Source organism: Derxia gummosa DSM 723, from assembly GCF_000482785.1.
GTDB classification, from domain to species: domain Bacteria; phylum Pseudomonadota; class Gammaproteobacteria; order Burkholderiales; family Burkholderiaceae_E; genus Derxia; species Derxia gummosa.
Genome location: NZ_AXWS01000014.1, coordinates 1 through 56,858 on the forward strand (window position 1 = coordinate 1; position 56,858 = coordinate 56,858).

Consider the following 56,858-nt stretch of genomic DNA (forward strand, 5'->3'; position numbering starts at 1 on the left):
AGACAGGATTGCCTGAACGGCCTGCGGCCGTTCACCGCCGTCTACCTCGTTCGCTCGGCACGCCAGAGGCCCGCCGCCGAAGCCAACCCCCACCGCCCCACGCCTGCGTCACTGCTCGGAGATTGATGGGGCCGCTGCGCGGCCCTTGGGCTGGCTCGATGGGCGCGCGGTTGGATCGAGCGTCCGATGCGGCCCGGGCCGCGCACGCGCCGGTCGCAGTCGCAGTCGCAGTCGCAGTCGCAGTCGCAGTCGCAGTCGCAGTCGCAGTCGCAGTCGCAGTCGCAGTCGCCAGCAGTTTCCTGCAACCCAGAGGCCTGACACCCGCGCGGCACGCTCCTGATGCGCTTCCCTTTCCCCCGCCTTGCAAGCGCATGCACGAGAGTCGTGCATGACGTTTCACATGTCCCGCGCGAAGGCAGCGACGAGCCTGGGACGGCTCGTCGCAAGCAGACGACCGAGGCACGCCGATGACGCTTCCAGGCAGCCGGCCGCCGGCGCAGCACCGAGGGCCGCGCAGCGGCCCCCTCGTCCGTGACGATTCACGAAGGCGTGGCGCGGGGATCGGGGCGAGCGGGGCTTCTGGCGTGCCGAGTGTGGCGGGCGGAGGGTGGCGAGCGGCGCAGCCGCTCAGGTCCGCATGTCTGAGCCTTGCCCCACGGGGGCAAGGCGAGTTGGCGGACCGGCCACCCACCGCCCGCCACGCGAGCGCAGCCGGCCCGACGGGCCGGCCACGCCAGTCGCCCCGTCCGCCCCGATCCCCGCGCCACGCCGCTGCCGAAGCAAGCCGCGACGCCGCGCCCGAAACAGACCGCCACGCCGCTCCCGAAGCAAGCCAGCCGAACCGTCACCCCCGCGCCACACACCGCGCCGTGCCGCCCGGCGGCAAGCATCAACGGGCATCGGCGCGCCCTGCCCGCCGCTACCCTTCGGTGCAAAACTTGCTATCCGCTCGCTCGCACAAGTGAGCAATGCATGCAGTCAACCGTGACCGACCTCACGCCCGATTCCCTCCTGGAGAACGACCACATGAGCCCGACGCCCGGCGCTGTCGATTTCGTCCAAACCCGTCCCGCGACCTCGGCCTTCGGCAGCGGCATCCCGCATGCCGGCACGCCGCGACGCAACGGCCTGCGAGCGCTTGCAGCCGGCGCGCTGCTGGCGGCGTCGGCGCTGTTCCCGGCCGCGCATGCCGAGGGCGTGCTCAACGTCTACAACTGGTCGGACTACGTCGCGCCCGACACCATCCCCAACTTCGAGAAGGAGTTCGGCGTCAAGGTGCGCTACGACACCTTCGATACCAACGAGATCCTTCACGCCAAGCTGGTGGCCGGCAAGACGGGCTACGACGTGGTCGTGCCCTCGTCCAACTGGGCCAAGATCCAGGGCGACGGCGGCCTGCTGCTCAAGCTCGACAAGAGCAAGATCCCCAACTACAAGAACCTCGATCCGGGCCTCATGGCCCAGCTCGCCAAGCTCGATCCGGGCAACCAGTACGTCGTGCCCTGGCTCTGGGGCTACGTGACCGTCGGCATCAACACCGAGAAGGTGAAGGCCGCGCTCGGCGGCCCGCTGCCCGACAACGCCTGGGACCTCGTGTTCAAGCCCGAGTACGCCAGCAAGCTCAAGAGCTGCGGCATCAGCTTCCTCGACTCGGGCCAGGACATCTTCGGCGCCGCCAACATGTACCTGGGCAAGCCGCCGTACAGCAAGAACACCGCCGACTACCAGGAAGCCGCCAAGCTGCTCGCGAGCATCCGCCCCTACGTCACGCTGTTCTCGTCGTCGGGCTACATCAACGACCTCGCGGGCGGCTCGCTGTGCGTGTCGATGGGCTTCTCGGGCGACATCAACATCGCCCGCCAGCGCGCGATCGACGCCAGCAACGGCCAGAAGATCGAGGCACTCGTGCCCAAGACCGGCGCGGTGCTGTTCTTCGACGTCATGGCCATCCCGGCCGACGCCGAGAACGTCGACAACGCCTACAAGTGGATCAACTACATCCTCCGCCCCGAGGTGGATGCGAGCCTGACCAACAAGGTGTTCTACGCCAACCCGAACAAGGAATCGCTCAAGTTCGTGCAGGCCAACGTGGCCCAGAACAAGACCGTGTTCCTGAGCGACGAGGACAAGGCAAAGATGGTCGCGCCCGACGCCGTCAACAACGACATCCGCCGTCTCGTCACGCGGCTGTACACGAGCTTCAAGACCGGACGCTGACCGATGGCCGCCGTGCTTTCCCCTTCGTCCGCCGCGGGCGACGAGAACTTCCTGCGCATCGAGCGCCTGACCAAGCGCTTCGATGACGTGGCGGCGGTGGACGACGTGTCGCTGTCGATCCGCAAGGGCGAGATCTTTGCCCTGCTCGGCTCGTCGGGCTGCGGCAAGAGCACGCTGCTGCGCATGCTCGCCGGCTTCGAGGCGCCCACCGCCGGCCACATCCTGCTGGAGAACCGCGACATCTCGGCGCTGCCGCCCTACGAGCGGCCGATCAACATGATGTTCCAGAGCTATGCGCTCTTCCCGCATCTGACGGTGTGGGAAAACATCGCCTTCGGCCTCAAGCGCGACGGCCTGCCCAAGACCGAGATCGCCGAGCGCGTCGAGGCGATGCTGTCGCTGGTGCAGCTCAACAAGTTCGCGAAGCGCAAGCCGCATCAGCTTTCGGGCGGCCAGCAGCAGCGCGTGGCGCTCGCGCGCAGCCTCGCCAAGAAGCCGCGCCTGCTGCTGCTCGACGAGCCGCTCGGCGCGCTCGACAAGAAGCTGCGCGAGCAGACCCAGCTGGAGCTGGTCAACATCATCAAGCAGGTGGGCGTGACCTGCGTGATGGTCACGCACGACCAGGAAGAGGCCATGACCATGGCCGACCGCATCGCGATCATGAGCGCGGGCAGCTTCCTCCAGGTGGGCCAGCCGCACGAGATCTACGAGACGCCGGCCAACCGCTTCGTGGCCGACTTCATCGGCAACGTGAACCTGTTCGACGGCACGCTCGTAGTCGATGAGCCCGACCATGTGGTCATCAACACGCCTCAGTGCGGCTTCTACGTGAGCCACGGCATCACCGGCACGGTCGGCATGCCCGTGACGGTCGCGCTGCGGCCCGAGAAGATCGCGCTCGGCCGCGACCGGCCCGACAGCACCGAGCACAACTGCGCCGAGGTGACGGTGGCCGACTACGCCTACTTCGGCAGCTTCACGCTCTACGTGCTCGCCTTCCCGGGCGGCATGAAGGTGAAGGTGAGCGTCGCCAACACGGACCGCCACGGCGAGTACTTCGCCATCGGCGACCGGCTGTGGGCGAGCTGGGCCGCCGAGGCCCTCGTGGTGCTGACGAGCTGACCGGCATGAGCGCGCTCCCCGCCCCCACCGCGCCGGCCCAGGGCCGGCTCGGCCGCATCGCCAGCTTTCTCGGCAGCCGCACGGTCATCGGCATCCCGTTCGCGTGGCTGCTGCTGTTCTTTGCCGTGCCCTTCTTCATCGTGCTGAAGATCAGCGTGTCGGACTCCGACGGCATCAACTTCATGCCGCTGATGAGCTACGAGGAAGGCATCGCGCAGCTGCGCATCAAGCTGTCGAACTACGAGTTCATCGGCAGCGACGAGCTGTACTTCGCGGCCTATCTCAGTTCCATCAAGTACGCGGGTATCACCACGGCGATCTGCCTGGCCATCGGCTACCCGTTCGCCTACTTCATGGCGCGCTCGCCAGCGTCGCGCCGGCCGGCGCTGCTCATGCTCGTGATGCTGCCGTTCTGGACCTCGTTCCTGCTGCGCATCTACGCCTGGAAGGGCCTGCTCGACGACAACGGCGTGTTCAACAACATCCTGACCGGACTCGGCCTGCTGCACGACCCGATCCACATGATGCACACGCCGTTCTCGCTGGTGGTCGGCATGGTGTACGCCTACCTGCCGTTCATGATCCTGCCGCTCTACGCCAACCTCGCGAAGATGGACCTGCGCCTGCTGGAAGCGGCGGCCGACCTCGGCACCACGCCCTTCCGCGCGTTCTGGCTCATCACCGTGCCGCTGTCGCGCGCGGGGATCATCGCCGGCTCGATGCTGGTGTTCATCCCCTGCATCGGCGAGTTCGTGATTCCCGAACTGCTCGGCGGCCCCGAGACGCTCATGATCGGCCGCGTGCTGTGGGACGAGTTCTTCAGCAACAACGACTGGGCCATGGCCTCGGCCGTGGCGGTGGTGATGATCCTGCTCATCATCGTGCCGCTCGCGCTGTTCAACCACTACCAGGCCGAGGCCGAAGGGAGAGGGCAATGAGCAGCCCCACCGAACGCGCCCGCCGCTTCGCCAACCTGTGGCTGTTCGGCGGCTATGCCTTCCTCTACCTGCCCATCGTCACGCTCGTCGTCTTCAGCTTCAACGCGTCGAAGATGGCCTCGGTGTGGGGCGGCTTCAGCACGCAGTGGTACGCGGCGCTGGTCGATGACAGCGAGCTGATCGCCGGCTTCTGGCTGTCGCTGCGCATCGCGCTCATGACGGCCTGCGCCTCGGTGGTGCTGGGCACGCTCGCCGCCTTCGCGCTCGTGAAGTACCGGCGCTTCACCGGGCGCACGGTGTTCAGCGGCATGCTCAGCGCGCCGCTCGTCATGCCCGAGGTCATCGTCGGCCTGTCGCTGCTGCTCATGCTGGTGTCGGCGCAGCGGCTGCTGGGCTGGCCCGAGCGCGGGCTCATGACGATCTGGTTCGGCCACACGCTGCTCGGGATGGCCTATGCCACCGTCGTCATCCAGGCGCGGCTCATGGAGTTCGACAAGCGGCTGGAGGAGGCGGCGATGGACCTCGGCTGCCGGCCCTACCAGGTGTTCGGCCTCGTCACGCTGCCGGCCATCGCGCAATCGCTGCTGTCGGCCTGGCTGCTGACGTTCACGATCTCGCTCGACGACGTGGTGATCTCGGCCTTCCTGTCCGGGCCCGGCGCCACCACGCTGCCCATCGTCATCTTCTCGCGCGCCCGCCTCGGCCTGAACCCGACCGTGAACGCCGTGGCGACGCTGATGGTGGCCGTCGTGAGCGTGGGCGTCATCGCCGGCAGCCTGTGGCTCGCGCGCCAGGAAAAGCGCCGCGCCGCCGAGCAGGCCGCCGCCTACCGCAACCGCTGACCGTCATGACCACCCGCCGCGCCCACCCGCGCTGATCTCGCCCGCGCCGCGCGCCCGACCCGCGCGCGGCGCCGAAGCACAAGCAGAACACCCACCCAAGGAGTGCAAACGATGTCCCGACTCAATCCCGTCGCCCTCGCGCTGCGCGCCGGCGCGATCGCGCTGCCGCTCGCCCTCGCGAGCCTGCCCGTGCATGCGCAGAGCAGCCCCGACCTGCTCAAGGAAATCCAGGCGCTCAAGGCCCGGCTCGAACAGCTCGAAAAGCAGGTCGCCGACCAGAAGGCCGAGATCGAGACCGCCAAGGCCGCGCCCAAGGTGGACCCGGTCGAGTTCAACCGCATCGCGCTCAAGACCGAGGCGATGGAAGACGCCAACGCCGATTCGGGCTTCAAGGGCCTGAAGGTGAGCGGCTTCATCGACCCGACCTACATCTACAACCGCAACACGCACACGTCGGGCTTCAACTTCCTCAACAACTTCGACTACCGCGACGACAACAGCGGCTACACCTACGACAACAGCTACTTCGGCATGGCCGTGCTCGACTTCCAGAAGGAAATGGAAGACGGCACGCTGCTGCGCCTGACGCTCGCGCCGCACAAGAGCACCGGCTCGGGCTTCAACCTCAACTCGATCGTCCACGAGGCCTCGGCCAGCGTGCCGCTCGGCAACAACCTCAACCTGATTGCCGGTGCCCTGCCCGACTGGAGCGGCTACGAAGCCTTCCTGCCCAACGAGAACAAGTTCATCACCCACAACCTGCTGTTCGACTTCGCGGCGTTCACCTACTACACGGGCGCCGGCCTGGAAACGTCATGGGGCAAGTGGTCGGGCAAGGCGATGGTGGCCAACCTCAACACCGCGCGCTCGGCCACCGGCAACAAGTCGCCGATGCTGACCTACCGCGCCGACTACGAGATCAGCGAGTTCTCGGGCTTCGGCTTCGCGGGCCAGCACGGCCGCTACCTCGGCAACGGGCTGAACATGTTCGAGGTGGACGGCTTCTTCACGCGCGGCGACCTCGACATCAAGGGCCAGATCGGCGGCGGCGAATGGCAGCACAACGCCTTCAACGGTCGCATGGCGCAGTGGTGGGGCGCCTCGCTGTTCGCGTCGTACCAGCTGACACCCAAGTGGGAACTGCTCGGCCGCGCCGACTACCTCAACAACCGCCGCAACGGCGGCGGCACGATCGGCGTGGTGTCGCCGGGCAACGATTGCGAACTGAACGGCATCGACGACGGCTCGTGCAGCGCCGCCGCGATCGCCGATGGTCTGAATGGCTTCGGCCCCGGCATGGGCTACGACAGCAGCTTCGGTCGCTGGACCGCCACCAACCCCGACAAGGGCGCGAACCGCTGGGCGCTCAGCGTCGGCGCGGGCTACCTGTTCAGCGACAACGTGCGCTTCAAGCTCGAATACCGCTACGACCGCGCCAACCTGCCCGTCTTCATCGACAGCCGCGACGGCAGCTACGGCAAGGACAACCACCTGCTGGGCGCGTCGAGCGTGATCAGCTTCTGACGCGGCACGGGCGGTGAGGCAGCACTGGCCGCGTCGCCGGGCGGCCAGCGCGGCAACGCGCCGGGCACCTGACGGCGCAGGCCAGCCTGCCACCGGCCCCCGCAAGCGTTTGCGAAGTGGCCCGTGCGAGCGGGCTGATCAGAGGGCAGGATCGCAAGGTCCTGCCCTTTTGCATTGGCGGGCCGCGCGCCGCGAGCGCCGCCGCCCGACCGCCAGGCCAGCCCCCGAATCCACCGCCGGCCCCACGCCGCGCCCACCGAGGAAACCGCCATGACCGCCACCCTCACCCGCCCCGATTTCGACGGCCGCGCCTTCATCGACGGCAAGCGCGTCGAGGCCGCCAGCGGCGCGCGCTTCGACTGCATCTCGCCGGTGGACGGCAGCGTCATCGCCTCGGTCGCGCGCTGCGACGCGAAGGACGTGGACCTCGCCGTGGCCGCCGCGCGCCGCGCCTTCGACGACCGCCGCTGGGCCGGCCTCGCGCCCGCCAAGCGCAAGCAGACCCTCGTCCGCTTTGCCGACCTCATGGTGCGCGAGCGCGACGCGCTGGCCCTGACCGAGACGCTCGACATGGGCAAGCCGCTCAAGCACAGCCGCAGCGCCGACGTGATGGGCGCGCAGAACTGCATCCGCTGGTACGGCGAAGCGATCGACAAGATCTACGGCGAGATCGCGCCCACCGGCGACGACGCGCTCGCCCTCGTCACGCGCGAGCCCGTCGGCGTGGTCGCGGCCGTCGTGCCCTGGAACTACCCGATGCTCATGACGGCCTGGAAGATCGCGCCCGCGCTCGCGGCGGGCAACAGCGTCATCCTCAAGCCGAGCGAGAAGAGCCCGCTCAGCGCGCTGCGCATGGCCGAGCTGGCGCTGGAGGCCGGCATCCCGGCCGGCGTGTTCAACGTGCTGCCGGGCTACGGCCAGGAAGCGGGCGAGGCGCTCGCGCTGCACATGGACATCGACTGCATCGGCTTCACCGGCAGCACGCGCGTGGGCAAGCGCATCGTCGAATGCTCGGGCCGCAGCAACCTCAAGCGCGCCTGGACCGAGCTGGGTGGCAAGAGCCCCAACATCGTCTGCGCCGACGTGGCCGACCTCGACGCGGCGGTCGAGGCGTCGATCGGATCGATCTTCTACAACCAGGGCGAGAGCTGCAACGCGCCGAGCCGGCTGCTGGTGGAGGCGAGCATCCGCGACGCCTTCATCGAGAAGGCGCTCGCCCTCGTGCCGCGCTACGAGCCGGCCGACCCGCTCGACATGGGCACGGTGATGGGCGCGCTGGTGGACGAAGGCCAGTTGCGCACGGTCATGGGCTACATCGAGGCCGGCAAGGCCGAAGGCGCGGCGCTGATCGCGGGCGGCGAGCAGGCGCGCATCGAGACCGGCGGCTATTACGTGCGGCCGACCATCTTTGCCGGCGTGCGCAACGACATGCGCATCGCGCGCGAGGAAATCTTCGGCCCGGTGCTCAGCGTGATCGCCTTCGACGACATTGCCGACGCGGTCGCCCAGGCCAATGACACCTCCTACGGATTGCACGCCGCGATCTGGACGCGGGATATTTCAAAGGCGCACCGCGTCGCGCGCGCATTGCGGGCCGGGACGGTGCATGTCAATTCCTATGACGAGGATGACATCACGGTGCCATTCGGCGGTTTCAAGCAGAGTGGCAATGGACGGGACAAGTCACTCCATGCGTTCGAGAAGTACATGGAGGTTAAGACGACTTGGGTGAGGATTTAAGGAGAAACTATATGAACTGGAAAGTAACTGACATCAAGTCACAACTCAACGAACTTCTCGACTCAGGTGATATATCCGATCGCATACCTCTCTTACTCATCAAGGAAGGATTCTGTGCCCCAATCGAATGTGAAATACTGGACTACAAAGAAAATTTCGAAGAGGATGATAAAAGCTACGCAAAGCTTATCAAAAAGATCGCCAGCTTTTACAATTCCTATGGCGGCTACCTAATATACGGCGTTACTGAAGTCGAGAGCGAGACAGTATTCGCCGTCACGTCAAAACAGCACACCGCACCAAACATAGAAAAAGTTAAAGCCCTCTGCAAGTCATATCTAGATGAGCGCATCGCTGTAACCATGGCTCAACATACATGCAAGAACACCAGCGACCAAGAATCAACAGTAAGCGTTTTACACATTCCAAGACGAACAAGCCAACTACCAGTTGCCTTTATTAAAGATGGCCCCAAGGACACTTTTACAAAGAAGCAGATTTACCATCGAAGTCGCGACGAGTGCATCGAAGCAAAGGGTCATGAGATATTCGATCTCGCAGGGGAACGGCCTTCACCCTTCAGAATCAACGGCACGCCGTTTCGATACGGCATACTCGCAACCAGGCGCATTCAAACAAAACTCCCAGACAAGAATATCATCTGCCCAAATTTCATTGGACGAGCAGACCCCTTAAATCAACTTTGGAACTGGCTAGGAGATGACTTGAGCAGCATCAAACTACTTACCGGCGAAGGCGGACTTGGAAAGTCCAGCCTTGCGTACGAATTTGCTGTTCAAACATCAAAGCTCATCAAATCGCCATTCGAGCAAATTGTTTGGCTAACCGCAAAGCAGAGACAATTTGACGGCAGCAAAGACAGCTATACAGATCTAGCAAACGCAGACTTCGCGAGCTATAGAGAACTACTAGAGTCAATTGCAGAAAACCTACCAGAGCCACTTACCACTCCGCTCAAAGAAATCTCCGATCGAGATTTGAAGCGAATAATAAAGAGCGGACTCACTCAATACCCATCACTATTCATTCTCGATGACATTGACTCGTTGACAACAGAAGAACAAAAGCAAGCCAGCGAAATAGGTCTTATGCTTGGAGCGATGCAGTCAAAAATACTACTCACAAATCGCCACGATCAAACTTACTCACCAGATACCACTATCCGCCTACACGGATTCTCCAGCCCAACGACTGGAGATGAATATGCACAGTACGTTGACAGCCTTTTCTTGCGAGGAATTCTTAGGAAAGAACTTTCGAGCAAGCAGTTGAGAGAATTACATTCGACCACCGAAGGCAGCCCGTTATATACGGAATCACTCTGCCGTCTATTTCGCTTCTCATCATTTGAAGAAGCGCTTAACCGATGGAAAAAGGAAGGGGGAGAAGGTGCACGCCGAGCCGCACTAGATCGAGAAATTCAACAACTCTCGCCAGAGGCGAAGAGAATATTGCTCGCCGCCGCCTTAGTAGGAAGAGCGTCCGTACCAAATCTTTCGGAAATAACCGAATGCAGCCTTGAAAAAGTTGAACAAGCCATTCAGGAGTTAAGCACCCTCCATTTAGTTAGTGGCGATCCGATCGGCGACACACCAAACTTTATCGTTCCGTCAAACACCATCCGCTTAGTCAAGAACAGCGCCCAACTCTTAGCAACCGACCACAAGAAGATAGAGTTAAGAATAAAGGACTTAAGCCAACCCCTTAAGCATGGCAAAGGAAGAGATGATGTATCCCGACTTGCAATTACACAAGCACAAGCGCAAGTGCGCCAACACAAGCACATGGACGCGATTGCAACACTCACGGATGCAATTAAGCTCCGCCCCAAAAACGGGGATCTGAAGGGAGTAAAGGCAGAATTATTCATGCAAATACAACCACCGAGACATGAGGAAGCTCGCCGACTCGCAAGAGATGCAATTCAAATCGGATGCAATCGCCCAACAACATTTGACACATGGTTTGACGCAGAAATGCAAAGCGGCCATTATCCTGGCGCAATCGAAGCTGCAGAAATGGCACTGACCCGAGAAATTGGGCACAACCATGAGTGGCTCATGAAAAATGCAGCCGCACTTTTCACAAAAGCCACTAACAGTGGCATCGGAACCTCCCCCGCTGACAAATTATCGACACTCATACGAGCCAGCGAACTTATACACGAAGCAGTTAAGACAACCCGTGGAGAAACAAGCACAAAATATCAAAATGTCCGCTTCGATGTGCATGACCAAATTTGGTCAGTCATTATTGATGATGGATTGACCCGTCTAGATGAAATACGTATAGCGAGAGGGCAGCTCGAGAAATTTTGGCGCACTCAAGATGTGCGTTTGACGAACGCATCTCGCTGCATTGAAGTAGTCAACGCACTCATCAAGATTGCAAAATCGTCGGTGACGAATGAACGCGAAAACCGCATTGATCTGTATACAGAGGAGTTCAAGCTCTGCGAAAAACTCATTGATGCCAGACTCACTGAATACCCACAAGACACACGGCACCCGCAGTTAATCGAGCGTTGGGAAAAGGCAAAGAACAAATTTCACGACACCCTAACAACATCAGGACAGTGATAAACGTCGACGGCCACAAATACGCCGAGGCAATTAGTAGACGATTTGAAATTCCCAACATTTCACAGGACCCTACTGTTGCACAGGTACTTCTATGTACGTTTGGAGGAGCATCTTCACACCCCTTGCATCGTACTTCAGCCAATTAAATCAATTGGTAGCAGGCTTGCAGAAGATTAATAGCCTGTTTGAAAATGCCCCTCAAAAGCAAATGCGCCGCATGAGCATGCTGCTTATGGCGATCTGAATCATCGCCTCGGCGGTATCGATGCGGCGCTCGTAATCGCGCACGAGGCGGCGCCAATGCGCCATCCAGCCGAAGGTGCGCTCGACCACCCAGCGGCGCGGCAGCACTTCGAAGCCGATCTGGCCTTCGCGGCGGCGCACGACTTCAACGACGAAATCAAGCATTGCCGCCTTGTTCATCAGCGCGGTGCGGTCATACGCCCCATCGGCGAAGAAATGCTTGATGCCGGGCCAGCGCTTCTTGAGGGCATCGAGCACGGCAATCGCACCGGTGCTGTCGGCAATGTCGGCGGGCGTGAGATTGACCATCAGCAGGCGTCCGTCGCTATCGACGGCGATATGGCGCTTGCGACCGACGATTTTCTTGTTGGCGTCGTAGCCCTGTTTGCCTGCGTGCGGCGCCTTGACGCTCTGGCTGTCGAGCACGCCCGCCGTGGGCCAGTCGCGCCCGTTGGCCTGTCGGTCGATCATGAGGACAACTTCGTGCAGCGTCGCGAACAGGAAGCGCCGCAGTAGTTGCCGGAACCACCAGTAGATCGTCTGCCAGGGGCCGAAATCGTGCGGCAGCATTCGCCAGCCGCAGCCCGAGCGCACGAGATAGCGCAAGGCGTTGATGACTTCGCGAAGATCCATCCGGCGCTTGCGGCCCGTGCGCCCGACCGCCGGGAGCAGGGGCTGCAAGGCTGCCCATTCCGCGTCGGCCATGTCGCTCAGGCAGGGATTGGTGTTCTTCGCCGGATTGAATAGACCGCAACGCTCATCACGGCATATGCTGCTGCATATGCCACATCCACGACAGGTCGCATCATGACGCTCGAAGAACGCACCGTTTCCATCTTCCGCAATGGACGCAACCAAGCCATTCGCATTCCGCGCGAGTTCGAACTGTCGGGCACTCAGGCGCTCATGCGGCGCGAAGGCTCGAAGCTGATCATCGAGCCGCTGCAAACCGGCAATCGCCTGCTTGCCTTTCTCGACGCGGCCGAACCGCTCGACGAGTCCCTGCCCGAGATCGAGGACACGCCCGCCGCCGACGAGGACGTGCTGTGAGCGATGGTCACGCCTTCCTGCTCGACACCAACATCCTCTCGGCTCTCACCCGCGATCCGCACGGTGTGGTCCGCGACCGGCTTTGCGCCGCGCTGCCGCTGACCGCCTGCACGAGCATCGTCGTCGCGGCCGAACTGCGATACGGACTCAGCAAGGGCGTGTCCGCGCGCCTGCGCGAACGCGTCGAGGGTCTGCTGGCGAGCATCGATGTGCTGCCATTCGACGCCCCGGCCGACGAGCATTACGGCGACATCCGCGCGACGCTGCAACGGCTCGGTCAGCCGATCGGCCTGAACGACCTGCTCATCGCCGCGCATGCCCGCGCGCTCGGACTGACGCTCGTCACCCACAACACCCGCGAGTTCGAACGGGTGCCGGGACTGAAGGTCGAAGACTGGCTTTCGACCGGCGCAGGGGGATGATGGTCGGGCGCTACTCGCATCACGCCGCGCCGCCCGCGCGGCGCCGCCCGCCGCCGCCATGTACCTCCCCGCCCACTTCGCCGCCCCCTCCCCCGACGCCCTGCACGCGCTCATCCGCGCCCACCCGCTCGCGACCGTCATCCTCGCCGCCGCCGACGCGCCCGACGCCGACCACATCCCGCTCCACCTGCACCTGCCGCCCGACGGCCCGGCGCTGCTGCGCGGCCATGTCGCGCGCGCCAATCCGCTCTGGCGCCGGCTCGCCGACGCGCCGCGCGCGCTCGCCGTCTTCCACGGGCCGTCGGCCTATGTGTCGCCGGACTGGTATCCGTCCAAGCATGCGCACCACCGCGCGGTGCCGACGTGGAACTACGCGGTCGCGCATGCGCACGGGCGGCTGCGCGCTATCGATGACGCCGGCTGGCTGCGCGACTTCCTCGCCGGACTGACGGCCGACCACGAGGCGGCGCGCCCGCGTCCGTGGGCGCTCGGCGACGCGCCGGCCGACTACCTGGAGAAGATGCTCGCGGCCGTCGTCGGCATCGAGCTGACGGTCGAGCGGCTGACGGGCAAGTTCAAGCTGAGCCAGAACCGGCCGGCGGAAGATCGCGCGGGCGTGGCGGCCGGCCTGCGCGCCGAGACCGGCGCGGCGGGCGAGGCGATGGCGCGGCTTGTCGACGGAGAGCACGACTCCCCGACCTGACCGCCAACAACACGCCACGGCACAAGCCGGTCACGCACCGCGAGGAACACGCTTCATGTCAGACGCCAGCCCCACCACCTGCCCGCTCTGCCACCAGCCCAATCGCTGCGGCATTTCCGACTTCGCCAACTGCTGGTGCCGCGCCCTGCCCGTCCCGCCCGCGCTGCTCGCCACCCTCCCGCCCGAGCTGCGCGGCAAGGCCTGCCTTTGCCGCAACTGCATCGAATCCTGGCTCGCCGCCCATCCGCCCGCCGGGGATGAAAAAAAGGCGGCCCCGGGCAACCCCGGCTGACCGCCTTTCGCGTTCCGCGCCGCCGTCATGGCGCGCGGCCGTGTTCAGCGCGGCTTGCGCGCCCGTGCCGCCCGCTTCGGCGCGGCGGCAACGGCCTCCGCCGATACCGCGCCCGCATCCGCCACGGCCGGCGCCGACGCCGCGCCCTCCTCCGACGGCGCACCGATCGTCGCGGCGCCCACCGCCGGCAGCGGCTCCACATGCGCGGCCGACTTGCCGATCACGCCCACCGCGGGCTCGATGCCCGGCGCGGGCTGGGGTGCGACGGCCGCGTCGTCCTCCACGCCATCGACGCGCCCCGCCGCCGACAGCCGCTGCTCGGCCCAGTACGCATAGTTGACCTGCACGTTCTCCATCAGCTCGGCGTAGGCGGCCATCTGGTTGGCCAGCAGCGCGCCGAACTGCGCGAACACGTTGTATTCCTGGAGCACGAACTTGCTGAGCGTCTTGGCCTGCTGGAGCTGCTCGTACTCGCCGGCGATGGCGGTCACGCCTTCGACGAAGGCGCGCTGCTGGTTCTGGAGGCGCTGGAGCACGGCCATCTGCATCTGCATGAGGTCGGCCCAGGTCTTGTGGTCGAAGCGCAGCGGCAGCACGGCGGCGCTGAGCGCGCCGTCATAGACGGCGCGGTTGCCCACCTGGCCGACCATCTGGCCGAACTTGACGAGCCGGCGCAGCGGCGCGGGCACGGCGGCTTCGGCCTCGGCCTGCAAGGACGGGGCGGGATTGGCTTGTTGCATGGTCATCTCCTCGGGTGCGACCGGCTCAGGCGCCGAGCCGGTCGAGCATGCGCGCGATCGCGGCGATCTGCGGCGCGGCCTGGGTGAAGTAGTCGGCGCCGGTGTAGCCCCACCAGTCCCAGCAGCCTTCGGGGTTGAGCGTGGTCGAGTCGTCCATGCCCTCGGCCTGCGGGAAGAGCACGACGATGTCGTTGGCGTCGGCGATCTCGATGTAGCCGGTGGTGGTGACGTAGCGGTTGCCGTAGGGCGGGTTGTTGGCGGTGTCGGCGCGGCCGTTCACGTAGTTCACGTAGTTGTAGCCCTGCTTGCAACCGTGCAGCGCGATGTGCACGCGTGCGGGCGCGCCCTCTTCCACCGCGCGCGGCACCCAGGCGTAGCCGAAGCGGCTCATGCTCGGCGCGGCCTCGCCAAAGAACTCGGTCTGGTCGAAGCGCACGAGGCGGCCGGTGGGCCGGTCGGTCGCGGGCTTGAGCCAGGGGTAGATGTGGTGCAGCACCTCGTGCGACTGCACGAAGTCGCCACGGTTGATGAAGGGCGGGAAGTTGGTGCCGAGGTCGTTGTCCTCGGGGTTCATCGTGATGATCGAATGGCCGGCCGGGACGTGGTCCACGAAGCGCAGACGCTCGCCGGTGACGCCGAGCAGCTCGTAGAAGCGCTTCGTCTGCGCCACGACCGACGAGGCGACGACGGTGTCCTTGCTACCCGTGAAGACGTACACGCGGTCGTCGCCGAGGTTGGCGATCGGGTCGATGCCGCCTTCGGCCGCGACGTTGCGCGCGAGGCGCAGCGAGTGGGCGGCGTCCGGCCCCACCGACGGCACGAGCGGCGCCATGCAGATGTAGAGCGCGTTCTGGGTGCGCGAGTCGTCGGGCGTGAAGGCCGCGCGCGGGAAGGACTCCGACGCGCGCCACGGCCCGCCCGCGATGACGCCCGCGCCGCAGAAGCGCGACGACAGCGCGACGTGCAGCTGCACCGTCATGAATGCGCCCGACGACAGGCCGGACACCGAACTCTCGCCGGCCACGACGTTGTAGCTGGCGAGCTGTTCGACCTTGGGACTGATGCTGCTCATGTACCGCCTCCTCCGGCCGCTCCGGGCCGCTGACAGGGTGTGTGTGCAGGCGCCCGGCTTCGCGCACGACGCGAGTGTCGCGCCGGTCGGGCGCAGCGATCATCGGCGCGGGCCATGGCGGGCGTGCTGCGCTGCGGCGACGCGGGCGTGACTTATGGCACGTCGGGGATGCGCGGCGAAGAAGGGGCGGTTTCGGCTCAGGGAAGGTCCGGGGTCGGGCAGGCAGCGCGTCGTGGCGCCGGGATGAGCGCCCATCGCCGCGACCGGACGCCGCGCTGTTGCGCCGCAATCTCCCAATCCACCAAGGGCTTTCGGGCTGTTCGGGGCGCAGTGGGCAAGTCGGCCATCATCGCGGCCTCGCGCGGGCTGCCGCGCCGCAACACGCTGTCGAGGGTCGTCATGTCGCTGCACAAGTCGCGCGCCGAGCGCATCTGCCAGGCGCTGGTGTTCGAAGCGCTCGCCATCGTCATCGCCACGCCGCTGTTTGCCTGGGCCATGGGTACGGGCATGGGCGAGATGGGCGTGCTGACCTTCGCCAACTGCCTGATCGCGCTGGTGTGGAACGTGGGCTTCAACACCGGCTTCGACGCGCTGCTGCGCCGCGCCGGCCGCAGCAAGACGGTGGCGGCACGCGTGGTTCACGCGCTGCTGTTCGAGGCCGGGCTGTTCGCGCTGACGCTGCCGCTGGCGATGTGGTGGCTGGAGATCGGGCTGGCCGAGGCCTTCGCGCTGGAGGTGGGCATGGTGCTGTTCTTTCTGCCCTACTCCTACGTCTATCACTGGGGCTGGGATGTGCTGCGCGCGAGATGGCTGGCGCGCCGCGCGAGGCGGTCGAGCGCGACCAGCGCATAGCCCGTGGCCGCGAACACGCCCAGCAGCGCGAAGGCGTTGACCAGCGTGCGCTCCAGCCCGATGACGGGCAGTTCCAGAAAGGGATAGGGGTAGAGGCCGGTGACGGCGCCGCGCAGCAGGGTCATGACGAAGTAGCCGACCGGATAGCCGCACCAGAGCGCCACGTCGCGCGACGCGAGCGGCTGGCTGCGCGCGGCCCACCACCACCAGAGGCACCACGCGGGCGGCGTGCAGTAGTGCAGCAGCGTGTCGGCCAGCCATTGCGGGCCGGCGTCGGGCGCCATCGCGCGCAGCAGGAAGTGATGGCCGAGGCCCACGAGCACGATCGCCGCCGTGATGCCGCCCGACACGCGCGGCCGCAGCAGCCAGCGCCCGGCCGGCGACGCGGGCGCGAGCGCGCCGAAGCTGGCGGCGAGCGCGACCAGCCCGTTGGTGAGGATCGTGAAATAGCCGAAGTACACGCCGAGCGCGGCGGGCAGCGTGCGGCCGATGCCGAGGCTGTACTCCAGCGCCAGCACGAGCTGGAACACGAGGCTGGCCCAGGTGAAGACGGCGAGCGCGCCAGCGAAGGCGCGGGCAGGCAGGGAAAGGCTGGACGGTGACGGGAGGCTCATGGCTCGCCGGACGGGCGGAAGGTGGCGGCGGGCGTGGCCGGACAAAAGGCGCGACCGTCGGGCCGGCGCTGGCGCCGGCATCGGTTGATGGCCGGATTACGGCGGGAACGGCGCCCTTCTGAAATGCCGATGACCCGGAGCGCCGACCCCGTCCGCGCGGGCGCCGGCCCGGCGCGGCGCCTCCGGGCACGCACCGCAGACGCCATGCGCCTCAGCCCATCAACAGCGAATAACCGGCAAGCCGCGCGAGGCTGTCATCGACCCAGGCGGCGACGTGGGCGCGGCGCAGCTGCGGGTCGGCGGGCGGCTCGGGCGTTTGCGGCAGCGCGAGGCTGCCGTCGGCGACGCGGGCGTCGAGCGCGCGCACGAGGTCGGCGCGGTCGCGCGTGCCGTCGAGCAGGCCGAGCAGCGCGCGGCTGAAGGGCACGAGCTTGATGACGTCATGGCGCAGGTTGGTGACGAGTTCGTCGCCCTCGGCTTCATGCCGCGCCCAGGGGCTGGCGACGGGCTTCACGGGCAGCGGCCGGCCCGGCGCGGCGACGGCGCAGGGCGGCTGCCAGGCGCGCAGCTCGACCAGCCCGCCGACGAAGGCCTGCATCAGCTCCTGCGTCAGCAGCCGCGCATGCACGCCGGCGAGCGCGGGCGGCACCCACTGGCCGGCACGCTCGGCGGCGGCCGCGACCAGTTCGTCGAAGCGCCAGCCGAGCGGCCAGCGTTCGGCCAGCAGGCCGAGCGCGGCCTTGGTGAGCGGGTTCTGGCTGCCGCCGCGCGCCGTGACGCGCTCGCCCTGGCGCAGCGCGAAGGCGGCGGGCACGCCGGGGCGCAGGTCGAGCGGCGGGCGCGGGGCGTCGGCGGGCGTGGCGCTGGCGGGCGTGGCCGCGCCCGCGTCGGCCCCCGGTGCCGCCGGCTCGAACTGCGCCGCCGACGCGATCCACATGCCCGCGACCGCCGTCGGCGCGAGGCCGCGCTGCACCTCGCGGTCGGCCTTGCACAGCAGCGTCTGGCGGAAATGGCGGTTGCGCAGGAAGTCGAGCTTCTGCTCGAACTGCACGACATCGGCGCTCGTTTCCTGGAGCTTCGCCACCGTCTCGGGCGGCAGGCCCGTGGGCAGCATGGTCTGGAAGTCGGCCTCGGCGAGGTATTGCAGGCCGTGGCGGCCGGCGCGCTCGACGAATTCGTGGAACCACATCGGCGCGTTGTTCGGCTCCAGATGCTCGTGGAACAGGTACCAGTCGGGCGAGCCGTCGAGCTGTTCCAGCTCGGCGCGCAGCTGGCGGCCGTAGGCGTTGCCGTCGGCGGGCACGGCGTCGAGCATCAGGCGCAGCGTGGCGCGGGCGCCGGCGACGCGCTCGGCGGGACTGCGGCTGGCGTCGCCGGTGTAGCCGAGCAGATGGCGGACGCTGCCGCGCAGGTGCCAGCCGGGGAAGGTGTTGTAGCTGATGTAGGCGACGCCCTCGGGGCCGAGGCTGCGCGCGGCGAGGTCGAGCACCTTGTCCTGCACCTCGGGCGGAATCCAGCTGAACACGCCGTGGCAGACGAGGTAGTCGAACTCGCCCCAGCTCGCGTCGATGTCCATGATCGACGCGTGCTCGATGCGCACGTTGGTGAGGCCGAGCTTGCGGATCGCGGCCTGCCCTTCCTCCACCTGTCGCTGCGACAGGTCCACGCCGACGAACTGCGCGCCGGGCAGCGCGACCGCGAGCGGGATGAGGTTGCCGCCGGCCGCGCAGCCGAGTTCGAGCACGCGACAGGTGGCGACGTCGGGCGGGTTGAGGCCGAACACGCACGCGAGCGTGGCGAGCCGGTCGGGATGGGTCTGGACGAAGGCCTGGCTGCGGTAGGGGACGTCGTCGTAGCCGTTGGGGTCGGTGGCGGGGGGCGTGGTCATGGCTCGGCGGCGGTGGGAGGAGTGGCGGCCATGATAGGCCGGCACTCCGTGGGGGCTTTGCGCCGCGGCGGGCCGACGGCCATGACGCAGTGGTCGCCGGAGGCGTCATGGCCGGCAGCGCGGCAAGACCGGTCGCCGGCCGCGTCGCCGTCAGTGCCTCGCCACCGTCGCGAGCGAGCCGGCGCTGCCGGCCGTCGCCACGTACACGTCGCGCAGCGTCGAGGCCGAGCCGCTGCGCAGCACCGCGACCGTGAACGGCCTGGCGCTCGTGGCGTCGGCCCAGGCCCGCAGCGTGCTGCCGTCGGTCACGGCCGGGATCGTGCCGAGCGTGGTGAGCGTGCCGCCGGTGATGTCGTACTGGGTGAGCGTGCCGCCCGCGCAGTCGCCACGGCCGCTCGCGGGCACGCAGTACAGCACCGAGGCGAGCTGGCCGCCGAGCGGCGCGGCCTCGGGCTGGCCCGGCGCGCGCGACCGCGCGTTGACGCCGTAGCCGGTGGAATCGACCGGCGTGTCGAGCGGGCTGGCGCTGGCGGGCCGCACGCTGCCGACCGGCACCACGCCCGCCACCAGGGTGCGTGCGTTGCTGCCGTCGGCGTCGATGGCGGCGATGTCCACCAGCCCCGAGCCGAGCGCGCGCGTGAACACGATCGTGTCGCCGGCCGCGTCGAGCGCGAGCGGCGCGGTGTGGCCATTGGCCGCCGTCCACGGGATGTCGAGCCTGACCGCGCCGCCGCCGGCGCGCGGCACCGACCACACCGACACCGTGCCGTCGGCCGCGACGAAGCGCAGCACGATGAAGTTCGTGGTGCCGCCGAGCGCGGTGATGCTGCCGCCGCTCGCGAGCGTGGCGGCGGTCGTCGCGGCCGAGGTGCCGGTCAGGCGCAGCAGCTTGTTGCCGTCGGCGAACCAGGCGGCGTCCCAGCCGCCGATGCCGGGCACGCTGGTCGGATGAATGCCGCTGAAGCTGTAGAGGCTGGGGCTGAGCGTGGCGCCGCCCGCCGTATAGGTGAGCGCGCGGACGCTCGTGGGCGAGCCGTTGACGAGCAGGTAGGCGGTCTTCTGCCCGCCCAGCTCGCCGATCCAGCCGAAGTGCCAGAAGCCGCCGGCGCCGTTGGCGACGTCGCCGATCAGGCTCATCGACCAGTTGTAGAACCTGAGCGCGCCCGAGATCAGCACGACGAAGCCGAGCGCCTTGCCGTTCTCGTCGGTGACGATCTCGGCATGGTTGGTGCCCGACGGGAAGTAGGTGGGCGCGGTGCTGCTGGTGGCGTTGTCGCGCACCATCACGAAGCTGGCGTCGGCCATGGTCGAGCACTTGCCGTCGGCGCCCCAGGTGTAGACGCCGACCCAGTTGTCGGTGGCGGCGGCATTGCCCTGGTAGTGGTGCTCGACGAAGCAGGCGTTGCTGACGTAGGACAGCTGCACCGGCGTGCGGCTTTCGCTACCGACGAGGCTGGCGCGGTAGATGCGCCCGCCGCTCACGTAATAGGCGCGGGTCTCGCCCTGGTAGGTGTAGCTGCGCGCGCCGGCGTCGAAGCCGTAGGCGGCAGTGGTGTGGACGGCGCTGGTGCCGGTGTAGGCCGGGTCGGAATAGATGGTGGTCGGGCCGCCGTTGGCATCGGTGAGCGCGGCATTCAGGCCGGGCGTCGCCGCCGCGAGCGGATTGACGCCGAGCAGGCTGACGGCGGTATCGGTATTGGCGCTGGCGAGCGCCGGGAGGTACTGGTCGGGCACCGCCGTGGTCGGCGCGGGGCTGGCGGGCGTGGGGCTGGACGCGGGCGTGGCATTCGGGTCAACCCAGACGCCAGGCGGGCCGCCACCGCCACAGCCGGCGAGCGTCATGCCGAGAGCGAGGGCCGGCCAGAGCGCGCCGGGCTTGCGCATGCGAAGAGTCATCGGACGGGTCTCGTGTCGTTGTTGCGCCGGGCCTGCGACCCGGCCCGTGCGCGCCGCACGGTCGGCCGGGGTTATCCCTTGCACGAGCTTTCCCGATGCGCACTCCGGCACCGCATTCCGACGAGCGCGCCCGCGATGCGACAAGCGGCGATGCCGGCCGTGGCTTCGCTGGCGATGGGCGGTGGCCGGCTCGCGGCACTCGGCGCGCCGTCCGGCAGGCCCGAGGCGGCCGGTCGGCGATCCCTCGGCCGACGCGTCCGACCCGTCGGCATTCAGCCCATCGGCGGCGAGGCGGGCGGATCGACCACGGGCGGGAGATCGGGCGGCGGCGGTTCCTCGATCGGCACCGGCGGCGGGACGATGTCGGGCGGCGTCTCGGGCTCGGTGTCGGGAATCGGCGGGACGTTGGGCGTATGTGCCTGCATGGCGGGGCTCCTCGCGGGACGGGAGCGGCCATGGTTGGCGCGCCGGGCGCGGGCGGCTGTCGGCGCGCCGGCCGGACGGCTGTGGGACGCGGGGCGTCAGGCCGCCGGCAGACGCGACGGCGCGCCAGAGGCGCGGGCGCGGCGGCGCGCCGGCCGGCTCAGCCCGCCTTGCGCAGCCGGAAGACGGCCAGCGTGCCGAGCAGGTTGGGCAGCAGCGTGACCGGCCGGCCGTGGCCGTCGAGCGCCACGCAGTCGAGGATCTCGAAGCCCGTCTTGCGCGCCAGCACCTCGAAGTCGCGGATGGTCGCGCAGCGGATGTTGGGCGTGTCGTACCACTCGTAGGGCAGGCTTTCGCTCACCGGCATGCGGCCGAGCGCCAGCGCGACGCGGTGCTGCCAGAAGCCGAAGTTGGGAAAGCTGATGATGGCCTCGCGCCCGACGCGGCCGATCTCGCGCAGGTTGCGCTCGACCTTCACCATCGCTTGGAGGCTCTGAAGCTGCACCACGGTGTCGAAGCTCGCGTCGCCGAACAGGCCGAGGCCGTGGTCGAGGTCGAGCTGGATCACGTTGACGCCGTTGCGCACGCAGGCGGCGACCTTGGCGTCGTCGCGGTCGATGCCGTAGCCGGTGCAGCCGCGCTCGCGTTGCAGGTGGGCGAGCAGCGTGCCGTCGCCGCAGCCGAGGTCGAGCACGCGCGAGCCGCGCGCGATCCAGTCGGCGATGAAGGCGAGATCGGTGCGCAGCGGGCGCAGCGGCGGACGCGCGGCGGGCGGCAGGGCGGACCGGGCGCGGCCGGCCGTGGCGCCGGTGGCGGGCACGGCCGGCGCGGCGATCGTGGCGCTGGTTGCGGTCGCGGCGAGGTGGGCGGCGCTCGGGCCGGCGGTGCGGGTCGTCATGTTGCAAGCCTTTGCAGATCGAGCGTGACAGCGCTTGCAGGCGTCCGCGCGGCGAGGTCGGCGGCAATGCCCTCGAACCAGTTGCGCACGACCGCGTGGTAGCGCGGGTCTTCGAGCAGGAAGGCGTCGTGGCCGTGTGGCGCGTCGATCTCGGCGTAGCTCACCTCGCGGCCGTTGGCGACGAGCGCCTGCACGATCTCGCGGCTGCGCTGGGGCGAGAAGCGCCAGTCGGTCGTGAAGCTGGCGACGAGAAACTTCGCCCGCGCGGGCGCGAGCGCCCGCGTGAGGTCGCCGCCGTGGCGGCCGGCCGGATCGAAGTAGTCGAGCGCCTTGGTGATGAGCAGATAGGTGTTGGCGTCGAAGTAGCGGCTGAACTTCTCGCCCTGGTAGCGCAGATAGCTCTCGATCTCGAACTCGACGCCGAAGCCGAAGCCGTAGCCCTCGCGCGGCGCGCCGTCGGCCAGCGCGCGCAGGTCGCGGCCGAACTTCTCGGCCAGGCTGTCGTCGCTGAGGTAGGTGATGTGGCCGATCATCCGCGCCACGCGCAGGCCGCGCGCCGGCACCACGCCGTGCTCGTAGTAATGGCCGCCGTGGAAGTCGGGGTCGGACAGGATGGCGGTGCGCGCCACGTCGTTGAAGGCGATGTTCTGCGCGCTCAGGCGCGGCGTGCTGGCGATGACGGCGCAGTGCGCGACGCGCTCGGGATAGCGGATCGACCAGCTCAGCGCCTGCATGCCGCCGAGCGAGCCGCCCATCACCACCGCGAGCTTCTCGATGCCCATGACGTCGAGCAGGCGGGCCTGGGCATCGACCCAGTCCTCGACCGTCACGACCGGGAAGTCGGCGCCCCAGGGCTTGCCGGTGGCGGGATTGGCGCTGCGCGGCCCGGTCGAGCCGAAGCACGATCCGAGGTTGTTGACGCCGATGACGAAGAACCGCCGCGTATCCACGGCCTTGCCGGGACCGACCATGTTGTCCCACCAGCCGCGCTCGCCCTTGTCGTCCACGCCCGCGACGTGGTGCGAGGCATTGAGCGCATGGCAGATGAGCACGGCGTTGGAACGGTCGGCGTCGAGTTCGCCGTAGGTCTCGACCACGAGTTCGTAATCGGCCAGCGAGATGCCGCAGGCGAGCGGCAGCGGCGCGCTGAAGCGGTACACGCGGGGCGTGCTGTGCAGGGTTTCGTCGGCGTCGAGGGCCGGTTGGGACAGGGCGGCTGACATGGGGGCGGATTCTAGCCGCCGGCCCCGGGCGTTCCGGCCGGCGGCGCCGCTTCGCCGGCCATGCAGACGCAGGCCTTGCCGGCGGCCTTGGCCGCGTACATGGCGCCATCGGCGCGCTGGAGCAGTTCGTCGGCGCCGCGCGCATGGGCCGGGAACAGCGCGATGCCGATGGACGGCGTCACGCCCACGCGCTGGCGCGCGATGGTCATGGGCGGCGAGATGGCGGTCATGATCGCGTGGCCGAGCATGCGCGCGTGCGAGTCGAGCATGACGCCGCGCGGCAGGTAGGCGATGGCGACGAACTCGTCGCCGCCGAAACGCGCGGCCAGATGGCGCGTCGCGGCCGGATCGAAGATGGGCGCGCCGCCGAGCGGGTCAAGCACCGACGCCGGCCCGGCCACGCCGGCACGCGCGAGCGCCCCGCCCGCCTTGTCGGCCGGCAGTGCGCGCTTGAGCCGGTTGGCGACGGTGCGCAGCAACTCGTCGCCGGCGATGTGGCCGAGCGAATCGTTGATGCGCTTGAAGCCGTCGAGGTCGAGGAAGAGCGCGCACACGCCGGCCTGCTCGCGGCGGGCGGTGTCGATCATCGCGGCCAGCTCGACGCGCAGCGAGGCGCGGTTGGCGAGGCCGGTGAGCGCGTCGAAGCGCGCGAGATAGCTGATACGGCGCTCGGCGCGGCGGCGGTCGGTCACGTCGCGCACGACAGCCACGACTTCCTGGTCGGCGCTGCGGAACACGCGCGCCTCGAAGTCGAGCAGCTCGCCGCGGATCATGAGGCTGTAGTTGCAGACCTCGGTGGTGCGGGTCTCATGCGCGCGGTTGAAGCAGTCGAGCTGGACCCGCGCGACATCGGGCGGCAGGCCGAGCTCGAAGATGCCGCGCCCGACCAGCTGTTCGGCCGGCGCGATCAGGTGCTGGTGGTTGCCGGAAATCTCGCGCAACGTGCCGTCGATGCCGTAGCGCAGGATCAGGTCGGGCAGCGCGGCCACCAGGGCGGCGTTGCGCGCGGCCAGCACGCTCAGTTCGTTGCCGCGCCGTTCCAGTTCGGCGGTACGCGCGGCGACGCGCGATTCGAGTTCGGCGTTGAGGCATTGCAGCTCGGCGTTGGCGCGTTGCAGCGCCAGTTCGGCCTCGTGCCGCGCGGTCACGTCGCGGTAGTTGAGCAGGATCGCGCCGATGTCGGGGTTGTGCAGCAGGTTGCTGGCCGTGCCCTCGACGATGGCGTAGCTGCCGTCGCCGCGCCGCAGCCGCAGCCGGCCCGAGCTGCGGCTGCCGGGCAGGTTCATGAGCTCGGCGGCGAGCCGGCGCGCATGGTCGAGATCATGGGCATGGATGCGCGCGGCCAGCGGACGCCCGACGACGTCGGCGGCGCCGAGACCGAAGTTGCGTTCATGCGAACCGCTCACGTACAGCACCACGCCATGGCTGTCGAGCACCATGAACACGTCGTCCGACCATTCGACCATCGCCTGGAAGCGGTGCTGCACGGCCCGCATGCTGCGGGCGCGTTCCTTGTGCGCGGTGATGTCGGTGCACACGCCGATCACGCGGCTCACGCGGCCGGCATCGTCGAGCAGCGGGAAGGCACGGTCGCGCATCCAGCGCGTGGCGCCGCCGCGCGTGACGATGCGGTACTCCTCGTCGAACTGGCCCTCGGGCGCGCGCCGCATCGCGGCGAGCACGCGCGAGTGGTCGTCCGGATGAACGAAGTCCTCCCACTGGCGCCGGCCCGAGACGAGATCGGCCGCCGGGTAGCCGGCGATGCTCTCCACCGTCTGCGACACCCACAGCAGCCGCTGCGCGTCGGCCGTCTTGACCCAGAGCACGTCGGGAAAAGCGCGCGCGAAGCCTGCGAGCACGTCGCTGTCGTCGGCATCCGCGCCGAGACCCGAGGCGATGTAGCTGCCGGTGGCGCCTGCGTCGAAAGCCATGATCGACCGGGCGCCCGGTTCAGGCGGCGGCGCGCAGCGCCGCTGGCCGCGCGGCCGCCAGGAGGCTGCGTATGACGCGCGAATCGTTCTCGGCCAGTACCGCGTCGGCGAGCTGGCGCGCCTCGTCGTGGCGGCAGGCGAGCAGCGCCTGCTTGACGTAGGGGATCTGCGCCGGATGCATCGAGAAGTTGCGCAGTCCCATGCCGAGCAGCAGCGGCGCGAGCAGCGGATCGCCGGCCATCTCGCCGCACACCGACACGCTCACGCCCGCGCGCTCGCCCTCCTCGATCGTGCGCGCGATGAGCGCGAGCACGGCGGGATGGAGCGGGTCGTAGTAGTCGGCCACGGTGGCGTCGGCGCGGTCGATGGCGAGCGTGTACTGGATGAGGTCGTTGGTGCCGATGCTCAGGAAGTCGAGCACCGGCGTGAAGGCGCGCAGCGCGACGGCGGCGGCGGGGATCTCGATCATGCCGCCGACGGGCACGTCGTCGGGCACGGGCTGGCCGCGCTGGGTCAGTTCGGCGCGGGCGCGGACGATCTGCTCGCGCGCCGCCTCGACCTCGCGCACCGAGCTGATCATCGGCAGCAGGATGCGCACCGGCCCGTACACGGCGGCGCGGAGGATGGCGCGCAGCTGGGCGCGGAACATCTTCGGCTCGGCCAGGCTGTAGCGGATCGCGCGCAGGCCGAGCGCAGGATTCTCGGTGCCGTCCATGCGCTTGTCGGGCACGCGCAGCATCTTGTCGGCGCCGATGTCGATGGTGCGGATCGTGACCGGCCGCCCTCCCATGGCCGAGACGGCGCGACGGTAGGCGTCGAACTGCTCGTCCTCGTCGGGCAGTTCGTCGCGGTCGAGAAACAGGAACTCCGAGCGGAACAGACCGACGCCCGAGGCGTTGACGTTGATGGCGGCGATCGCGTCCTCGGGCAGCTCGATGTTGGCGTGCAGCTCGATGAGCCGGCCGTCGATCGTGACGCAGGCGCGCGAGCGCAGCGCGCCGAGCGCGGCCTTCTCGTCGGACTGGCGCAGCACCCGGGCGCGGTACCAGTCGAGCACCTGGCGGTCGGGCTGCACCACGATCACGCCCTGCTCGCCATCGATGACGATGAGGTCGCCATCGACCAGCCGGTCGAGCGCGCCGCGCACGCCCACCACCGCCGGCACGCCCATGCTGCGCGCGAGGATGGCGGTGTGCGATGTCTGGCCGCCCGCCTCGGTGATGAAGCCCGCCGCCTTCTGCGCGCCTTCGGCCATGTGGCGGTACTCGATCATGTCGGCCGGCGCCACGTCGCGCGCGATGACGATGGGCGGCAGGTCGTCGAGCGGCGGCGCGGTGATGCGGCGGTGCCCGGCGAGCGCCTTGCGCACCCGCGCCACCACCTGCAGCACGTCGTGCTTGCGCTCGCGCAGATAGGGGTCGTCCATGCGGTCGAACTGCTCGGCGAGCAGGTCGGCGGTCTCGACCAGCGCCCACTCGGCGTTCATGCCGCGCGTCTCGATCAGGCCGACCGCAGCGTCGATGAGGGCCGGATCGTCGAGCAGCATCATGTGGACTTCGAGGATGGCGCGCAGCTCGTTGGGCGCCTTGCTCGGCACATGCAGGCGCAGGTGCTGGAAGTCTTCGCGCACGGTCTCGAAGGCGCTGCGCAGCCGCTCGGCCTCGGCGCCGCGTTCGGCCGACGAGACGGGGCTGTGGGTGATGTCGTCGTGCGCGTCGTCGATGCAGAGCACGCGGCCGATCGTCACCCCTCGCGATACGCCGTTGCCGTACAGCGCGAAGGTCATGCCGGCCTCACTCGCCTTCGCCGAACTTGTCTTCGATGAGGGCGACGAGCGCCGCCAGCGCCTCGGCCTCGTCGGCGCCCTTAGCTTCGAGCACCACCTCCGTGCCCATGCCCGCGGCCAGCATCATCACGCCCATGATGCTCTTGCCGTTCACGGCCCTGCCGTTGCGCGCGATGGTGATCTCGCTGCGGAACTTGCCGGCGGTCTGCGTGAACTTGGCCGATGCACGCGCATGCAGACCGAGCTTGTTGGGAATGATGATAGTGGCTGTCGCCATGGGGAAACTCTCCCGGTCCGGCGTGGCGGACGACTTATTGTTGTTGCTGCTGTTGATGGTAACTGCGCAGCGACTCGCGTGTCCCGTCGGGTACTACCGCCTGCCTTTGCGGGGCGCGCGAACCCACCTGCACGATGCCGAGCGAGCCGCCCGTCACCACCTTTTCGGCCATCACGCTCAACGGTTCGCGCCGGTAGGAGATGGCGCGCAGCAGCATCGGCAGGTTCGCGCCAGAGATGACCTTGGTCTGGCTGTCGGCCACGTTGGCGGCGATGTTGCAGGGCGTCGCGCCGAACAGGTCGGTCAGCACCAGCACGCCGTCGCCATCGCCCACCGCCTCGACGCAGGCAGCGACGCGCTCGATCATCGGGCCGGTGGGCGCGTCGGGCAGCACGTCGATGACGGCCAGCCGCGGCACCTCGCCGAAGACATGGCGCGCGGCGGCGGCAAAGGCTTCGCCGAGCGGTGCGTGGGCGACGAGGAGGATTCCGATCATGGCGGGCGCGGTGAGGTTGGCTGGCGTCGCGCCTTGCGGCCGTGCGACGGGAGCGGCTTGCTGCGGCGAGGCCAGGCCGGTGCCCGGAACCACGACGGTTGGGCGCAGTGTGCCCGGTCGGCGCGCCGCCGCAATCGGGGCGCGCGCGGCTGTGGTCAACCCGCCGCGCGCGCCCGCTCGATGGCGTCGATCATCATGCCGGCAACGTCGAAGCCGGTCTGGTCCATGATTTCTCTGAAACAGGTGGGCGAGGTGACGTTGATCTCGGTGAGGTTGGCGCCGATCACGTCGAGGCCCACGAGCATCAGTCCGCGCGCCCACAGCGTGGGCGCAAGGCCGGTGGCAATCTCGCGGTCGCGCTCGCTCAGCGGGCGGGCGACGCCGGTGCCGCCGGCGGCGAGGTTGCCGCGCGTCTCACCCGCCATCGGGATGCGCGCGAGGCAGAAGGGCACGGGCTGGCCGGCGATGAGCAGCACGCGCTTGTCGCCATCGACGATCTCGGGGATGTAGCGCTGGACCATGATCGTGCGGGCGCCGTCGCGGGTGAGCGTCTCGAAGATGGAGCCGAGGTTCAGCCCGTCGTCGCGCACCCGGAAGATGCCCATGCCGCCCATGCCGTCGAGCGGCTTGAGGATCACGTCGCGGTGCTCGGCGTGGAAGGCGCGCACGCGCTCCAGGCTGCGCGTGACGATGGTCGGCGCCGTGTACTGCGGGAATTCGGTGATCGCGAGCTTCTCGTTGTGGTCGCGGATGGCGCGCGGCTTGTTGAATACGCGCGCGCCCTCGGCCTCGGCGCGTTCGAGCAGAAACGTGGAATAGACGTATTCCATGTCGAACGGCGGATCCTTGCGCATGACCACGGCGTCGAAGTCGGCCAGCGCGATGTCGGCCGTCTCGGCCACGGCGAACCAGTCGGCGCGCGGGTCGTGCGGCTCACTGTCGTGCGCCACGCCGGTGAGCACGATGCGCCGCGCGGTCGCCACCACGCGCGCGTCCACCACGGCCATGTCGGGCTGGAGGATGGCCCACAGTTCATGGCCGCGTTTTGCGGCGGCTTCCATCATCGCGAAGGTGGAGTCCTTGTAGATGCGGAACTGTTCGAGCGGGTCGGCGATGAAGGCGATGCGCATGGCGGGCGGAGGCGGTTCGGCGGCGCGGGCCGGTGCGCCGAGGTCGGCCGACCGGCCCGCGCCGCGCGGTGAAGGATGCGCGGCCGGGCCGCGCCGGGAATCAGGCGGCTTCGGTGACGAGTGTCGGCACGATGCCGGCGGTGTTGGCCGGATCGGTCATCTGCAGCTCGACCGCCGCCGCGAGCGCCGCGAGCCGCGCGACCACGCCGTACATGTAGAAGCGGTTGGGCGCCTCGTCACCGGGACGCGCGGTACAGATCGGCATGCAGCAGTCCGACGCGAACGGCAGCGGCACGAACTCCATGCCCGGCGCGTTGAGGTTCTCGTCGGTACCGCGCTCGGCATGCACGCGGTAGAAGCCGCCGACCACGTAGCGGTCGATCATGTACACGACCGGCTCGGCCACGCCCTCGTTCACGCGCTCGATGGTGTGGACGCCTTCCTGGATGATGACCTCGGTCACCTGCAGGCCGTCCTTCACCACCGCCATCTTGTTGCGCTGCTTGCGGTTCAGCTCGCGCACTTCGGACGGGTCCTTCACGGTCATGATGCCCATGCCGTAGGTGCCGGCGTCGGCCTTGACGATGACGAAGGGCTTCTCGCTGATGCCGTATTCGCGGTACTTGGCGCGGATGCGGAACAGCAGCGCCTCCACGTTCGATTCGAGGCATTCGTTGGCGGTGGTCTTGTCCTGGAAGTTCACCTCGCCGCAGCGCCCGAAGTACGGGTTGATGAGCCAGGGGTCGATGCCGAGCAGCTGCGAGAACGACTCGACCACCACGTCATAGGCCGCGAAATGCTTGCTCTTGCGGCGCTGCGTCCAGCCGGCGTGCAGCGCGGGCAGCACCAGCTGGTCGATGCCGGCGAGGATGCCGGGCGTGCCGGCCGACAGGTCGTTGTTGAGCAGCACCGCGCAAGGGTCGAAACCGTCGAGGCCGACGCGGTTGCCGTGGCGCTGCACCGGCGCGATGTCGAGCGCGATGCCTTCGGGCAGCTCGACGCGAAAGGGCTCGGTCACGTCCTCGGCCATGGTGCCGAGGCGCACGTCGAGGCCGGTCTGGCGCAGGATCGCCTGCAGGCGCGCCACGTTGCGCAGGTAGAACTGGTTGCGCGTGTGCTTCTCGGGAATGAGCAGCAGGCTGCGCGCGTCGGGGCAGATGACGTCGATCGCCGACTGGGCGGCATGCACCGCGAGCGGCAGCATCGCCTCGCTCAGGTTGTTGAAGCCGCCGGGATACAGGTTGGTATCGACCGGCGCGAGCTTGAAGCCCGCGTTGCGCAGATCGACAGAGGCATAGAACGGCGGCTGATGCGCCTGCCATTGCAGCCGGAACCAGCGCTCGATGGCCGCATTCGAGTCGAGCAGCTTTTTTTCGAGCTCCAGGATCGGTCCGGGATTGGCGGTAACGAGGTGGGGGACCATGAATCGCCTGGGGAGGTGAGATAGGGTCGGGTCAGTGTAGCGCAGACATTCCGCGCTCCCGGCGCCGCTTACCCCTGCGTTCCCGAGGGTCGGCGGCAGGCCGCGAGCGGCCGCTTCGCCCCCTGCGCCGCGCGTCCCCGTGAACCGCCTCGCGTACGAGGCGCGCAAAGAAAAAGGGCGCCGAAGCGCCCTTTTTCACTGGCTGGCCGCCACCTTGCGGCAGTGGCCCGACCGATCACGAGTGATAGGCCGATTCGCCGTGCGTCGTGAGGTCGAGACCTTCGCGCTCTTCCTCTTCCGGGACGCGCAGGCCGACGACGACCTTGACGATCGAGAAGCCGATGATCGACACGACGCCCGAGACCACGACCGTGGTCAGCACGCCCTGGGCCTGGATCCAGACCTGGGCAGCGATCGAGTAGTCGGGGTTCACGGCATTGGCGACGTAGTCGTACACGCCGGTACCGCCGAGCGAGGGCGCCGCGAACACGCCGGTCAGCAGCGCGCCGACGATGCCGCCGACGCCATGCACGCCGAACACGTCGAGCGAGTCATCCGCGCCGAGCATGCGCTTGAGGCCGTTGACGCCCCACAGGCAGATGAAGCCCGACACGAGGCCGATGATGAGCGCGCCGTTCAGGCCGACGAAACCGCAGGCCGGAGTGATCGCGACCAGACCGGCGACGGCGCCCGAAGCGGCACCGACCATCGACGGCTTGCCCTTGCCGAGCCATTCGCCGAGCGTCCAGGCGACACAGGCGGCGGCGGTGGCGAACAGCGTGTTGGCGAAGGCCAGGGTGGCGGTGCCGGTGGCTTCGAGGTTCGAGCCGGCGTTGAAGCCGAACCAGCCCACCCACAGCAGCGCGGCGCCGACCATCGTCTGCACGACCGAGTGCGGAGCCATCGATTCGCGGCCGAGACCGACACGCTTGCCCAGGAAGTAGGCACCGACCAGACCGGCGACACCCGCGTTGATGTGCACGACCGTGCCGCCCGCGAAGTCGAGCGCGCCCTTGGCCCACATGAAGCCGGCGTTGGCCGTCACGGCTTCGAGCGACGCGGCGTCGGTGATGGCGTCGGGGCCGTCCCAGTACCAGACCATGTGCGCGACCGGCAGGTAGGCGAACGTGAACCAGATGACCATGAACAGCAGCACCGCCGAGAACTTGATGCGCTCGGCCAGCGAGCCGACGATCAGGCAGGGGGTGATGGCCGCGAAGGTGCCCTGGAAGACGATGAACGCGAGTTCGGGGATGCCGACGCCCTTGCTGAAGGTGGCGGCGATCGAATCCGGCGTCACGCCCTTCAGGAACAGCTTGTCGAGGCTGCCGAAGAACGGGTTGCCCGGCGTGAACGCGAGCGAGTAGCCGTAGATGGCCCACAGCACCAGCATCAGCGACGCGCCGACGAAGATCTGCATCAGCACCGACAGCATGTTCTTGGAGCGGACCAGGCCGCCGTAGAACAGCGCCAGACCGGGGACGGTCATCATGAGCACCAGCAGGGTCGAGACCATCATCCAGGTGGTATCGCCCTTGTTGACCGTGAGGGTCGGGGCAGCGGCGGCCTCGGCCGGCGCCTCGGCGGCGGCGGGAGCCTCGACAGCCGGAGCGGCGGCCGGCGCGGCGGGAGCTTCGGCGGCCGGAGCCGTCGCAGCGGGAGCATCAGCCGGCTTGTCCTGCGCCTGCACCGACGAAAAGCCGAGACCGGCCGTCAGGACGGCCGCGGCGAGGAGTGAACTCAGGGTTCGTGTCATTTTGATAGTCCCCGGGGAGGTTTAGAGCGCGTCCTTGCCGGTCTCGCCGGTGCGGATGCGGACGACCTGTTCGAGGTCGTAAACGAAAATCTTGCCGTCGCCGATCTTGCCGGTGCGCGCGGCACCTTCGATCGATTCGATCGCGCGCTCGACGAGGCTGTCGTCCACCGCCGCCTCGATCTTCACCTTGGGCAGGAAATCGACGACGTACTCGGCACCGCGATACAGCTCGGTATGGCCTTTCTGGCGACCGAAGCCCTTGACCTCGGTAACGGTGATGCCCTGCACACCGATGGTCGAGAGGGCTTCACGGACTTCGTCAAGCTTGAACGGCTTGATGATGGCAGTGATGAGTTTCATGAGAAGCCTCGGGTTGGAGCGCGCCGAAGACCGGCGCGCGGGAAATCAGAACGTCTTGGCGACCGACGCGACGACGCCGGTCTTGCCACCGTCACGCAGCGGGGAGCCCGTGGCGATCAGGTCCTTCTCGTTGGTGCCGACGACCGCCAGACCGAGCAGCCAGCCGCTCACGTCCTTGGTGGCGCCGATCTTCCAGTCGGTGACGTTGTCGGTCTTGGCGTTGAAGCCGTCACGGTCGAGCAGGCTCGTGCCGTTCTTGATCTTCTGCCAGCCGACGTGGCCGAGCACCGTCACGCCCTGGGCGACTTCGTAGGCGCCGTTGAGCTCCAGGTAGTACGAGCCCTTGCTGTCCTTGCCCGTCGAATCGTTCTTGAGCGAGAAGTAGTTGGTCGTGGCGTACCAGGCCTTGGCCGAGATCGGGCCGTAGCTCGTGCCCACGTAGATCTCGCCGTTCTTGTAGTGGGTGGCGCCGTTGGCGCCGGTGCCCGGGTAGGCGTAGTAGTAGTAGCCGACGTCGTAGCCGACGTCCTGGAACGTGCCCTTGTAGCCGGCGTAGAAGTCCATCTCGAGCGAGGCGCCCGAATACAGGCTTTCCTCGACATTCGAGTTCCAGTTGCCGATATAGAAGCCGCTCGCATGGGCGAGGTCGAAACCGCCCTGGAACGCCGGCTTGTAATTGGTTTGAGTAAAACCGCGGAAACGATAGTCACTGACCAGACCGGCATTGCCGGCAAAGCTCCATTCGGATGCTTCCTGGGCATGTGCAAGCGAGGTGATGCCGCCGAACGCAGCCGTGATGGCAAGCGAGAGAACAATCTTCTTCACGTTCTTTTCTCCGTGTGTAATTAACCAATCGGACTCGTTGACCCGACCGGGCAAGCCGAGGTCACAGGCAGCAAGACGTATGCCAAGAAAGTCACGACTAACCTCGATGAAGTCCCCAGTCAGGTGACATCCAGCTTGGTGCATGAAGCACGCGAATTGCACCAAGCAAGGCGGTCAACATGGTGCACGACTGCTTTTCGCACCAGCAGCATGCAAAAGCCGAATGAAAGCTGTCACAAATGGACAAACATTCGGGCCGTTACACTCCAATTCCCTGTATCCGAATACGAAAGCCCCTCATGTCCAAGCCGGCATTCCTCGACGACTTCCAGCAGAAGCTCGCTGATTTCATGCGCAATTCGCCCGTCGCCGATGTCGATCGCAATCTGCGCGCGACCCTCACGCAAGGACTCGCGAAACTCGATGTGGTGACGCGCGAGGAATTCGAAGTGCAGGCCGAGATCCTCGCGCGTACTCGCGCGAAGGTGGCCGAACTCGAAGCCCGAATTGCCTCGCTCGAAGCCGGCCGCGACACGCCGGCCGCCTGATCGCCCGTCCCGGTCACATTCGCCCCGTCCGCCGATGAGCCTCGCCGTCGTCCGCAGCCGTACCCTGCTCGGGATGACGGCGCCGGAGGTGCTGGTCGAGGTCCATCTGGCCAACGGGCTGCCTGGCATGACGCTCGTGGGCCTGCCCGAGGCCGAAGTGCGCGAGGCCAAGGATCGCGTGCGTGCCGCCCTGCTCAACGCGGGCTTCGAGTTTCCGGCGCGGCGCATCACGGTCAATCTCGCGCCGGCCGACCTGCCCAAGGAAAGCGCACGGCTGGACCTGCCGATCGCGCTCGGCATCCTCGCCGCCAGCGGCCAGATCGCCGGCGACGATCTCGACAGGTACGAATTCGCGGGCGAGCTGTCGTTGTCGGGCGAGCTGCGGCCGATCCGTGGCGCGCTGGCGATCGCGCTCGCGCGCCGCGAGGCCCGACTGGCGGCAGCGCCGCGCACCGGCGCCACGGTGGCAATCGGCCTCGCCAACGGTGCCCGCGTCGGTGATCGGCCGACGGAGACCACCGGCGCTCCCGCCCCTCCGCCCGCGCGCGGTCTCGTGCTGCCCGAGGCCAGCGCCCGCGAAGCCTGCCTCGTCGCCGATGGCAGCGTGTTCGCGGCCCGCACCCTGCTCGACGTGTGCAACGCGCTCTGCGGTTCAGGTGGCATCACGCGCGTCGAGCCCGACTTCACGCCGTGTCCCGTCACCGGCCCCGATCTCGCCGACGTCAAGGGCCAGGCCCAGGCGCGCCGCGCGCTGGAGATCGCCGCCGCCGGCGCGCACAGCCTGCTGCTGGCCGGCCCGCCGGGCACCGGCAAGAGCATGCTGGCCGCGCGGCTCGCCTCCATCCTGCCGCCGCTCGACGAGCGCGCCGCGCTCGAATCGGCCGCGCTGCTGAGCCTCGCCGGCCAGTTCGACGCCGGCAACTTAGGTCGCGTGGTGGTGCGTCGGCCGCATCACAGCGCGTCGACGGTCGCGCTCGTGGGCGGCGGCTGTGAATAACACCTAAAAGCGCGACTAGACAGTAATTGCTGCGACCAGCTAGGCTGGGCTATCTCGATTAGCACACACAGCATTGAAGAAGGTTCTCGAAGAGACCCAGGCTCTGCATACCGGCCTGTGGCTCCTGAAGTGGATTGACGGCATTTCGCTCGGCCGTGGGCTTCTTAGCTCACCTCGAATCCACCTCGTCTTGCAGAAACTCGACCAATCGGATTTGGCCGAACTTGCTCACCTCTCGCCAAGAGAAATAAGTTACGTCATCGGACGACGGCCAGGAGCCGCTGCAGAACACGCGATAACGTGGGCATCACCCAGGCCAGTCCTGACTGGCATGCTGCCACTGCTGAACATCGGAGACATTCTGTGCGGTACCAGCGTCGTCGGCGCACTCAGGCAGGAGGAGCAAAGAATCTCGCTTTCCGAAAGCAGCCATGTCGCGTACTGCGGAATTTTCGATGAAAGCAGTCCACCCGACGGGTGGAGCAGCGGTAGCTACCGCGTCCTCAACCGCTTCGAGTTCGAGTTAGGGAGGCAGCGCGAAGCCATCGGCTCTCGATGCATGAGGATCAGAACGGGAAGACTGGAATACATCATTCCGTGCTCCGTCATCCTCCGCACCTTCTACGGTTTTCACACCAAGCTAGCGAACGCGATCTGTAGCGGCCCTTGGGACACCACGCTGAATGCCGTGATCAGCACCGCTAGATACGACTCGGGTATCGGCACGTACCGAAACAACGAGACGGGCGCATGGAACATCGTTGTGCAGGCTGGACTCACCCGTGATCACGCTGTTCGCCTAGCGTTGCTCTACTTCGACGAGTACGCGAGAGCGTGCGCAAACGCGATCCACGCGAGCGCTGATCGGCAAACGCATAGTGTTCGCGCTGACGGAGCAAGGCACTGGTTCGCCGACGCCAAGATGCCTTACCAGTGGAGCAACAAGCCGTTCGAGATGCTGATTCGCGGTTTTTCTTTGCGAGCGCATCGACCATCTGCGGAAGCTGGTCACCGTTTCCTCGTCACAAGTATCGAAGGGACCAGTTGGCCGTTCCCCGACCAGCAGATCTTCAGCGAAATCGCAAACAGTAACCTTCGAAGCCCAAACCCAAATCCAGAACGAATCCCTGAGACCTACCACGCAGGCAATCGAAGGCTTGTCTTGCTCAACGAGGACATTGTCCTTGACCACCATTCAGATGCATTCAAAGGTGCGCCGGACAATAGGGTGGAAGGTGCCGCCTTCGAATTCTTGAATCGGCCACTACACGAACTGCAGAAAAAGTTGTCGCACAAGGAGTACCTGGGTACGCAACGCCCTCCCGCTGCACCTCCTGCACTGACGCTGTCCGCTGGCAGTACAGCACCTGGGGAAGAGAAACCAGCACCCCTCGTAGCCGAGTCGCACGATCGCCGCCTTGCCCCACATCTCCAGCTGTTTCTAGATGCACTCGATGCTCTGCAAGAGGCTGGCCGGATCAGTGCCTATGAAGTGATAGCCCCCCCTGAGTTTTCGAAGCTCAAGCAAGCGCGAAACGGCGTGAATTGCTGGAGCCTTGCATCAGAGGATCAACTGAGTGCACTCAGACTAGGGTTACCAGTCCAGGGCTGGGAGTTTGTTTTCTCAGCACCACGGGGCTTAGGAATACTGCGCCACCCCATCCCCCGATGCCTGCTAATAGTACGAGTTAACCTTGATGGGCATGAATTACTTGTCTTTGAAATTGAACCTCGCCTTGGCGAAACTGCCTACCGTTTCTATGCCTTAGAACCGACCGAGCCGATAACGTTGCAAGCTATCGAAACCTGCATCATCAATGTTCGAGCTTACTCTGGCAGCATCCCTCATTCAAAAATAAAGCTGGCATTTTGCACATTGACCCACGGCAAAGTACTTGCACTCAATCATTACTACAATAGAAATTTCAACCAAGAAATTGCGTCGATAAACACCGAATCACTTAGACGACAACTTGCTCGCACTTACGTTTAAGAAGGCCAGATTGGCAATCGAAGTGCTGCCGCGCCTTCACTCCGAAATGAGCACACTCCCTTCAGTTGGAGGGCGCATTGTCACCGCATGATGCGCGATTACGAGTCCATAGGCATGCCGCAATGATGATTCAGATCGCCAAGCAACCCGCATGCGGCACAGTTACTCTTGAGGAAGATTTTCGAGCAGGCTTATTCCATTACACATACGACTATGCTTTGATTTCAAGAGCATAACTGGGCCGCTTCCGCTCGAAACCCAAAGATTCATAAAATCGGCGCCCATCCTGTCGATGAACTCCGGAGCACAAGCGAATACGCTCATAGCCATATCTGAATGCCCAATCGATAGCAGCCCGAACTAAGGATGCTCTTCACAACCTCACCCAAGCATCGACAATAGCCGCACCTTGATCCGGAGCCGCCCATGAAGCAGATGACCTTCGCCTCGCTCGACTACGCCAACAAGAAGCGCGTAACGCGGCAGAAGAAGTTCCTCGGCGAGATGGATACGGTAATCCCGTGGGTGCAGTTGATAGCGGTGATCGAACCGCATTACCCAAAGACAAACCCGCGCGGCGGCCGCCCGACACTGCCGCTGGAAGCGATGCTGCGCGTGTACTTCATGCAGCAATGGTTCGCGCTGTCCGATCCGGCAATGGAAGACGAGTTGCATGAAAGCGAATCGATGCGCCGCTTTGCCGGCCTGAGCCTGATTGACGACGCCATTCCTTCCGACACCTCGATCCTGCGATTCCTTCACCTGCTGGAAAAGCACAGGCTCACCGAAACCATCGGCACCGAAGTCCGGCAATTACTCAAGTCGCGCGGCCTGATCCTGCGCACCGGCACGATCGTGGACGCCACGATCATCAACGCCCCGAGTTCAACCAAGAACGCCGACGGCCAGCGCGATCCGGACATGACGCAGACGAAGAAAGGCCAGCAGTGGTACTTCGGCATGAAGGCCCATATCGGCATCGATGCCGAATTGGGCTTGGTGCACACCGTCGTCACCAGCACCGCCAGCGTCAACGACAAATGCCGTTTCGATGATCTGCTGCATAGCGAGGAAACCGCCGTGTGGGCGGATCGCGGCTGTGACTATCCCGACATTCACGGGCACTGCGCCGAGCGCGGGCAGTTTCTCGGTATTGCCCTGCGCAAGACGCCGGGCGAGCCGCGCTGGCAAGTGGATCGCCAGATCAATCACCTGATCTCGAAAGTCCGGGCGCGGGTCGAGCATCCGTTCCGGATCATCAAGCGGCAGTTCGGAGTCACCAAGGTTCGCTATTGCGGACTGGAAAAGAACACCGCGCAGATTCACTCGCTGCTCGCGCTGGCGAATCTTCATGGCGCGCCGGCAGTTGGCGCAGGCGGTATGAACAAGTGGAAAGGGAATGCGGAGCCCGATTGAGTCGCTGCCCAGGCGATAAATATCGTCCTTTTGGCAAGTAAAACAGCATCGGAAACGACGTACCTCGGTGATCTACGCGACTTCACGCCCGAAATACGGAAGTCGCGTCCTGAGAGGCGTTGTGAAGAGCATCCCTAAGCTACTCCCCACACCTTGTCTCTGACTTGCCTTTCGCACCACCAAGGCCTGTATCTCAGCATACCCATCACTTGCAATTAATCTAAGAAAAGTCTGCCCCCCAACTCCCGCATGATTGACCCCATCCGCAGTTGAAGGAGCCGTCATGAAGCAAGCGCAGCTGGATCTGAATCTCGCCTCGACCAAACGCACGCGTAAGCGACAGTTTCTCGAAGAAATGGAGCGAGTCGTCCCTTGGCTGATGCTGTTCGCACTAATCGAGCCCTATTACTCCAGGCCCAAACCCAACGGCGGGCGCCCGCCGATCCCGCTCGACACCATGCTGCGGACTCATTTCGTCCAGCAATGGTTCGGTCTGAGCGACCCGGCCATGGAAGAAGCGCTGCACGACGTGCCGCTTTACCGCGAATTTGCCCGACTCGATGAAGTTCGCGCCCGGCTGCCCGACGAAACCACGATTCTCCGATTCCGCCATCTGCTCGAAAAGCACTACCTTGGCGCGCAAATCTTCGCCGCCATCAACGCCATGCTCGGTGAACGCGGCCTGATGCTGCGCCAGAGCACGGCGGTGGATGCCACGCTGATTGCCGCGCCCAGTTCGACCAAGAATGCCGAGCGCAAGCGCGACGAGGAAATGCATCAAACCAAGAAGGGCAACAACTGGCATCACGGCATGAAGGCGCATATCGGCACCGATGCGGAATCCGGTCTGGTGCATCACGTCGTGGTGACTGCCGCCAATGTCGCCGAAATCACCCAGGCCCACGCGTTGCTGCATGGCGACGAAATCCACGGTCACGGCGACGCCGGTTATATCGGCATCGAGAAGCGCGACGAGGTGACCTGCCCCCCAGCTCGATCCAAGTGCAAATGAGATACAATGTATCTCATCATCCAAGGAGTGTGGGATGGCAGCAACCACGATGGTCCACGTGCGCGTGGACGAGAACATCAAGGCCCAGGCGACCGAGACGCTGGCGGCGATGGGCCTGACCGTGTCCGATGCGATCCGCGTGTTCCTGACGCGCGTCGTCGCCGAGCAGCAGCTTCCGTTTGCGCTGAGAGCGCCGAACGCTGACACGCGTGCGGCCATGGAAGAAGCCAGAAGCATGGGCAAGGCGCGGTTTGGTCGCAGTGAAGCACTGATTCATGAACTTGAGGAAGGCGCCGGGCGATAAGCGCGCAGTCCTGCCCAGGGCTTCGGATCGCACCAAGGTCTTCGTCAAGGACTGGACGCGCCTTTCGCACTCAGGCCGCTACGACATGAAGCGGCTGAAGGAGGTCATGCTGCTGCTGATCGCCAACGATGTGCCGCTGGGTCCGGAGTGGCTGGATCATTCGCTGGCCGGCGACTGGGCCGACCATCGTGAGTGTCATGTCGGCGGCGATTCCCTGCTGATCTACAGGCTGGAGGGAACCGGCGCGGCAGCACAGATCATCTTCGTCCGGGCAGGAACGCATGCCGAGCTTTTCGAATGAATACAGCTTATTGCCTAGCAAATGCCGGCGCGCGCAAGGTGCCTGATGGACATCGTCACGCCAGACCGGCGCTCAAGGATGATGGCCAGCATCAGGGGCAAGAACACGAAGCCGGAAATGGCGGTTCGCAGGCTTGTTCACGGCCTGGGCTTTCGCTTTCGCCTCCACCGGCGCGACTTGCCCGGATCACCGGACCTCGCGTTTCCCCGCCTGCGCAAGGTCATCTTCGTCCATGGCTGCTTCTGGCATCGTCACCCGGGATGCCGGTTCGCCTACACCCCGAAATCCAACATCGAGTTCTGGCTGACCAAGTTGAACACGAACATGCGACGCGATGCCCTGATGCAGCAGGCTCTGGTCGAGGCCGACTGGGAAGTGCTCATCGTGTGGGAATGCGAGGTCTCGGACCTGGTCGCCTTGTCGCGAAAGGTGCTTTCGTTTCTGACGGGAAGCGCCGATCCCTCATGCACGCCCCGCACGAGGCAGGAGAATAGCCATGCCTATAAGTGTGCCGTTCCGGGTTCAGTCCCACGTGCTGAAGCTGCTGGGCGACGAGTTGATCGGCCATGATCGTCTTGCCGTCTTCGAACTGGTCAAGAACTCCTACGACGCCGACGCAACCGTCGTCGACGTGACGCTGGCGCTCGATGCCAAGCCTCCAGCCATCACCGTCAATGACAACGGCACCGGCATGTCGGCCGGCACGATCGAGACGGCTTGGCTGGAGATCGGCACGGACTCGAAGCGCCGAGCGACGACGCGACAACGAAGCGCAATGGGCCGCCTCCCCCTGGGGGAAAAGGGAGTCGGCCGACTTGCGGTGCAGAAGCTCGGCGAGAAGGTTACGCTGACCACCCGCCAAGCCGGCCAGCCGGAGTATGAGTTCTCCATCAACTGGGGCCAGCTCATCGACAGTGCCCGCTATCTTGGCGATGGACTTCACGTCAGCGTTGAGGAGAACTCGACCCCGAAGGTGTTCACAGCCGGGTCGGGAACGCGGGTAGTGATCACGGGACTGCATCGAGAGCAGTGGAGTCGGCGAGACATCCGTGATCTTTATCGCCTGATCACATCGCTCAGTAATCCCTTCGACGCCGCCAAGTCTTTCGAGGTCAATCTGCACCTGCCAGGTCGCGAAGAGGAGATTGAAGGGCTGCCGACGCTCCAGCAGATGCTCGACGCTGCGGTCTGGAATTTCGAGTTCACGCTCGACGAGAGCGGCATGTTGACGTGGGCCTACGCGTTCACGCCTCCGCGCTTCAAGGGGCTGAAAGCCCGCGAAGCGCACGACGTCGAGAAGTTGCAGCTGCTGGAACCCGATGAAGATGAGCTTCCCGTCGAAGCGGGACGCATGCGGCAGAAACGTGACGACAGGATCTTTCTGGTGCCGGACGACCTGAAGGGGATCGGCCCCATCAGCGGCAGGTTCCACGCCTTTCATCGACGCGACGAAATCCTGAAAGCATCGGGCGCTCCGCAGCAGCTCAAGAAGTGGCTCGACAACCAGACTGGTGTCCGCGTGTACCGCGACAACATCCGGGTGTTCAACTACGGAGAACCCGGTGAGGACTGGCTCGGACTGGATGCCCGCCGCATCAATCGGCCTGCCGGCAAGCTGGGTACGCAAAGTGTGATTGCCCAGATCGGGCTGAGTCTGGTCAGCAGTTCGTCATTGAAGGAGAAAACCAACCGGGAAGGGTTCGACGACAACGAGGCCTTTCAGCGACTGAAGCGGATCGTGCTCAGCATCTTCGACCGCTTTCACCGTGAGCACGCGGGGGACAGAGCTGAGATCGACAAGGCGCTGAAGGGCGAGCAGGAGACGCCGCCGCCGGTGCAGGTCGCGCTGGAGCGGCTGGAAACACTGGGCAAGCAGCGCGGAATCGAAAAGGAAGTCAAGCCGATCCTGCAGTCGATTCAGCAGGAGCTGAAGACATTCCGCGAGGTCATGGTGTCTTCGGGCATGGCGGGGATAAACTTGGCCCTGATCTTCCATGAGATTGTCCACAGCATCGATCGTGTTCAACGCAAGCTTCAGGGCACGGCTGACCCCGACGACATTCGCCGCGAAGTCGATCACCTGAGAAAGCTGCTCGACACGTTCAAGCCGCTGCTGCAACGCGATCCTCCACGCAAGGTGACCGTCGAGGATCTCGTGGAACGTGCGAGCGGGATGCACGAGGACCGGTTCCAGCGTCATGGTGTCGTCTTCTCGAACTGGACGACCGATCCGGATCGGAAGCACTCCTTCACACAGGTACTCCCGCGCGGGCTCATGGTGGCTGCCCTGAGCAACGTCATCGACAATGCCATCTATTGGACCCGGTTTCGGAAGGAGCTCGACGGACGCAAGGAGCCCGGTGCCATTCTTGTCCTGTCGCACTGGGATGATGAAACCGGCGGCCTCATTGCGGTCGTCGACAACGGCCCGGGCTTCCAGTTGCCCAGGGATCAGTTCGGACGGCCGTTCCATTCAACGCGCGCGGGCGGAATGGGGCTCGGGCTGTTCTACTGCAAGACTGTGATGGATTCGATCGGGGGAAAGCTCGAGGTTATCGATGCGGCAGACCTGAGAGACACGATTGACCTTCCCGAAGCCTATGACGGGGCCGCCATCGTCTTCTCGTTCAAGAACGAAAAATGATTCCTCTGTATACCCGAGTCGTTGCGATTGACGATGTCGACGACCACCTTCAGAAGATCGTGTGGGGTCTTGGCAAAGCAGGGTTCTGCGCGCTCCCCTTCCGGTTCGAGGACGGCAAGCTCGAAAACGCGCCTGCCCAGCCACTGCCGGGTATCAGGATCGTCTTCACCGATATTCATCTCGTTGGCGGAGGCCCGAACAACGAAAAGACTCATGCCGCGAACATCATCAAGTGCCTCAAGCAGATCGTCGCTCCGGGTCCCTACGTTCTCGTCTTCTGGTCCCAGTTTCCCAGGGACAGCGACAACATCGCCGTGCTGATTCGGGAGCGCGCGCCGGTGGCCGGGCTGATGCCGCCGATCGGACACGCGGCAATCGACAAGAACGATGTCTTCAAGGTCGCTGAGCCCAGTCGCAGTGAAGATTTCGATGCCGCGCGACTGAGAGACCTGATCCTTGAACGGATCAGCAGCTTCATGACTCTTGCCGTGGCCGCGTCCTGGGAAGATCGGGTTGCGCGTGCAGCGGCCAGAACGACCAACCGTGTCTTCGGACTGGTCAGAACTGCAGCAGCACCGACCGGCGACTGGGAGAATCTGCTCGCGTTTCTCGCCTGCGAAGCAGTAGGCCAGCATGAAGCTCGGCAGGAACTGATTCCTGCCCTCGATGCGGCCCTGCTGCCCCTACTGGAGGATCAGCTGTCGCTGATCGGACGGGAGCCTGAACCTGCGGCCCAGGATGTTCAGAACCTGCTCGACATCGTTTCGGCGGAAAGGCGGCCGGCATGTCCTGCCTCGGTCACCAAGTCGCAACTCAATGCAAGCTACTTGGTCGAGGAGTTTGGCGCCGACACGGACCTGCCCATGTGGGCACGCGGCACCGTGACGGCATTGGGATCGAGCTTCATCAACTCGGGGCCGTTCGTGAGAGCCTTTCATCACGACGACGCCACTCTGATCCGGCAGGAGTTCGCGACCCGGGAGCTGACAGACGACGAGCGACGTTCAACCAAGCTGCATGTCGTCGAGTTCGGCCCCGAATGTGATCATGTCCAGGGCAAGGTCAGTACGCACCGCTATCTCCTTGCGCTCCTGGTTCCGGTGCCCCTGATGGGTGCGTTCACCGGTGTGCCGAAAGACGCCAAGAAGGCGCCGAGCACGCTTCGCTACCGCAACGACAGCGTGATGGACATTGGAAAGATCACTCTGGCCGTGTCGCTTCCGGGAGAGTGGCACCTGCTCGTCTCCTGCCGCTGCTTCATGGCTCTTGCACAGAAGACGGCTGTCGACGGCAGGCCCGTTTTCAGGCTGCGACGCGCTCTGATGGAAGAGATCGCGCATCGCTACACCACGCACGCCCGACGGCCGGGCGTGATGCGATTTCATGACTGACCGACGGCTGGCATAGCGAGCGAACGATCGCAGTCATGACCGGCGAGCAGACGGCATTGCCGAGCAGCTTCACGCGCTCGCGGCGCGTGACATCCGGAAAGACATAGCCCTCCGGGAAGCCCATTGCTCGACGAATCTCGGATGGTTGCAGCATGCGCATGCGGTGCTTTCCATCTGGTCCTGGCCGGACCAGCGCAAAACGGTCTATGGTGGTGACGGTACGCAGCGGCATGTCGAGGGACTGCCAGCCACCGGCCCCGTCACTGCCGTAGTACACCAGCAGGAACGACGCCTTGCTACCCAGTTGAGCAATGGCACGGTCGGCCCGCGCCAGCGTGTCTTTGGCGCGTCCGGGCGTACGCAACACCGTTGTCGGCCATGTGCCTTCCGGATCGAGAATCGACCGGGCCGACAGGACCGCTTCGTCATTCGGCAGAACCGCCTGGGGGACTGCTTTGAGATCGGCGAGAAGGAACAGGCGGCGGCGCTTCTGCGGTACCCCGAAGTTGGACGCATCGAGGATCTGTTCCCGCAGGTGATAGCCGATCGCGCCAAGCTTCTCCTTGAGTTCCGGATAACGCGCCCAGGGCCGCATGTGGACCACGTTTTCCAGCACGATCCACCGGGGCTTCATCGCCTTCGCGTACCGGATGACCTGGAGCGCCGTCTCCTTGCTTTCCTCCGACTGGGGCTTGCTTCCTCTGGCGCATGTGTGGTGCGTGCACTCGGGGGAAGACAGAAGCAGATCGATGTCGCCGGTCTTCTTGATGACTGCTGATGGCGTCAGCTGACGCAGATCCTTGTTGAAGACAGCAGCACCCGGAAAGTTCAGGGTGAACGAGTCCGTTGCGGGCGCCCAGAGATCGACGCCGCCGACGATTCGGGCGCCTGCAGCTCTTGCGCCCAGGCTGCTGCCACCCCCGCCGCAGAACATGTCAAAAGTACGGATATCGCTCATCTTTCGTGCCAAGTAGCCGACGGCGCCAAGTTACCAGGTTCCTTTCGAGCCTCCTAGCATTTTCTCCGGTCCGGAACAAGCCGGCGGCGATACTGGGTCGGCGACAGGCTTGGAACTTCCAACCCCCATTTCCTCTGCGTCACCGGGGCAACCCGGTCGCGCTGTCGTGCTGCGCATCGAGCCCCAGTCCTGTCCGTCCTGGCGCCTCGCCCCGTCAGTGCTTCCATCGCTGACGCCTTCGCGGCGACGCCGCTGCGCGCTGCGCTTGCCTCGGGAGAGGTGGTGCGGGTGGGGGGTGGTCCTGACGTGCCCTTTCAACCTACCACGCCGTTCTCGCCGTCAAGGGCGGCGCGTGCGGTGCACGCTGGCGGCCTTGCGGCCGTCTGCGGCTGCGCCTTCGACCCCTGACTGCTTGCGCTGCGGCGTGGGTGGCCGGTTCCGGGCAATCCCGCCCGATTCCGAACCGGAGCCGATCATGTCGCAGCTTTCCCCCGCGCCGCGGCGCACCAGGGTGAAGTCCGCCTGCATCTGCTGGCCCGGCAGCGTCTCGAAGCGCACGACCGGCTCGGGCGTTGCCCGCTTGAGCGGCGCCAGCCACACCTTCAGCTGTGTGACCCCGCCGGTGTAGCCGCGCTCGCGCAGTTCTCGCAGCAGCACCGCCGCCGGTATCCAATGCGGCCGGGCGACAGCTACCCGCTCGCGCAGATAGTCCTCGAACGGCTCGAGCTTGGTGACCCTCGCCGCACGCGGCCTGTCGCGCGTGGCCTGCTCGTCGGCGAGGTACCGCCGAACCGTGTTGCGCGAGCAGCCCAGCTGCCTCGCCATTCCCGTATCCCGACGCCACGTCGGGCCAGTACTCGTATCTCCGTCGCCTGCTCCTGGCTCAGCATTCCGGCGGCTTCTCAAAGCCGCCATCGTCAGCCAGGTGGGTCAGATTTCAGCCGACGGAGTGGGTCAGTTTTCCACCGGCGGCAACAGGCATTTGTGATTTGAAGCGTTGATGGCCAGATTTGCGCCGCAGTCAGGCGGCCGGGTTTATCAGGCCATCCCTAGGCGACAGACTTTCTTGGACGAGACTCACCTTTCAGGTCAATCAATTACACCATCCATGCACGACGAACTTAATTATTCAAATTATGCATTAGACACTGAAGGCGTTAAACAAACATTGAAAATCAATGCCTATCACTTTACCAATACCCATTAAAGACAAACTTCTTTGCAATGCCCTATTTTTTTCAGCAAGCGCCTTTAGTTTTTTAAAGCCATTCCACTTACACACGACAAGCAATCTCCCCCACACGACCTGCACACCTTGCCGTATAGCAATAGCATTCATGGGCCGCTTATATCAATAAAACTCTCCCGTTTAGCAATTAATTCACGCCAACGGACAGCGTATGGATACAGCAAATGCCCCGACTCGATACGCGCCACCTTCGATATCAGCACCACCCCCTTCTCAAGGGGATCAACAGCACCGGACCTGAGAAGATACTTCTTACTCAAACCAGTTGCGACAGAGATAATACGAACAACTTCGACCAGCCTGAGGTCGCCCACAGATCGCCCTGCTACAGCCTCCAATGCGTTACGCAGGCCAATTAAAGACCGCTGCGCTGTCACATCATTAAAAGCAAGAGTGGCTTTGGATGGCATTGAAATCTGCCAGCCCAGCACATCCCTGCAATAACAAATAAAGCGAGAGAGGCTACTTGCACTCCCCGGCGAATGCGCAAGGTACTGCGCTATCGCCCCTGAACTGCAAGGTACAGTCGTATCAACTGCTGCGCTCTCACAGAATTTCTGTGTAACTGCAGCGTACAGCCGTATTGTCCGCTCAGAGACATGTCCAGCACGAAGTGCATTTACATAACCTTCAAGCAAGGGAGCATACGGACGCCCGCGAGCACGAGCGAAGACAGCGTGAAGGCGCCGCTTTTCATTCGACTTCTCACGCTCGTTGTCCACGCCGCAAGCACCCAATCGACTTAATAAAAAGCGATAAGCCAATAGGTGTCGCCGATGTTCCAAGCTGCTCACTCGTTCATGAAAGGAAGCGGTCGTTAACAGGGAACGATCCTCATACAGCTTCTCAAGCGACTGAAAATAATCAATCGATGCCATGAGGACCTTGGCCGCCTTGTTCACCCGCCCAGGAGATTCAATGAGTTGATGAGCAAAATCGTTCCATAGCTCCCGACACCACAAATGCTCAATGCTCGCTGCCAATAGCGCGGCTCGGCGCTCAGTCGCTTTACGCCCTCTACAAAGTTCGCAAAGGCCTTGCCCCCGCCCAGACACGTCGGTGCCGCATTGAGAACAGGCATGGTGTGCTGGCTCAACGGCGGCACACCCTTCGCACAACGGCCTTTGTTGGAAATCGAAGGCAATCACCTTCCGGTGTTTGCGGCATGTCGCGCACGTCGCATGCGTTCCCCGCCTCTGGCAGGACTCACACACATGCCCGATATAGCCAGCCTCGCTGTCAGTCAACGCACCGTCATTGCCAGGGTCGAACTCAGATAAACGCACTCTGGAATTGAATCTGGACCGGCGACCACACACGTCGCAGATCTGCTCGGGCTGGAAGTGACGAATACAACCAACGCAAACGGCTTTGCCATCTACGAGCTTCGCCGCGCGCGGCGTAAGACGTCCGCAACGCAGGCACATGCGTTCGGCTCTCGTGCACTTTCCGCACATGGGCGGAAGCACTGAGAGCCGATGAACTCGCGCGGAACCGGAGCAACGGACACATGTGGTTCGCACGAACTGTGTTTGGTAGCAAGCTCGGCAGTACTCCGCGCCAAGATGAACTCGGACAGCTTTGATGAAGTTACGGCCGCAGTTGTCACAAAAGCGCAGCCCTGCCCTATCAGTGCCCACGCTTGATTGCTCGCCTCATCAAGAGCTGCGCGCGTTCAGCACGCCAATTGCCGTGCTCAGAAGTCTCTCGACCTTCCAGGTCGACCATGCACTCATCCCGGCGAGCATGGGCGCGCTTGGAACCTGGACGCAACTTTGCCACCTCATCACCCAGCCATGAGCCGCTGGAGGCGACGGCACCCAATCGCGCAAAGCTGCGCTGCGTTAGTCCCGTGAGCTGTGCCAATTGCCGAAACGAATTGGGCCAGCCGTTCAGTACGCGCGCCAGACAACTCATAGCGCATTCTCTCTCCGTCATTCCCAGGAACTCTAGCCGGCTTTTCCGTGGCGCTTCCGATCGAAACTCATTCATCGTGGTCCGAAGAGCTTGCCCAGAATGTCCAAACAGGATGACTGAGGTCAGGACGTGAAGCGCATCAAGCTGATCCCGCGATTCCGTATCACCGTTGGCAGCTGCGGTCAGCCACTGATCCATTTGAGCCTGAAGTGCCGCCACCTCCAGCTGGTTCCCGTGTGAGGCCTGTATGCCTTCTGACAGCGCGCAGCTGCACGCGTGACACCGCAGGAGCGTTGCCCGAGCAAGGTGAGGAACAAATGCAGCCCCGCACTGCGGGCAGCCATCTTGCAACGGCCTCCCATGCACGCTACACCAAACATGGAAACTCAACCGCCATTGGCGTAGAGCGACGGGCCGCTCTTCAAGGCATGCAGGACAGAAAGCCAGGGACCGATAACGTCGACGAGCCTGAACGATCCCTGCCGCGTTTATCCAGGGAACGACGGCAGGCGACACCGTGGCTCGATACCGAGCTGGCGTCAAAGCATCCACCCAAGAACGGAGTGTCAGGGCGCTGATTTCTTGTGGGGACAAACCGGCCAAGCGCGCTAGCAACGCGTGCTGGGACACCACCATCCCACGATCGACATCCCGCGTGAAAAACCAGCTGTCGCGCAGGTGGAAGCGGCAAAACGCCCCTGCCATGCTCCCATGGCCATGCGCCGTTCGCGCAAGAAAGCTGCTGAGCAACTCATCGGCGTAAGGACGCAGCTGAAAGGCCCATTCAGCCATCAGGCGCGTCTTGCTGCGTCTTCCCAGTCGGGCAGACGGGTCTTCTTGAACTTGGTCAGCAAGGAAATGTCGATGCGTTCCACGCCGCTTTCGATTGCGAATACCGCCAGCTCCTTGAGGACATCCACAGTTCCACCGATCACATCCCCAGCCATTCCGTAGATCAGGGGAGCCAACTCTCGGCTGGCCAACTGAGATGGCTCCGCAAGAGGTAGGAGCTGCTCATAGCTGGCAAGGAAGCGCAGGTACTCGGTGTTCAATGTCCAGCGATCGAGCACAATCGGCTCGAAGCGGGTCATCATTTGCGGCTCACTGCGCATCGCATGAATGGCCGTCTGCGTGCCCGTCGCGACGATCGGAATCCGGAGAGCAGACGTCGCGTTCTTGATGCCAGCGAGGAGTTTCCCAGCTTCCTTTCCCGCGTTCGCCAAGTGATTCATCTCGTCGATGATCAGCAGCCGGGTGTTAGCGAAACGCATCGCATCGATGGCGGCAAGTCGTTTGGCATCCGGTCGCTCTTGCACGCGATGCGAGATGTTGCGCGACCAGAGCACCTCCGACCAAAAGTTGCTCTCGGTCGGCGTGGCCGGCAGCGCTATCCAAGAAATACTGAAGCCAGGCGTGCCATCGTCTTTGACGATATAGGGGTGACGACGAAGCACCTGCTCGACGATTGAGCTCTTGCCATTGTTCGATCGGCCAACGATCAACAAGCACGGCATACGCAAGCTGCGGGGGTACAGAAGTAGGTCGTCAACCTGCCGCAGAATCTGCTCGGCCCGGGTGTAACCGACCCAACGATCGGCACGACAAAACGCAATGCGCTCAGGCTGTGGCAACTCTAGCGCCGCACGGGCTTCCGGACGCAGATGGTCCTGCACGCTCGTCATTGGCGCATCCCTAGGTTGTCAAACGGGCGAATCGGCGCCGCAAAGATGTCCTCTTCGACGGCAGACTCACTAGGCAACGGAGCCGAGGGCTGCGACCGATCATTACTGCCTGGCTGAACCGGAACGGGCACTGGAGTCGACCCTCCGCGCGCCGAGGGAATCGAGGCAACCACCGGCCTCGCGTCGACAGGGCCACGGGCCTGCGCTTTCCGAGCTTTCTTCGACTTGTGCACTGCCTCGGCGACACGCCGGCGGAAGCGTTCGAGGTGCTCAAAGATGAGACCCTCGTCGATGTCGCGGTGCCCCTCTTCGGTCAATCTCTTGCGAATCTCCATGAGCTCGAAAAGGCTCATCGCAGAGTGACTGATATTCCGGTAGGGCAATGGCGTGTATGCAGCAGCATCCGGGTTGTAGAAGTAGACGCGGCTGATATCTCGAGGATCCCGACGAACGACAAACTTCTGCTTGCGCCGCTCATCGTCGGCGTCTGCCGCATTGATGAACGGATCCAATACCGGGTCGTAGTAGGTGATGTTGTCCCACTGAATCCCGTACCGCTGCACGGTTCGAGTGATCATCGGCATGAAATCGATCAGCAGGCGATGTGGATCATCAGGTACTGGCATCAATCCCAGTCCTGGCTCTTCGTCGGTTCCGACAATGCCACGCTCCCACTTTTTGATCGGCGGCACTCCAAGCTTCGTGTGCGGGCGCTGGTGGTAACGGTTCACAAAGAAGTCGACCACTTCGAGCTCGAGCTCTTTCATGGTCAGTGCTGCTTCCGCTTCTGAGTCGTAGCCCTTGCGCTGGCTCGGATTCGAGAAGGTGGTACCAGGCATCTTGTGGACCCAGCGCATCGTAGTGCCGATGAGGCGCTCGATATGCCCACCATAGTTGGGCGTTGCGGGTGGACGAAACTGCAGATCGATGCCGTGCTGGGCGGCGCCTCGCTCGAGTGCCAAGCCTCGAAACTCCTCAGCATTGTCGACATGGACCACAGCGGGCTTCCCCCACACAGGCCAGCTTCCTGAAACCCCGAGCGATGCCAAGTACTCGCGCTTCGGGCAGATCGCGTTGGCAAGACACAAGGCAACCGATGCCGAACTCGGAGGGGCGAGACTGATATAAATGCCCGCCACCATCCGACTAAAAACATCAATCGCCAGCGTCAGATAGGGCCTTCCTATCGGCTGTCGATAAACCTCGTCCACGACAATGATGTCCATGGGCGTGTGATCGATCTGTACGACGGCAAACGGATGCGTTGCGTTCTCGATCGTCCCTTTAATCGGTGTAAATCGATTGGTCGCCTCTTCTCTGCGACCACGCCGCTTCAGTCGGACGATTTCCGGTATCTGCCGAATTCGGTTGCGAATGGTGTTGGGATGGGGGGCTTCAAGCTTCGCAAGTCGGCATCGCGCCTGAATCTCTTCAATGGTGTCGTGTGGTGTGTGACGCTGCTTGTCGAGATAGAACGCCTCGATCACCGAGTCGACGATCGCCTCGACCTCCACAGACAGGAGCCGCGTGCCGGTCTTGCGACCGCGTCGCGCCGGAACAAGCGCGGAGACGTTTCCCACGCGCAGGTACTCATGAAGCCACCGATACAGCGTCGCAACATGAACTCCAGCTTGCTCGGCTAACGCCTTGGCCTCTTCCCGCGTACGAAAAGGATCGTTGAGAAGCCCCTTGATCGCGTCAAAGCGACGCTGAGCTTCGCGCCATTCGTCGGCCGAATAGAGGCTCAGATCACGCGGAACGTGCTCCTGCGCGGCACTCGCCTGCTCCTCCTCATTAGGCTCCAGCCTCAGCTGCTCAATCGGGAGACGACAGGTTTCCCCAGAGGTCAAATCGACCGCCAGCACGGTGTCGACCGATATCAGGTGGGTCACTTTGTAGCGAGTCGCTCCATAAACGACGATCGCGCCAACCGTGATCTCAAAGAACTGAACTGCAATTCCGCTGGCCATCAATCCCCCTTCCAGATCGGGCTGGACATCGTCAACGGCATGCCTAGGTCGACAGCGATCTCGCCAACAGCCACAAGGCGCCACAGTTCGCACAGCGCCGCCATCCTTCGCTCCGGGTCGGACCAGGTGACTGCAAGCAGCGCCTTAGGCGTTGTGGGGCCGGCAATCGCCAACCGTTGCAACAACGCCACTCGATGCAGCTCCTGCTCAGGCAGATCCTGGTACCTCCTGAGGAACTGAATGTTCGCGATCTGCGGGCCACGGATTTCATGCTCGGTAACGAGCTTGAACCGCCAACCGTTCGCACGGCAGTGGGCAACAGCAGCTTTGAAGCGTGGCTTGTACTGGGACCAATTCGCACGAAGGTCGTCGCGGTACTTCACCTCGTAGACCAAACACCACTCCTGCCCCTTGTCTGCGAAGAAGGCTTGGACATCAGGCGTGTAGCGACGTTGGGCACCGTTGAACTCGTAGACCAGCCGGAACGGCTGTTCGAGCACGCTCTTTACTCGACGGTCGAACGCCAGCATCAGCAGCAGATCCCGCTCAAGAAGCGACTCGTGCCCGGCGGATTGCTTGGAAGGCAACGCCACCTTTCCGGTTCCCCCTCGCTTGGAAGGGCGAAGCTTCCGTACAGGGTTGTTTAAATCCAGTCGCGTCATCAGCTGTATTCCGTTAACCAGTCGCGCTTAAACTTGGAGTCGAGTCGCTGGAATGCTTGTAAATAGCATTCACCGTTCCCAGTGACAGTGAACTTGCGCAGTCGCATCTTCAAATGGATATCACAGCGGCAATCCGCCGCGGCCGGGCGAGATCTCGCTCGCGCATCGCGGCGTGCTCTTCCTCGACGAACTGCCCGAGTTCCAGCGCAACGTGCTCGAAGCCCTGCGCGAGCCGCTCGAAGCCGGACGCATCACCATCTCGCGCGCGGCGCGTCAGGCCGAGTTCCCGGCCCGCTTCCAGCTCGTCGCGGCGATGAATCCCTGCCCCTGCGGCCAGCGCGGCAATCCGCGCGCCGCCTGCCGCTGCACGCCCGAGGCGGTGCTGCGCTACCAGGGCCGCATCTCGGGGCCGCTGGCGGATCGGCTCGATCTGCATGTGGAAGTGCCGGCGGTTCCCGAGGCCGAACTGGTCGCGCCCGGCGCGGGCGAGCCGAGCGCCGTCGTGGCGGCGCGCGTGGCCGAAGCCCGCGCTCGCGCGGTCGAGCGCCAGGGAAAGCCCAATGCCGACCTCGAACCCGGCGAAGTCGAGCGCCACTGCCGCGCCAGCGCCGCCGCCCTCGAACGGCTTCAGGCCGTGAGCGCCAAACTCGGCTGGTCGGCGCGCAGCTTCCATCGCGTGCTCAAGATCGCGCGCAGCATCGCCGACCTTTCAGGGGAGATTGACCTGACGCCAGCCCACGTCAACGAGGCGGTGCAGTATCGTCGGGGGCTATCGCTTCCGGCCTGAGGGCCGCAACCCATCTTCATCACGCCATGCTCAGCCGCGACAACCCTCCCGTCTTCGATCCCGCCGCCCTCGACCGGCTGCGCATTCCGGTCGGCGCGGGTCAGGTTCCGCTCGTGGTGACGACGCTGCGCCTGTTCATTGAGACGACGCCCAAGCTTGCCAACGACGTGATCCGCGGCCTGCGCGACGGCGATGTCGACACGACCCGGCTCGCGGCGCACACGCTCAAGTCGAACAGCGCCATCGTTGGCGCCGAGGCGCTCGCCGCGCTCGCGCGCGACATCGAGCTCAAGGCGCGCGACGGCAAGCTCGAATCGGCCGTCGCCAGCCGCTTCGAGAAGCTCTATGCCGAGAGCGTCGCCAAGCTGGTCGGCGCGCTGGCCGACGAATCGCGCAAGGCCGGCATCGGCTGACGTCGGCGGCGCGACCATCCATTCGCCGGCATTCGCGCCGCCCTCGGCATCGGCCAGCGTGAGGCGGCCGATGCCGTCTTCATCCGGCCCCGGCCTTCGCCGCTCAGGCCACCGGATACCAGCGCGACATCAGTTCGAAGGCGCGCGACAGCAGGTCGCTGCCGGCATTCATCGCCACGACGCGGCCATCACTCAGCTTCACCAGCAGGCGCGCGCCGCCGTGCATGCGCACGAAGCGCATCGCCTCGATCTCGTCCCAGCGGATGCGGCGCTTGGCCATCCAGCTCTGGCGCAGGCCTTCGCCGTCGATGGTCATGGTCGAGCGCAGCAACGCGCAGTAGCTGCCGAAGATGAGCGCGGCCACCGCCGCCAGTCCGGCCCGCATGTTGGTGTCGAGCAGATCGGAGGTCTGGCCGAAGGCGCGCATCGACGTGAAGGCGATGCCGATCATCACCGCCGTCGCCATGCCCTTCATGAGCAGTCCGTAGGCCGGTCCGGTGATCGGCTGACGCGCGAAGCGCTCGCGCGGATGACCGGTCGGCTTGCCGGGATCGAATTCCCTCATCGCTGTTCCCTCGCCCGGGCGCGGGCGGCCCGGAGAATCGCATCGACCGCGTCGGCGTCGCGCCGCGCGGCGGCCTCATGCTCGCGGTCGAGCCGGTCGAAACGCAAGGGCAGTTGCGCCCAGAGTTGGCGTTTGCGCGCGGGCGTCATCGGTCCCCAGTGCGCGATCTCGTCGAGCGTGCGCAGGCAGCCTTCGCAATAGCCCGAGGCCGGGTCGATGCGGCAGACCGAGCGGCAGGGGCTCGGCAGGCTGTTGCCCTCGGCATAGCAGTCGCGCAGCTCCAGCCAGTGCCGCTCCAGACCGAAGACGCGCGCATGCATGTCGCGGCCGCCCGCTTCAGCGGAAGACGACGGTGCGCTTGCCGTTGAGCAGCACGCGGTCTTCGAGGTGGTACTTGAGCGCGCGCGAAAGCACGTTCTTCTCGACGTCGCGGCCGTAGCGCACGAGGTCCTCGGCGGTGTCGCCGTGGTCGATGCGCACCACGTCCTGCTCGATGATCGGGCCGGCATCCAGCTCGGACGTCACGTAATGCGAGGTCGCGCCGATGAGCTTCACGCCGCGGTCGAAGGCCTGGTGATAGGGCCGCGCGCCGATGAAGCTGGGCAGGAAGCTGTGGTGGATGTTGATGATCCGGCCCGGGTACTTGTCGCAGAGCTGGGGCGACAGGATCTGCATGTAGCGCGCGAGCACCATGACGTCGCCGCGATGCTCGCCGAACAGCCGGTCGATCTCGGCATAGGCCTCGACCTTGTTGTCGGGCGTGACCGGCACGTGAAAGTAGGGCACGTCATGCCACTCGACGTACTTGCGCAGGTCGTCGTGGTTACTGATGACGCAGGCGATGTCGCAGCCCAGGTCGCCCGAGCGCCAGCGGTACATCAGGTCCACCAGGCAGTGGTCCTGCTTGCTCACGAGCAGCACCACGCGCTTCTTCTGGCGCGAGTCGGACAGGCGCCAGTTCATCTCGTAGCTCGACGCGATCTGGCCGAAGGCCGTCACGAAGCTCTCGATGCCGCCTTCGAGCGAGCTGGCCTTGATGACGTTGCGCATGAAGAAGCGCCCCGTGTCCTGGTCGGCGTGGTGGTTGGATTCGAGGATCCAGCCTTGGCGGTCGGCAAGAAAGCCACTGACCGCCGCGACGATGCCGACCCGGTCGGGGCAGCTCAGCGCGAGCGTGTAGGTGTGTTCGGTGTTCATGATGGCGGGCGGTGCGGGAAGCCCGCGAGTTTACCGACGGCGGCGGACGGGCTGCCGGGCATGACATGGCACGGTCGGTCGGGCCGGAAAGGACGGCGCCGGATGCGGCCGCGTCCGCGATGACCGGGCCGACCGTGTCGCAGGCCGGCCCGCATCCACCCCAGCCTCAGACCGGCGTCTTGCGTTCGCGCGTCAGGGCCGCGCGCCGCGCCACCGCCGCGTCGCGCAGCGCGAGCAGGTCTGCGGGCTGGCCGTCGATGGTGAACTCCATGTCGTGCGCGATGCCGTCGCGGATGCCGTAGCACCAGCCGTGCACCACCAGCTTCTGGCCGCGCTTCCAGGCCTCGCGCACGAAGGTCGTGCGGCAGACGTTGCGTGCCTGCTCGATCACGTTCAGTTCGCACAGCAGGTCGTGCGCGGTGGATTCGTCGAGGCCGACAAAGTACTTGGTGTGGCGGAACAGCACGTCCTGCACATGGCGCAGCCAGTTGTCGGCGAGGCCGTCCATGCCGCCGCGCAGGGTCTGGAGCACGCCACCGCAGCCGTAGTGGCCGACGACCATGATGTGTTCCACCTTGAGCACGTCGATCGCGTACTCCAGCGTCGACAGGCAGTTCATGTCGGTATGCACGACCACGTTGGCGACGTTGCGGTGCACGAACAGCTCGCCCGGCGCGAGATCGACGATGTCGTTGGCGGGCACGCGGCTGTCGGCGCAGCCGATCCACATGTACCTGGGTTTCTGCTGCGCGACGAGGCGCGAGAAGTACTCGGGATCGCGGTCGGTCATGCGCTTGGACCAGCGCCGGTTGTTCGCGAACAGGTGGCCGAGATAGGTGTCGTCGGCGTCACCGGCGGAAGGAAGCTGGGAGGAGTCGTCGGTCATGGTCTTCTTGGTCGGAGGTGGGCCGGGCGGAAGCCGGTGCGCCAGGCGGCCGGCGGGGGTGCTGCCGGTCGGATTCGCGGCGGCCTGGAGCCGCGAGGCGCTGGGGATGACGCCGCGCGAGCGTAGCGCAGCCGGCTCGCGCCGGACCGCCACGTCCATGAGCATGAGCGGGCGAATTCCGACGGGCGGCGCGAGGCGAGGCGGGATGGGCGGCGACGGTGGCGGCCGAGCCGAGCCGAGCCGAGCCGAGCCGAGCCGAGCCGCCAGCGTCCATCCCCGCTTCGGCGGCTCAACCGTTCTCGAACAGATCCCCGTCGACGTAGAACCAGCGCCCGCCGTCCTTCACGAAGCGGCTGCGCTCGTGCAGCCGGTGCGCGCGGCCCGCGCCCTGCCCCGGTCCGGCGGCGCGCCAGCGCGCGATGAACTCGACCCAGCCCCATTCCGGCGAGGTCAGGCCGGCGCCCTTGACCGTGAGGCCGAGCCACCGGGTGCCTTCGTCGAGGTCGAGCGATGCGGGTCGCGTGCTCGCATGCCAGGTTTCGGTGAGCCAGCCGGCGCGGCCGAGCACGTAGGCGCTGTAGCGCGAGCGCATGAGCTGCTCGGGCGTGGCGGGCTGCTCGCCGCCATCGAGGAAGCGGCCGCAGCAGCGCGCGAAGGTGCCGCCGCCGCAAGGGCAGTCG

50 protein-coding genes and 5 pseudogenes (1 of these 55 running past the window's edge) are annotated in these 56,858 nt (G+C 65.3%); 24 read left to right on the top strand and 31 right to left on the bottom strand.

The window, feature by feature from the left end:
* Positions 1-972: 972 nt before the first annotated feature.
* From H566_RS0113520 to H566_RS28380, 7 genes are all read left to right on the top strand, one after another.
* Positions 973-2,217, top strand: a complete 1,245-nt coding sequence (locus tag H566_RS0113520) for a polyamine ABC transporter substrate-binding protein (RefSeq protein WP_245591358.1) — start codon at positions 973-975, stop codon at positions 2,215-2,217.
* 3 nt (positions 2,218-2,220) lie between these two features.
* Positions 2,221-3,339, top strand: coding sequence for an ABC transporter ATP-binding protein (locus H566_RS0113525; RefSeq protein ID WP_034411801.1), 1,119 nt, complete (start codon positions 2,221-2,223; stop codon positions 3,337-3,339).
* A 5-nt stretch (positions 3,340-3,344) separates the two neighbouring features.
* Positions 3,345-4,277, top strand: coding sequence for an ABC transporter permease subunit (locus H566_RS0113530; protein ID WP_028311861.1), 933 nt, complete (start codon positions 3,345-3,347; stop codon positions 4,275-4,277).
* On the top strand, positions 4,274-5,119 hold the full coding sequence (locus H566_RS0113535) for an ABC transporter permease (RefSeq protein ID WP_028311862.1): 846 nt from the start codon (positions 4,274-4,276) through the stop codon (positions 5,117-5,119). Before H566_RS0113530 ends, H566_RS0113535 begins: the two co-directional genes overlap by 4 nt.
* Positions 5,120-5,230: 111 nt before the next feature.
* Positions 5,231-6,643 carry a DUF3138 family protein gene (locus H566_RS0113540; RefSeq protein WP_034411802.1) on the top strand — a complete coding sequence of 471 codons (1,413 nt, stop codon included), beginning with the start codon at positions 5,231-5,233 and terminating at the stop codon, positions 6,641-6,643.
* A gap of 270 nt (positions 6,644-6,913) precedes the next feature.
* The gene (locus H566_RS0113545) at positions 6,914-8,383 is read left to right on the top strand and encodes an aldehyde dehydrogenase (RefSeq protein WP_028311864.1); all 1,470 of its coding nucleotides are present in this window, start codon (positions 6,914-6,916) and stop codon (positions 8,381-8,383) included.
* An 11-nt stretch (positions 8,384-8,394) separates the two neighbouring features.
* The gene (locus tag H566_RS28380; protein ID WP_139826343.1) at positions 8,395-10,983 is read left to right on the top strand and encodes an RNA-binding domain-containing protein; all 2,589 of its coding nucleotides are present in this window, start codon (positions 8,395-8,397) and stop codon (positions 10,981-10,983) included.
* Between the two features lie 201 nt (positions 10,984-11,184).
* Here the strand turns inward: H566_RS28380 and H566_RS0113550 are convergent, their stop codons facing one another.
* Positions 11,185-12,000, bottom strand: coding sequence for an IS5 family transposase (locus tag H566_RS0113550; protein ID WP_084545162.1), 816 nt, complete (start codon positions 11,998-12,000; stop codon positions 11,185-11,187).
* Between the two features lie 36 nt (positions 12,001-12,036).
* Between H566_RS0113550 and H566_RS0113555 the strand changes: the two genes are divergently transcribed.
* From H566_RS0113555 to H566_RS28385, 4 genes are read left to right on the top strand one after another with little or no spacing between them, the layout of a single operon-like run.
* Positions 12,037-12,279, top strand: a complete 243-nt coding sequence (locus tag H566_RS0113555; RefSeq protein WP_028312148.1) for an antitoxin — start codon at positions 12,037-12,039, stop codon at positions 12,277-12,279.
* Entirely contained in the window at positions 12,276-12,701 is a 426-nt protein-coding gene (locus H566_RS0113560) for a type II toxin-antitoxin system VapC family toxin (protein ID WP_028311866.1), read from the top strand. The genes H566_RS0113555 and H566_RS0113560 overlap by 4 nt, the downstream gene beginning before the upstream one ends.
* 58 nt (positions 12,702-12,759) lie before the next feature.
* Positions 12,760-13,404 (top strand): FMN-binding negative transcriptional regulator, encoded by a 645-nt coding sequence (locus H566_RS0113565; protein ID WP_028311867.1) that lies wholly within the window; start codon positions 12,760-12,762, stop codon positions 13,402-13,404.
* A 55-nt stretch (positions 13,405-13,459) separates the two neighbouring features.
* The gene (locus H566_RS28385; protein ID WP_084545094.1) at positions 13,460-13,696 is read left to right on the top strand and encodes a cysteine-rich CWC family protein; all 237 of its coding nucleotides are present in this window, start codon (positions 13,460-13,462) and stop codon (positions 13,694-13,696) included.
* A 44-nt stretch (positions 13,697-13,740) separates the two neighbouring features.
* Here the strand turns inward: H566_RS28385 and H566_RS0113575 are convergent, their stop codons facing one another.
* Entirely contained in the window at positions 13,741-14,436 is a 696-nt protein-coding gene (locus H566_RS0113575; RefSeq protein ID WP_156924435.1) for a hypothetical protein, read from the bottom strand.
* Between the two features lie 25 nt (positions 14,437-14,461).
* A complete protein-coding gene (locus H566_RS0113580; RefSeq protein ID WP_034411804.1) occupies positions 14,462-15,508 on the bottom strand; it encodes an extracellular catalytic domain type 2 short-chain-length polyhydroxyalkanoate depolymerase in 1,047 nt (348 codons plus the stop codon).
* Between the two features lie 399 nt (positions 15,509-15,907).
* Between H566_RS0113580 and H566_RS0113585 the strand changes: the two genes are divergently transcribed.
* Complete coding sequence (locus H566_RS0113585) at positions 15,908-16,360, top strand: PACE efflux transporter (protein ID WP_028311870.1); 453 nt, start codon at positions 15,908-15,910, stop codon at positions 16,358-16,360.
* Here the strand turns inward: H566_RS0113585 and H566_RS25060 are convergent.
* The 15 genes from H566_RS25060 to H566_RS0113660 all read right to left on the bottom strand — a co-directional run bounded on the left by H566_RS25060 (position 16,285) and on the right by H566_RS0113660 (position 33,286).
* On the bottom strand, positions 16,285-16,974 hold the full coding sequence (locus tag H566_RS25060) for a Pr6Pr family membrane protein (protein WP_051378756.1): 690 nt from the start codon (positions 16,972-16,974) through the stop codon (positions 16,285-16,287). The two genes, H566_RS0113585 and H566_RS25060, sit on opposite strands and share 76 nt — an antisense overlap.
* A 211-nt stretch (positions 16,975-17,185) precedes the next feature.
* Positions 17,186-18,862 carry a methyltransferase regulatory domain-containing protein gene (locus H566_RS30390; RefSeq protein WP_051378757.1) on the bottom strand — a complete coding sequence of 559 codons (1,677 nt, stop codon included), beginning with the start codon at positions 18,860-18,862 and terminating at the stop codon, positions 17,186-17,188.
* A 150-nt stretch (positions 18,863-19,012) separates the two neighbouring features.
* Complete coding sequence (locus H566_RS0113600; RefSeq protein ID WP_156924436.1) at positions 19,013-20,758, bottom strand: TolB-like translocation protein; 1,746 nt, start codon at positions 20,756-20,758, stop codon at positions 19,013-19,015.
* Positions 20,759-21,030: 272 nt separating this feature from the next.
* Positions 21,031-21,183, bottom strand: a complete 153-nt coding sequence (locus H566_RS29070) for a hypothetical protein (RefSeq protein ID WP_156924437.1) — start codon at positions 21,181-21,183, stop codon at positions 21,031-21,033.
* Between the two features lie 158 nt (positions 21,184-21,341).
* Positions 21,342-22,079, bottom strand: a complete 738-nt coding sequence (gene metW, locus H566_RS0113610; RefSeq protein ID WP_084545095.1) for a methionine biosynthesis protein MetW — start codon at positions 22,077-22,079, stop codon at positions 21,342-21,344.
* Positions 22,076-23,302, bottom strand: a complete 1,227-nt coding sequence (gene metX, locus H566_RS0113615; RefSeq protein WP_051378758.1) for a homoserine O-succinyltransferase MetX — start codon at positions 23,300-23,302, stop codon at positions 22,076-22,078. Before metX ends, metW begins: the two co-directional genes overlap by 4 nt.
* Positions 23,303-23,313: 11 nt before the next feature.
* Positions 23,314-25,233, bottom strand: coding sequence for a sensor domain-containing protein (locus H566_RS0113620; protein WP_028311874.1), 1,920 nt, complete (start codon positions 25,231-25,233; stop codon positions 23,314-23,316).
* Positions 25,234-25,252: 19 nt separating this feature from the next.
* Positions 25,253-27,019, bottom strand: coding sequence for a phosphoenolpyruvate--protein phosphotransferase (gene ptsP / locus H566_RS25070; protein ID WP_051378759.1), 1,767 nt, complete (start codon positions 27,017-27,019; stop codon positions 25,253-25,255).
* A 7-nt stretch (positions 27,020-27,026) separates the two neighbouring features.
* Positions 27,027-27,296: an HPr family phosphocarrier protein gene (locus H566_RS0113630; RefSeq protein WP_028311875.1), complete on the bottom strand. Its 270-nt coding sequence runs from the start codon at positions 27,294-27,296 to the stop codon at positions 27,027-27,029.
* A 34-nt stretch (positions 27,297-27,330) separates the two neighbouring features.
* On the bottom strand, positions 27,331-27,951 hold the full coding sequence (locus H566_RS0113635) for a PTS sugar transporter subunit IIA (RefSeq protein ID WP_245591359.1): 621 nt from the start codon (positions 27,949-27,951) through the stop codon (positions 27,331-27,333).
* The gene (gshB, locus tag H566_RS0113640; RefSeq protein WP_028311877.1) at positions 27,948-28,922 is read right to left on the bottom strand and encodes a glutathione synthase; all 975 of its coding nucleotides are present in this window, start codon (positions 28,920-28,922) and stop codon (positions 27,948-27,950) included. Before gshB ends, H566_RS0113635 begins: the two co-directional genes overlap by 4 nt.
* 100 nt (positions 28,923-29,022) lie before the next feature.
* A complete protein-coding gene (gene gshA / locus H566_RS25075) occupies positions 29,023-30,345 on the bottom strand; it encodes a glutamate--cysteine ligase (RefSeq protein ID WP_051378760.1) in 1,323 nt (440 codons plus the stop codon).
* Between the two features lie 235 nt (positions 30,346-30,580).
* Positions 30,581-32,101: an ammonium transporter gene (locus H566_RS0113650; protein WP_051378761.1), complete on the bottom strand. Its 1,521-nt coding sequence runs from the start codon at positions 32,099-32,101 to the stop codon at positions 30,581-30,583.
* 21 nt (positions 32,102-32,122) lie between these two features.
* Complete coding sequence (locus tag H566_RS0113655) at positions 32,123-32,461, bottom strand: P-II family nitrogen regulator (RefSeq protein WP_028311879.1); 339 nt, start codon at positions 32,459-32,461, stop codon at positions 32,123-32,125.
* Between the two features lie 45 nt (positions 32,462-32,506).
* Positions 32,507-33,286 carry a TorF family putative porin gene (locus tag H566_RS0113660; RefSeq protein ID WP_028311880.1) on the bottom strand — a complete coding sequence of 260 codons (780 nt, stop codon included), beginning with the start codon at positions 33,284-33,286 and terminating at the stop codon, positions 32,507-32,509.
* 299 nt (positions 33,287-33,585) lie between these two features.
* On the opposite strand from H566_RS0113660, the gene H566_RS0113665 reads away from it, so the two are divergent.
* The 3 genes and pseudogenes from H566_RS0113665 (at position 33,586) to H566_RS29075 (ending at position 36,824) form a co-directional block, all read left to right on the top strand.
* On the top strand, positions 33,586-33,834 hold the full coding sequence (locus tag H566_RS0113665) for an accessory factor UbiK family protein (RefSeq protein ID WP_028311881.1): 249 nt from the start codon (positions 33,586-33,588) through the stop codon (positions 33,832-33,834).
* Between the two features lie 34 nt (positions 33,835-33,868).
* Positions 33,869-34,822 (top strand): annotated as a pseudogene (locus H566_RS25080) (YifB family Mg chelatase-like AAA ATPase); the annotation flags it as partial.
* A gap of 82 nt (positions 34,823-34,904) precedes the next feature.
* Entirely contained in the window at positions 34,905-36,824 is a 1,920-nt protein-coding gene (locus H566_RS29075; RefSeq protein ID WP_156924438.1) for a hypothetical protein, read from the top strand.
* A gap of 211 nt (positions 36,825-37,035) precedes the next feature.
* Here H566_RS29075 and H566_RS30570 read toward each other — a convergent pair.
* Positions 37,036-37,176: pseudogene (locus H566_RS30570) on the bottom strand (hypothetical protein); the annotation flags it as partial.
* Between the two features lie 74 nt (positions 37,177-37,250).
* Between H566_RS30570 and H566_RS25085 the strand changes: the two are divergent.
* The 7 genes and pseudogenes from H566_RS25085 to H566_RS0113720 all read left to right on the top strand — a co-directional run bounded on the left by H566_RS25085 (position 37,251) and on the right by H566_RS0113720 (position 43,892).
* Entirely contained in the window at positions 37,251-38,240 is a 990-nt protein-coding gene (locus H566_RS25085; RefSeq protein WP_084545096.1) for an IS5 family transposase, read from the top strand.
* A gap of 283 nt (positions 38,241-38,523) precedes the next feature.
* Positions 38,524-39,216 (top strand): annotated as a pseudogene (locus H566_RS25090) (IS5 family transposase); the annotation flags it as partial.
* Between the two features lie 70 nt (positions 39,217-39,286).
* Entirely contained in the window at positions 39,287-39,556 is a 270-nt protein-coding gene (locus H566_RS0113695; RefSeq protein ID WP_028311882.1) for a type II toxin-antitoxin system RelB/DinJ family antitoxin, read from the top strand.
* Positions 39,528-39,857 (top strand): type II toxin-antitoxin system YafQ family toxin, encoded by a 330-nt coding sequence (locus H566_RS0113700; RefSeq protein WP_028311883.1) that lies wholly within the window; start codon positions 39,528-39,530, stop codon positions 39,855-39,857. Before H566_RS0113695 ends, H566_RS0113700 begins: the two co-directional genes overlap by 29 nt.
* A gap of 45 nt (positions 39,858-39,902) precedes the next feature.
* Complete coding sequence (locus H566_RS28390) at positions 39,903-40,427, top strand: very short patch repair endonuclease (protein ID WP_084545163.1); 525 nt, start codon at positions 39,903-39,905, stop codon at positions 40,425-40,427.
* The gene (locus H566_RS0113715) at positions 40,390-42,501 is read left to right on the top strand and encodes an ATP-binding protein (RefSeq protein ID WP_169732535.1); all 2,112 of its coding nucleotides are present in this window, start codon (positions 40,390-40,392) and stop codon (positions 42,499-42,501) included. The genes H566_RS28390 and H566_RS0113715 overlap by 38 nt, the downstream gene beginning before the upstream one ends.
* Positions 42,498-43,892 carry a hypothetical protein gene (locus H566_RS0113720; protein ID WP_028311885.1) on the top strand — a complete coding sequence of 465 codons (1,395 nt, stop codon included), beginning with the start codon at positions 42,498-42,500 and terminating at the stop codon, positions 43,890-43,892. Before H566_RS0113715 ends, H566_RS0113720 begins: the two co-directional genes overlap by 4 nt.
* Here the strand turns inward: H566_RS0113720 and H566_RS28395 are convergent.
* From H566_RS28395 to H566_RS0113750, 7 genes and pseudogenes are all read right to left on the bottom strand, one after another.
* The gene (locus tag H566_RS28395; protein WP_084545097.1) at positions 43,804-44,850 is read right to left on the bottom strand and encodes a DNA cytosine methyltransferase; all 1,047 of its coding nucleotides are present in this window, start codon (positions 44,848-44,850) and stop codon (positions 43,804-43,806) included. The two genes, H566_RS0113720 and H566_RS28395, sit on opposite strands and share 89 nt — an antisense overlap.
* A gap of 495 nt (positions 44,851-45,345) precedes the next feature.
* Positions 45,346-45,740, bottom strand: a pseudogene (locus tag H566_RS25095) (helix-turn-helix domain-containing protein); the annotation flags it as partial.
* 445 nt (positions 45,741-46,185) lie between these two features.
* Positions 46,186-47,082 carry a hypothetical protein gene (locus H566_RS29085; protein ID WP_156924439.1) on the bottom strand — a complete coding sequence of 299 codons (897 nt, stop codon included), beginning with the start codon at positions 47,080-47,082 and terminating at the stop codon, positions 46,186-46,188.
* Positions 47,083-47,728: 646 nt separating this feature from the next.
* Positions 47,729-48,808 carry a TniQ family protein gene (locus tag H566_RS30575; protein ID WP_084545098.1) on the bottom strand — a complete coding sequence of 360 codons (1,080 nt, stop codon included), beginning with the start codon at positions 48,806-48,808 and terminating at the stop codon, positions 47,729-47,731.
* On the bottom strand, positions 48,808-49,698 hold the full coding sequence (locus tag H566_RS0113735) for a TniB family NTP-binding protein (RefSeq protein WP_028311887.1): 891 nt from the start codon (positions 49,696-49,698) through the stop codon (positions 48,808-48,810). Before H566_RS0113735 ends, H566_RS30575 begins: the two co-directional genes overlap by 1 nt.
* Positions 49,695-51,668, bottom strand: a complete 1,974-nt coding sequence (locus H566_RS25100; protein ID WP_034411805.1) for a Mu transposase C-terminal domain-containing protein — start codon at positions 51,666-51,668, stop codon at positions 49,695-49,697. Before H566_RS25100 ends, H566_RS0113735 begins: the two co-directional genes overlap by 4 nt.
* Complete coding sequence (locus tag H566_RS0113750; RefSeq protein ID WP_211238093.1) at positions 51,668-52,255, bottom strand: TnsA endonuclease N-terminal domain-containing protein; 588 nt, start codon at positions 52,253-52,255, stop codon at positions 51,668-51,670. The genes H566_RS25100 and H566_RS0113750 overlap by 1 nt, the downstream gene beginning before the upstream one ends.
* A gap of 202 nt (positions 52,256-52,457) precedes the next feature.
* Here H566_RS0113750 and H566_RS25105 point away from each other — a divergent pair.
* Together H566_RS25105 and H566_RS0113760 are read left to right on the top strand one after the other, a co-directional pair.
* A pseudogene (locus H566_RS25105) lies at positions 52,458-53,117 on the top strand (ATP-binding protein); the annotation flags it as partial.
* A 26-nt stretch (positions 53,118-53,143) separates the two neighbouring features.
* Positions 53,144-53,530 (top strand): Hpt domain-containing protein, encoded by a 387-nt coding sequence (locus tag H566_RS0113760; protein ID WP_028311891.1) that lies wholly within the window; start codon positions 53,144-53,146, stop codon positions 53,528-53,530.
* A gap of 103 nt (positions 53,531-53,633) precedes the next feature.
* Here H566_RS0113760 and H566_RS0113765 read toward each other — a convergent pair whose 3' ends face one another.
* The 5 genes from H566_RS0113765 to H566_RS0113790 all read right to left on the bottom strand — a co-directional run.
* Positions 53,634-54,095 (bottom strand): PH domain-containing protein, encoded by a 462-nt coding sequence (locus H566_RS0113765; protein ID WP_028311892.1) that lies wholly within the window; start codon positions 54,093-54,095, stop codon positions 53,634-53,636.
* On the bottom strand, positions 54,092-54,415 hold the full coding sequence (locus H566_RS28405) for a DUF1289 domain-containing protein (RefSeq protein WP_084545100.1): 324 nt from the start codon (positions 54,413-54,415) through the stop codon (positions 54,092-54,094). The genes H566_RS0113765 and H566_RS28405 overlap by 4 nt, the downstream gene beginning before the upstream one ends.
* 16 nt (positions 54,416-54,431) lie before the next feature.
* Positions 54,432-55,292, bottom strand: coding sequence for a formyltetrahydrofolate deformylase (purU, locus tag H566_RS0113775; RefSeq protein WP_028311893.1), 861 nt, complete (start codon positions 55,290-55,292; stop codon positions 54,432-54,434).
* Between the two features lie 166 nt (positions 55,293-55,458).
* Positions 55,459-56,178, bottom strand: a complete 720-nt coding sequence (can, locus tag H566_RS0113780) for a carbonate dehydratase (RefSeq protein ID WP_051378834.1) — start codon at positions 56,176-56,178, stop codon at positions 55,459-55,461.
* Positions 56,179-56,467: 289 nt separating this feature from the next.
* Positions 56,468-56,858 carry the 3' portion of a YchJ family protein gene (locus tag H566_RS0113790; RefSeq protein ID WP_028311895.1) on the bottom strand. It continues 11 nt past the right edge of the window, so the window shows 391 of its 402 coding nt (coding positions 12-402); its start codon lies beyond the right edge, outside the window — the gene reads right to left on this strand; the stop codon is at positions 56,468-56,470.

Excerpts from the sequence above, each read along its gene's own strand:
- H566_RS0113520 (WP_245591358.1), top strand. The coding sequence starts at position 973 with ATGCAGTCAACCGTGACCGACCTCACGCCCGATTCCCTCCTGGAGAAC.
- H566_RS0113525 (WP_034411801.1), top strand. The coding sequence starts at position 2,221 with ATGGCCGCCGTGCTTTCCCCTTCGTCCGCCGCGGGCGACGAGAACTTC.
- H566_RS0113530 (WP_028311861.1), top strand. The coding sequence starts at position 3,345 with ATGAGCGCGCTCCCCGCCCCCACCGCGCCGGCCCAGGGCCGGCTCGGC.
- H566_RS0113535 (WP_028311862.1), top strand. The coding sequence starts at position 4,274 with ATGAGCAGCCCCACCGAACGCGCCCGCCGCTTCGCCAACCTGTGGCTG.
- H566_RS0113540 (WP_034411802.1), top strand. The coding sequence starts at position 5,231 with ATGTCCCGACTCAATCCCGTCGCCCTCGCGCTGCGCGCCGGCGCGATC.
- H566_RS0113545 (WP_028311864.1), top strand. The coding sequence starts at position 6,914 with ATGACCGCCACCCTCACCCGCCCCGATTTCGACGGCCGCGCCTTCATC.
- H566_RS28380 (WP_139826343.1), top strand. The coding sequence starts at position 8,395 with ATGAACTGGAAAGTAACTGACATCAAGTCACAACTCAACGAACTTCTC.
- H566_RS0113555 (WP_028312148.1), top strand. The coding sequence starts at position 12,037 with ATGACGCTCGAAGAACGCACCGTTTCCATCTTCCGCAATGGACGCAAC.
- H566_RS0113565 (WP_028311867.1), top strand. The coding sequence starts at position 12,760 with ATGTACCTCCCCGCCCACTTCGCCGCCCCCTCCCCCGACGCCCTGCAC.
- H566_RS28385 (WP_084545094.1), top strand. The coding sequence starts at position 13,460 with ATGTCAGACGCCAGCCCCACCACCTGCCCGCTCTGCCACCAGCCCAAT.
- H566_RS0113575 (WP_156924435.1), bottom strand. The coding sequence starts at position 14,436 with ATGCAACAAGCCAATCCCGCCCCGTCCTTGCAGGCCGAGGCCGAAGCC.
- H566_RS0113580 (WP_034411804.1), bottom strand. The coding sequence starts at position 15,508 with ATGAGCAGCATCAGTCCCAAGGTCGAACAGCTCGCCAGCTACAACGTC.
- H566_RS0113585 (WP_028311870.1), top strand. The coding sequence starts at position 15,908 with ATGTCGCTGCACAAGTCGCGCGCCGAGCGCATCTGCCAGGCGCTGGTG.
- H566_RS25060 (WP_051378756.1), bottom strand. The coding sequence starts at position 16,974 with ATGAGCCTCCCGTCACCGTCCAGCCTTTCCCTGCCTGCCCGCGCCTTC.
- H566_RS30390 (WP_051378757.1), bottom strand. The coding sequence starts at position 18,862 with ATGACCACGCCCCCCGCCACCGACCCCAACGGCTACGACGACGTCCCC.
- H566_RS0113600 (WP_156924436.1), bottom strand. The coding sequence starts at position 20,758 with ATGACTCTTCGCATGCGCAAGCCCGGCGCGCTCTGGCCGGCCCTCGCT.
- H566_RS29070 (WP_156924437.1), bottom strand. The coding sequence starts at position 21,183 with ATGCAGGCACATACGCCCAACGTCCCGCCGATTCCCGACACCGAGCCC.
- metW (WP_084545095.1), bottom strand. The coding sequence starts at position 22,079 with ATGACGACCCGCACCGCCGGCCCGAGCGCCGCCCACCTCGCCGCGACC.
- metX (WP_051378758.1), bottom strand. The coding sequence starts at position 23,302 with ATGTCAGCCGCCCTGTCCCAACCGGCCCTCGACGCCGACGAAACCCTG.
- H566_RS0113620 (WP_028311874.1), bottom strand. The coding sequence starts at position 25,233 with ATGGCTTTCGACGCAGGCGCCACCGGCAGCTACATCGCCTCGGGTCTC.
- ptsP (WP_051378759.1), bottom strand. The coding sequence starts at position 27,019 with ATGACCTTCGCGCTGTACGGCAACGGCGTATCGCGAGGGGTGACGATC.
- H566_RS0113630 (WP_028311875.1), bottom strand. The coding sequence starts at position 27,296 with ATGGCGACAGCCACTATCATCATTCCCAACAAGCTCGGTCTGCATGCG.
- gshB (WP_028311877.1), bottom strand. The coding sequence starts at position 28,922 with ATGCGCATCGCCTTCATCGCCGACCCGCTCGAACAGTTCCGCATCTAC.
- gshA (WP_051378760.1), bottom strand. The coding sequence starts at position 30,345 with ATGGTCCCCCACCTCGTTACCGCCAATCCCGGACCGATCCTGGAGCTC.
- H566_RS0113650 (WP_051378761.1), bottom strand. The coding sequence starts at position 32,101 with ATGACACGAACCCTGAGTTCACTCCTCGCCGCGGCCGTCCTGACGGCC.
- H566_RS0113655 (WP_028311879.1), bottom strand. The coding sequence starts at position 32,461 with ATGAAACTCATCACTGCCATCATCAAGCCGTTCAAGCTTGACGAAGTC.
- H566_RS0113665 (WP_028311881.1), top strand. The coding sequence starts at position 33,586 with ATGTCCAAGCCGGCATTCCTCGACGACTTCCAGCAGAAGCTCGCTGAT.
- H566_RS25085 (WP_084545096.1), top strand. The coding sequence starts at position 37,251 with ATGAAGCAGATGACCTTCGCCTCGCTCGACTACGCCAACAAGAAGCGC.
- H566_RS0113695 (WP_028311882.1), top strand. The coding sequence starts at position 39,287 with ATGGCAGCAACCACGATGGTCCACGTGCGCGTGGACGAGAACATCAAG.
- H566_RS0113700 (WP_028311883.1), top strand. The coding sequence starts at position 39,528 with ATGAACTTGAGGAAGGCGCCGGGCGATAAGCGCGCAGTCCTGCCCAGG.
- H566_RS28390 (WP_084545163.1), top strand. The coding sequence starts at position 39,903 with ATGGACATCGTCACGCCAGACCGGCGCTCAAGGATGATGGCCAGCATC.
- H566_RS0113720 (WP_028311885.1), top strand. The coding sequence starts at position 42,498 with ATGATTCCTCTGTATACCCGAGTCGTTGCGATTGACGATGTCGACGAC.
- H566_RS28395 (WP_084545097.1), bottom strand. The coding sequence starts at position 44,850 with ATGAGCGATATCCGTACTTTTGACATGTTCTGCGGCGGGGGTGGCAGC.
- H566_RS30575 (WP_084545098.1), bottom strand. The coding sequence starts at position 48,808 with ATGGCTGAATGGGCCTTTCAGCTGCGTCCTTACGCCGATGAGTTGCTC.
- H566_RS0113735 (WP_028311887.1), bottom strand. The coding sequence starts at position 49,698 with ATGACGAGCGTGCAGGACCATCTGCGTCCGGAAGCCCGTGCGGCGCTA.
- H566_RS25100 (WP_034411805.1), bottom strand. The coding sequence starts at position 51,668 with ATGGCCAGCGGAATTGCAGTTCAGTTCTTTGAGATCACGGTTGGCGCG.
- H566_RS0113760 (WP_028311891.1), top strand. The coding sequence starts at position 53,144 with ATGCTCAGCCGCGACAACCCTCCCGTCTTCGATCCCGCCGCCCTCGAC.
- H566_RS0113765 (WP_028311892.1), bottom strand. The coding sequence starts at position 54,095 with ATGAGGGAATTCGATCCCGGCAAGCCGACCGGTCATCCGCGCGAGCGC.
- H566_RS28405 (WP_084545100.1), bottom strand. The coding sequence starts at position 54,415 with ATGCATGCGCGCGTCTTCGGTCTGGAGCGGCACTGGCTGGAGCTGCGC.
- purU (WP_028311893.1), bottom strand. The coding sequence starts at position 55,292 with ATGAACACCGAACACACCTACACGCTCGCGCTGAGCTGCCCCGACCGG.
- can (WP_051378834.1), bottom strand. The coding sequence starts at position 56,178 with ATGACCGACGACTCCTCCCAGCTTCCTTCCGCCGGTGACGCCGACGAC.